The 55647-nt window shown below is 65.7% G+C and carries 56 protein-coding genes and 2 tRNA genes (1 of these 58 only partly in view); 31 read left to right on the forward strand and 27 right to left on the reverse strand.

What is annotated here, in order from left to right; translation table 11 throughout:
• Positions 1-132: 132 nt before the first annotated feature.
• Positions 133-984 carry a hypothetical protein gene (locus Q0P59_RS10175; protein ID WP_295006273.1) on the reverse strand — a complete coding sequence of 284 codons (852 nt, stop codon included), beginning with the start codon at positions 982-984 and terminating at the stop codon, positions 133-135.
• A 136-nt stretch (positions 985-1120) separates the two neighbouring features.
• Between Q0P59_RS10175 and Q0P59_RS10180 the strand changes: the two genes are divergently transcribed.
• Together Q0P59_RS10180 and Q0P59_RS10185 are read left to right on the forward strand one after the other, a co-directional pair.
• Positions 1121-1426, forward strand: coding sequence for an antibiotic biosynthesis monooxygenase (locus Q0P59_RS10180; RefSeq protein ID WP_295006275.1), 306 nt, complete (start codon positions 1121-1123; stop codon positions 1424-1426).
• A gap of 229 nt (positions 1427-1655) precedes the next feature.
• The gene (locus Q0P59_RS10185; RefSeq protein WP_295006276.1) at positions 1656-2153 is read left to right on the forward strand and encodes a hypothetical protein; all 498 of its coding nucleotides are present in this window, start codon (positions 1656-1658) and stop codon (positions 2151-2153) included.
• A gap of 323 nt (positions 2154-2476) precedes the next feature.
• Here Q0P59_RS10185 and Q0P59_RS10190 read toward each other — a convergent pair whose 3' ends face one another.
• Positions 2477-3679 carry an ammonium transporter gene (locus tag Q0P59_RS10190; protein WP_295006278.1) on the reverse strand — a complete coding sequence of 401 codons (1203 nt, stop codon included), beginning with the start codon at positions 3677-3679 and terminating at the stop codon, positions 2477-2479.
• Positions 3680-3837: 158 nt separating this feature from the next.
• Complete coding sequence (locus tag Q0P59_RS10195) at positions 3838-5052, reverse strand: murein transglycosylase A (protein WP_295006280.1); 1215 nt, start codon at positions 5050-5052, stop codon at positions 3838-3840.
• A gap of 46 nt (positions 5053-5098) precedes the next feature.
• Between Q0P59_RS10195 and Q0P59_RS10200 the strand changes: the two genes are divergently transcribed.
• Together Q0P59_RS10200 and Q0P59_RS10205 are read left to right on the forward strand one after the other, a co-directional pair.
• The gene (locus tag Q0P59_RS10200) at positions 5099-5989 is read left to right on the forward strand and encodes an ATP-binding protein (RefSeq protein WP_295006282.1); all 891 of its coding nucleotides are present in this window, start codon (positions 5099-5101) and stop codon (positions 5987-5989) included.
• Positions 5986-6930, forward strand: a complete 945-nt coding sequence (locus Q0P59_RS10205) for a Nudix family hydrolase (RefSeq protein ID WP_295006284.1) — start codon at positions 5986-5988, stop codon at positions 6928-6930. Before Q0P59_RS10200 ends, Q0P59_RS10205 begins: the two co-directional genes overlap by 4 nt.
• A 46-nt stretch (positions 6931-6976) precedes the next feature.
• Here the strand turns inward: Q0P59_RS10205 and Q0P59_RS10210 are convergent, their stop codons facing one another.
• The 5 genes from Q0P59_RS10210 to Q0P59_RS10230 are packed head-to-tail and all read right to left on the reverse strand — an operon-like array spanning position 6977 to position 10734.
• Positions 6977-7183: a DNA gyrase inhibitor YacG gene (locus Q0P59_RS10210; RefSeq protein ID WP_295006286.1), complete on the reverse strand. Its 207-nt coding sequence runs from the start codon at positions 7181-7183 to the stop codon at positions 6977-6979.
• Positions 7183-7941, reverse strand: a complete 759-nt coding sequence (zapD, locus tag Q0P59_RS10215; protein ID WP_295006289.1) for a cell division protein ZapD — start codon at positions 7939-7941, stop codon at positions 7183-7185. Before zapD ends, Q0P59_RS10210 begins: the two co-directional genes overlap by 1 nt.
• Positions 7942-8001: 60 nt before the next feature.
• A complete protein-coding gene (gene coaE, locus Q0P59_RS10220) occupies positions 8002-8625 on the reverse strand; it encodes a dephospho-CoA kinase (protein WP_295006291.1) in 624 nt (207 codons plus the stop codon).
• Positions 8622-9365 carry an SPOR domain-containing protein gene (locus Q0P59_RS10225; protein ID WP_295006293.1) on the reverse strand — a complete coding sequence of 248 codons (744 nt, stop codon included), beginning with the start codon at positions 9363-9365 and terminating at the stop codon, positions 8622-8624. Before Q0P59_RS10225 ends, coaE begins: the two co-directional genes overlap by 4 nt.
• Positions 9366-9369: 4 nt before the next feature.
• The gene (locus Q0P59_RS10230; protein ID WP_295006295.1) at positions 9370-10734 is read right to left on the reverse strand and encodes a TrpB-like pyridoxal phosphate-dependent enzyme; all 1365 of its coding nucleotides are present in this window, start codon (positions 10732-10734) and stop codon (positions 9370-9372) included.
• Positions 10735-10853: 119 nt separating this feature from the next.
• Here Q0P59_RS10230 and Q0P59_RS10235 point away from each other — a divergent pair, with 119 nt between their 5' ends.
• The 3 genes from Q0P59_RS10235 to Q0P59_RS10245 all read left to right on the forward strand — a co-directional run bounded on the left by Q0P59_RS10235 (position 10854) and on the right by Q0P59_RS10245 (position 15804).
• Positions 10854-11393: a DOMON-like domain-containing protein gene (locus Q0P59_RS10235; RefSeq protein WP_295006297.1), complete on the forward strand. Its 540-nt coding sequence runs from the start codon at positions 10854-10856 to the stop codon at positions 11391-11393.
• Positions 11390-12607 carry a DUF1343 domain-containing protein gene (locus tag Q0P59_RS10240; protein WP_295006299.1) on the forward strand — a complete coding sequence of 406 codons (1218 nt, stop codon included), beginning with the start codon at positions 11390-11392 and terminating at the stop codon, positions 12605-12607. The genes Q0P59_RS10235 and Q0P59_RS10240 overlap by 4 nt, the downstream gene beginning before the upstream one ends.
• An 86-nt stretch (positions 12608-12693) precedes the next feature.
• Positions 12694-15804, forward strand: a complete 3111-nt coding sequence (locus Q0P59_RS10245; protein WP_295006301.1) for a PhnD/SsuA/transferrin family substrate-binding protein — start codon at positions 12694-12696, stop codon at positions 15802-15804.
• Here Q0P59_RS10245 and Q0P59_RS10250 read toward each other — a convergent pair.
• The 4 genes from Q0P59_RS10250 to ftsY form a co-directional block, all read right to left on the reverse strand.
• The gene (locus Q0P59_RS10250) at positions 15789-17408 is read right to left on the reverse strand and encodes an FAD-dependent oxidoreductase (RefSeq protein WP_295006303.1); all 1620 of its coding nucleotides are present in this window, start codon (positions 17406-17408) and stop codon (positions 15789-15791) included. The genes Q0P59_RS10245 and Q0P59_RS10250 overlap by 16 nt on opposite strands.
• A complete protein-coding gene (ftsX, locus tag Q0P59_RS10255) occupies positions 17401-18300 on the reverse strand; it encodes a permease-like cell division protein FtsX (RefSeq protein ID WP_295006305.1) in 900 nt (299 codons plus the stop codon). Before ftsX ends, Q0P59_RS10250 begins: the two co-directional genes overlap by 8 nt.
• The gene (locus tag Q0P59_RS10260; protein ID WP_295006307.1) at positions 18297-18950 is read right to left on the reverse strand and encodes an ATP-binding cassette domain-containing protein; all 654 of its coding nucleotides are present in this window, start codon (positions 18948-18950) and stop codon (positions 18297-18299) included. The genes ftsX and Q0P59_RS10260 overlap by 4 nt, the downstream gene beginning before the upstream one ends.
• Before the next feature lie 90 nt (positions 18951-19040).
• Complete coding sequence (gene ftsY / locus Q0P59_RS10265) at positions 19041-20027, reverse strand: signal recognition particle-docking protein FtsY (RefSeq protein WP_295006310.1); 987 nt, start codon at positions 20025-20027, stop codon at positions 19041-19043.
• A gap of 122 nt (positions 20028-20149) precedes the next feature.
• Here ftsY and Q0P59_RS10270 point away from each other — a divergent pair, with 122 nt between their 5' ends.
• From Q0P59_RS10270 to Q0P59_RS10290, 5 genes are read left to right on the forward strand one after another with little or no spacing between them, the layout of a single operon-like run.
• Positions 20150-21508 (forward strand): pitrilysin family protein, encoded by a 1359-nt coding sequence (locus Q0P59_RS10270; RefSeq protein ID WP_295006312.1) that lies wholly within the window; start codon positions 20150-20152, stop codon positions 21506-21508.
• Positions 21509-21519: 11 nt separating this feature from the next.
• Complete coding sequence (locus Q0P59_RS10275; protein ID WP_295006314.1) at positions 21520-22809, forward strand: pitrilysin family protein; 1290 nt, start codon at positions 21520-21522, stop codon at positions 22807-22809.
• Positions 22806-23348 carry a 16S rRNA (guanine(966)-N(2))-methyltransferase RsmD gene (gene rsmD / locus Q0P59_RS10280; RefSeq protein WP_295006316.1) on the forward strand — a complete coding sequence of 181 codons (543 nt, stop codon included), beginning with the start codon at positions 22806-22808 and terminating at the stop codon, positions 23346-23348. The genes Q0P59_RS10275 and rsmD overlap by 4 nt, the downstream gene beginning before the upstream one ends.
• Positions 23345-23839, forward strand: a complete 495-nt coding sequence (gene coaD / locus Q0P59_RS10285) for a pantetheine-phosphate adenylyltransferase (RefSeq protein ID WP_295006318.1) — start codon at positions 23345-23347, stop codon at positions 23837-23839. Before rsmD ends, coaD begins: the two co-directional genes overlap by 4 nt.
• Positions 23840-23856: 17 nt before the next feature.
• Positions 23857-24114 carry a YfhL family 4Fe-4S dicluster ferredoxin gene (locus tag Q0P59_RS10290; RefSeq protein WP_295006320.1) on the forward strand — a complete coding sequence of 86 codons (258 nt, stop codon included), beginning with the start codon at positions 23857-23859 and terminating at the stop codon, positions 24112-24114.
• A gap of 73 nt (positions 24115-24187) precedes the next feature.
• On the opposite strand, the gene Q0P59_RS10295 is transcribed toward Q0P59_RS10290, so the two are convergent.
• Together Q0P59_RS10295 and mutM are read right to left on the reverse strand one after the other, a co-directional pair.
• Positions 24188-26137 carry a dynamin family protein gene (locus tag Q0P59_RS10295; RefSeq protein WP_295006322.1) on the reverse strand — a complete coding sequence of 650 codons (1950 nt, stop codon included), beginning with the start codon at positions 26135-26137 and terminating at the stop codon, positions 24188-24190.
• 66 nt (positions 26138-26203) lie between these two features.
• Positions 26204-27037: a bifunctional DNA-formamidopyrimidine glycosylase/DNA-(apurinic or apyrimidinic site) lyase gene (gene mutM, locus Q0P59_RS10300; protein WP_295006324.1), complete on the reverse strand. Its 834-nt coding sequence runs from the start codon at positions 27035-27037 to the stop codon at positions 26204-26206.
• 98 nt (positions 27038-27135) lie between these two features.
• Between mutM and Q0P59_RS10305 the strand changes: the two genes are divergently transcribed.
• From Q0P59_RS10305 to Q0P59_RS10345, 9 genes are all read left to right on the forward strand, one after another.
• Positions 27136-28851: a tetratricopeptide repeat protein gene (locus tag Q0P59_RS10305; RefSeq protein ID WP_295006327.1), complete on the forward strand. Its 1716-nt coding sequence runs from the start codon at positions 27136-27138 to the stop codon at positions 28849-28851.
• On the forward strand, positions 28848-29420 hold the full coding sequence (gene lolB / locus Q0P59_RS10310) for a lipoprotein insertase outer membrane protein LolB (protein WP_295006329.1): 573 nt from the start codon (positions 28848-28850) through the stop codon (positions 29418-29420). Before Q0P59_RS10305 ends, lolB begins: the two co-directional genes overlap by 4 nt.
• Positions 29417-30265: a 4-(cytidine 5'-diphospho)-2-C-methyl-D-erythritol kinase gene (gene ispE / locus Q0P59_RS10315; RefSeq protein WP_295006331.1), complete on the forward strand. Its 849-nt coding sequence runs from the start codon at positions 29417-29419 to the stop codon at positions 30263-30265. The genes lolB and ispE overlap by 4 nt, the downstream gene beginning before the upstream one ends.
• A 74-nt stretch (positions 30266-30339) precedes the next feature.
• Positions 30340-30416 (forward strand) — tRNA-Gln (locus Q0P59_RS10320).
• A gap of 89 nt (positions 30417-30505) precedes the next feature.
• Positions 30506-31456 carry a ribose-phosphate pyrophosphokinase gene (locus Q0P59_RS10325; RefSeq protein WP_150429802.1) on the forward strand — a complete coding sequence of 317 codons (951 nt, stop codon included), beginning with the start codon at positions 30506-30508 and terminating at the stop codon, positions 31454-31456.
• Between the two features lie 126 nt (positions 31457-31582).
• On the forward strand, positions 31583-32185 hold the full coding sequence (locus Q0P59_RS10330) for a 50S ribosomal protein L25/general stress protein Ctc (protein ID WP_295006334.1): 603 nt from the start codon (positions 31583-31585) through the stop codon (positions 32183-32185).
• Between the two features lie 69 nt (positions 32186-32254).
• On the forward strand, positions 32255-32833 hold the full coding sequence (pth, locus tag Q0P59_RS10335) for an aminoacyl-tRNA hydrolase (RefSeq protein WP_295006336.1): 579 nt from the start codon (positions 32255-32257) through the stop codon (positions 32831-32833).
• Between the two features lie 9 nt (positions 32834-32842).
• Positions 32843-33934 (forward strand): redox-regulated ATPase YchF, encoded by a 1092-nt coding sequence (ychF, locus tag Q0P59_RS10340; protein ID WP_295006338.1) that lies wholly within the window; start codon positions 32843-32845, stop codon positions 33932-33934.
• Between the two features lie 16 nt (positions 33935-33950).
• The gene (locus Q0P59_RS10345) at positions 33951-35696 is read left to right on the forward strand and encodes an EAL domain-containing protein (RefSeq protein WP_295006340.1); all 1746 of its coding nucleotides are present in this window, start codon (positions 33951-33953) and stop codon (positions 35694-35696) included.
• On the opposite strand, the gene Q0P59_RS10350 is transcribed toward Q0P59_RS10345, so the two are convergent.
• Positions 35686-37185 carry a polyamine aminopropyltransferase gene (locus Q0P59_RS10350; RefSeq protein ID WP_295006342.1) on the reverse strand — a complete coding sequence of 500 codons (1500 nt, stop codon included), beginning with the start codon at positions 37183-37185 and terminating at the stop codon, positions 35686-35688. The genes Q0P59_RS10345 and Q0P59_RS10350 overlap by 11 nt on opposite strands.
• Before the next feature lie 82 nt (positions 37186-37267).
• Between Q0P59_RS10350 and Q0P59_RS10355 the strand changes: the two genes are divergently transcribed.
• The 7 genes from Q0P59_RS10355 (at position 37268) to Q0P59_RS10385 (ending at position 41794) form a co-directional block, all read left to right on the forward strand.
• Positions 37268-37828, forward strand: coding sequence for a YceI family protein (locus Q0P59_RS10355; protein WP_295006344.1), 561 nt, complete (start codon positions 37268-37270; stop codon positions 37826-37828).
• Positions 37829-37913: 85 nt separating this feature from the next.
• Positions 37914-39023, forward strand: a complete 1110-nt coding sequence (gene ribBA, locus Q0P59_RS10360) for a bifunctional 3,4-dihydroxy-2-butanone-4-phosphate synthase/GTP cyclohydrolase II (protein WP_295006346.1) — start codon at positions 37914-37916, stop codon at positions 39021-39023.
• A gap of 3 nt (positions 39024-39026) precedes the next feature.
• Positions 39027-39500, forward strand: a complete 474-nt coding sequence (ribH, locus tag Q0P59_RS10365) for a 6,7-dimethyl-8-ribityllumazine synthase (protein WP_295006348.1) — start codon at positions 39027-39029, stop codon at positions 39498-39500.
• Positions 39497-39970, forward strand: coding sequence for a transcription antitermination factor NusB (nusB, locus tag Q0P59_RS10370; RefSeq protein ID WP_295006350.1), 474 nt, complete (start codon positions 39497-39499; stop codon positions 39968-39970). Before ribH ends, nusB begins: the two co-directional genes overlap by 4 nt.
• A 4-nt stretch (positions 39971-39974) precedes the next feature.
• Positions 39975-40985 carry a thiamine-phosphate kinase gene (gene thiL / locus Q0P59_RS10375; protein WP_295006351.1) on the forward strand — a complete coding sequence of 337 codons (1011 nt, stop codon included), beginning with the start codon at positions 39975-39977 and terminating at the stop codon, positions 40983-40985.
• Positions 40975-41460 (forward strand): phosphatidylglycerophosphatase A, encoded by a 486-nt coding sequence (locus Q0P59_RS10380; protein WP_295006353.1) that lies wholly within the window; start codon positions 40975-40977, stop codon positions 41458-41460. The genes thiL and Q0P59_RS10380 overlap by 11 nt, the downstream gene beginning before the upstream one ends.
• 55 nt (positions 41461-41515) lie before the next feature.
• Positions 41516-41794, forward strand: coding sequence for a type II toxin-antitoxin system HicA family toxin (locus Q0P59_RS10385; RefSeq protein WP_295006355.1), 279 nt, complete (start codon positions 41516-41518; stop codon positions 41792-41794).
• Positions 41795-41861: 67 nt separating this feature from the next.
• On the opposite strand, the gene Q0P59_RS10390 is transcribed toward Q0P59_RS10385, so the two are convergent.
• Positions 41862-41938: transfer RNA gene (locus tag Q0P59_RS10390), tRNA-Arg, on the reverse strand.
• A gap of 99 nt (positions 41939-42037) precedes the next feature.
• Positions 42038-42538: a C40 family peptidase gene (locus Q0P59_RS10395; protein WP_295006357.1), complete on the reverse strand. Its 501-nt coding sequence runs from the start codon at positions 42536-42538 to the stop codon at positions 42038-42040.
• A 138-nt stretch (positions 42539-42676) separates the two neighbouring features.
• Here Q0P59_RS10395 and Q0P59_RS10400 point away from each other — a divergent pair, with 138 nt between their 5' ends.
• A complete protein-coding gene (locus tag Q0P59_RS10400) occupies positions 42677-43324 on the forward strand; it encodes a hypothetical protein (protein WP_295006359.1) in 648 nt (215 codons plus the stop codon).
• Positions 43325-43340: 16 nt separating this feature from the next.
• On the opposite strand, the gene Q0P59_RS10405 is transcribed toward Q0P59_RS10400, so the two are convergent.
• From Q0P59_RS10405 to glnL, 10 genes are read right to left on the reverse strand one after another with little or no spacing between them, the layout of a single operon-like run.
• Positions 43341-43484, reverse strand: a complete 144-nt coding sequence (locus Q0P59_RS10405) for a hypothetical protein (protein ID WP_295006362.1) — start codon at positions 43482-43484, stop codon at positions 43341-43343.
• Positions 43484-45415, reverse strand: a complete 1932-nt coding sequence (locus Q0P59_RS10410; protein ID WP_295006364.1) for a DUF4178 domain-containing protein — start codon at positions 45413-45415, stop codon at positions 43484-43486. The genes Q0P59_RS10405 and Q0P59_RS10410 overlap by 1 nt, the downstream gene beginning before the upstream one ends.
• A 10-nt stretch (positions 45416-45425) precedes the next feature.
• Positions 45426-46442, reverse strand: a complete 1017-nt coding sequence (locus tag Q0P59_RS10415) for an SPFH domain-containing protein (protein ID WP_295006366.1) — start codon at positions 46440-46442, stop codon at positions 45426-45428.
• An 18-nt stretch (positions 46443-46460) separates the two neighbouring features.
• Positions 46461-46862, reverse strand: coding sequence for a DUF350 domain-containing protein (locus Q0P59_RS10420; protein WP_295006368.1), 402 nt, complete (start codon positions 46860-46862; stop codon positions 46461-46463).
• A gap of 57 nt (positions 46863-46919) precedes the next feature.
• On the reverse strand, positions 46920-48608 hold the full coding sequence (locus Q0P59_RS10425) for a GGDEF domain-containing phosphodiesterase (RefSeq protein WP_295006370.1): 1689 nt from the start codon (positions 48606-48608) through the stop codon (positions 46920-46922).
• Complete coding sequence (locus Q0P59_RS10430; protein WP_295006372.1) at positions 48589-49893, reverse strand: HD-GYP domain-containing protein; 1305 nt, start codon at positions 49891-49893, stop codon at positions 48589-48591. The genes Q0P59_RS10425 and Q0P59_RS10430 overlap by 20 nt, the downstream gene beginning before the upstream one ends.
• Positions 49894-49911: 18 nt before the next feature.
• Positions 49912-50628: a type III pantothenate kinase gene (locus tag Q0P59_RS10435; RefSeq protein WP_295006374.1), complete on the reverse strand. Its 717-nt coding sequence runs from the start codon at positions 50626-50628 to the stop codon at positions 49912-49914.
• Positions 50625-51464 (reverse strand): biotin--[acetyl-CoA-carboxylase] ligase, encoded by an 840-nt coding sequence (locus tag Q0P59_RS10440; protein ID WP_295006376.1) that lies wholly within the window; start codon positions 51462-51464, stop codon positions 50625-50627. Before Q0P59_RS10440 ends, Q0P59_RS10435 begins: the two co-directional genes overlap by 4 nt.
• Complete coding sequence (gene ntrC / locus Q0P59_RS10445; protein WP_295006434.1) at positions 51451-52863, reverse strand: nitrogen regulation protein NR(I); 1413 nt, start codon at positions 52861-52863, stop codon at positions 51451-51453. The genes Q0P59_RS10440 and ntrC overlap by 14 nt, the downstream gene beginning before the upstream one ends.
• 49 nt (positions 52864-52912) lie before the next feature.
• A complete protein-coding gene (gene glnL, locus Q0P59_RS10450) occupies positions 52913-53986 on the reverse strand; it encodes a nitrogen regulation protein NR(II) (protein ID WP_295006378.1) in 1074 nt (357 codons plus the stop codon).
• Positions 53987-54094: 108 nt separating this feature from the next.
• On the opposite strand from glnL, the gene Q0P59_RS10455 reads away from it, so the two are divergent.
• Both Q0P59_RS10455 and Q0P59_RS10460 read left to right on the forward strand, forming a co-directional pair.
• Positions 54095-55183, forward strand: coding sequence for an efflux RND transporter periplasmic adaptor subunit (locus tag Q0P59_RS10455; RefSeq protein ID WP_295006380.1), 1089 nt, complete (start codon positions 54095-54097; stop codon positions 55181-55183).
• Between the two features lie 22 nt (positions 55184-55205).
• Positions 55206-55647, forward strand: partial view of an efflux RND transporter permease subunit gene (locus Q0P59_RS10460; protein WP_295006381.1) — the start only. Its footprint extends 2702 nt past the window's final position; only the first 442 of its 3144 coding nucleotides appear in the window; its start codon is at positions 55206-55208; the stop codon falls past the right edge of the window.

The raw sequence follows: 55647 nt of genomic DNA on the forward strand, positions 1-55647 counted from the left end.
CGGATGAACAACGTTTAACTCAAACCCCGTTTACACAAAATTCCGGACACGCCCGGGTGTAACCGGAAAGGCGTCGAACTTCAGACTCTTCGATTAGATAGCGATATCGCTCACACCATGGGCTGAGAGCTGTCATCCCTTCTTCCTTTTCCGCCCATTAACAATTTCTGACGTTGCAGCGAATTCTTGAGATGCAGCCAACGAATTTCGCTTCGGTTTTCCGGCTTTTCGGCTTCCAGAATCCCATTCCATCCCTGTCTCTACATGAAATGCTTCCCTTTGCTCAGCATTCACTGCGGCACGGTGAACAAAAAATTCGCGGCGATGATTAGCCCGGATACGCCCGAGCTCGGCTAGTTCAGGAAGTGATATGTAAAGCTGGCTGTCACTGTCCCTTAGCGGCAACTCCGCACCGACTTCGATGATTTCTCCAGCCAAATCGACCCATCCCTGGCGAGTGCTCAAATCAAACATATAGCCAGTCACGTCAGCGACCCGGCCTGCTACAACACGCCTTAGAAGCCCAGTCTCTCTGAGTCTGTTGGAGCAGAAGCGGGAACCATGCAAATACGCCCCATCCTCTTGAGCTTTAAACAGCACGGGCGTCAGCAACGCACGTACTGCCGCTTCAAATGGAACGTTATGGGCATCTGTTCGGTATCGACTCGCCAGATAATTCCAGATTCCTAAAGGTGTTGGATTAACCCCAGCCTTTAACATAGCGGGAGTCATGCGATCTAAACTGAAAATTGATTGATTGTCTCTGATGGTTCGCCGGATCTCTCGAGCTGCCAGCTGACAATAATTCAATTTGCTCTGGACATATGAAGGAGCCCCTTCAAGATTCATATCTCTGGGATGGGAAGACTCGACCGTTGCCTTTGATTGCCCGGCGAAGGATGGGGCCAGCTCACGAATTGGGATTCTTAACTCTATCTCTCTGATCAAATCAACAATTGCACCAGGCCCTCGGTCCAAGGTCATCCATGAGGGCCATCCCACACATGGCCAGTCCCCTGGGCTTATATTCATCCCAAAATAACTGCAAAACGTGACCTTGCTAATAGCCATGGAGAATAGGGCCATACGGTAACCTGTCACACACTTCCTGCCACCACCCATGATCCTTGAAGTCGCTCCACTGCAAATCCGAACCGGTCAAGCTGCGGAGTTCGAGGTAGCTTTTCGCAAGGCTCAACACATCATTTCGTCAATGCCTGGATACGTGTCGCATGAACTGCAACGTTGTCTCGAACGGCCGGATGAATACGTTCTTTTGGTCCGCTGGCTATCCCTTGAGGCTCATGAGACTGGTTTCCGTGCGTCACCCGAATATCAGGAATGGCGGCGGCTTCTCCATCACTATTATGAGCCTTTCCCCACTGTTTCTCACTATGAGGCAGTTCCAGGCGCGATCAGCGGCTAACTCACAATTCGAGGTGCCGAAAGCTCATGACTCTCTAAGTCAAGTTCGATTGGCAGATACAGGGTGGATTGCTGTCATTCAGCCCAGCCATAACTAAGGTCTGCTTTGGCCGAACAGCGGAACTTGGCTACTTGAAATTAATGGCGTCTTAGCCGGTTCGGTCCGAGAATTAAAGAAATGACACCCTCGGAATGCCGGGTAAAAATGTAGCCCTAGAACGGAGTAGAAATTGGCCATTCTGCTTTTTTTCGACTGTGAATTCACAGACCTGAGCAGTTCTGCATCGTTGATCTCAGCGGGGTTCATTTGCCAATCAGGCGAGCAGTTTTACGCCGAGTTGGCCGAATACAGAGTCGACTCCTGCAATGATTTTGTGAAGGCTACGGTTCTACCTTTGCTATCGCGGCGCCCAATTTCATCGGCTGATTTCGTTGTCTTGCTGACTGATTGGCTTAGCAATTTGGGTCAAGATTTCGTTTTCATCTCCGATTCCGATTGGGATCAGAAGATACTAACCAACACCTTTACCTCCGTCGGCAAATCAATCTCGGCCAACTGGCATTTCCTGAAAACGCCGGACAACTTCACAAATGGCACGCAACGCTGTTTGTTTAACGACGAAATGGCGGCGTTTTTTCTGCGCCACCCTGACGAAAACCCTCACCACGCGTTGTCAGATGCTCGAGCGATCCGCAATGCATACCTGCGAGCCGAGTCCGGACCATAGTTGGTACCCATAAGCCGGCTACTACGACCCAAGGCCAATATGTCATTCCCAATGCCAAAGACAACTTTCACTCCAACAGGCTGAATCACCCCGGATTTTGTAGTCACCACAAAGGGCTGCATTGAATTGATCAGCGGTCGGCACATTGCGCGGAGTCGAACATCAGCAAAGGCCGAAAAATTCAAGTTCAAAATAAAGGCCCAGCAGTTGCTGGGCCTCACTTACTTCAGTAGCCAGGCCACTTTATCGACTAACTTTGCAACGCAGTTTCGACAGACTTAATAACAACTCGACAGACTTTGCTGCAAACAATCAAGCGGTACTTACCAGTTCGGTTCGCGCTCCGGTGTCGCGGTGATTTTGTGGATGCTGAGGTCGGCCCCCTGGTATTCCTCTTCCTGATCCAGGCGCAGGCCCAGCGTCGCCTTCAGGGCGCCATAGACGATGGTGCCGCCGACCAGGGCGACGACGATGGCCAGCGCGGTCATGATCAGTTGCGGCATGAAGGCGATACCGCCGGCGCCGCCGAAAGCCTTGGTGCCGAAGATGCCGGCCGCGATGCCGCCCCAGGCGCCGCAAAGACCGTGCAGGGGCCAGACGCCGAGGACGTCGTCGATCTTCCAGCGGTTCTGGGTCAGGGTGAACATCACCACGAACAGGCCGCCGGCCACGCCGCCGACAACCAGCGCCCCAATCGGGTGCATCAGGTCGGAACCGGCACAGACCGCGACCAGGCCGGCGAGCGGGCCGTTGTGCAGGAAGCCGGGGTCGTTCTTGCCCATCAGCAGGGCGACCAGGGTGCCGCCGACCATGGCCATCAGCGAATTCAGGGCGACCAGGCCGGAGATCTTGTCCAGGGTCTGCGCGCTCATCACGTTGAAGCCGAACCAGCCGACGGTCAAAATCCAGGCGCCAAGCGCCAGAAAGGGGATCGAGGATGGCGGATGCGCGGAAATGCGGCCGTCCTTGCTGTAGCGACCATAGCGTGCGCCGAGCAGGAGCACGGCCGGCAGGGCGATCCAGCCGCCCATGGCATGCACGACGACCGAACCGGCGAAGTCATGGAACTCTTCGCCGAAGGTCGCCTTCAGCCAGGCTTGCACGCCGAAGGCCTGATTCCAGGCGATGCCCTCGAAGAACGGATAGACGAAGCCGACCAGCATGAAGGTGGCGATCAGCTGCGGGTGGAACTTGGCGCGCTCGGCAATGCCGCCGGAAATGATGGCGGGAATGGCCGCGGCGAAGGTCAGCAGGAAGAAGAACTTGGTCAGTTCAAAACCGTTCTTGTCCATCAGGGTTTCGACGCCGGAGAAGAAATTGACGCCGTAGGCAATGCTGTAGCCGACAAAGAAGTAGGCGATGGTCGACACGCCGAAGTCGCTCAGTATCTTGACCAGCGCGTTGACCTGGTTCTTCTTGCGCACCGTTCCCACCTCGAGAAAGGCGAAGCCCGCGTGCATGGCCAGCACCATGATGGCGCCGAGCAGGATGAACAAGACGTTACTACCGGATTGATATGCTTCCATGAAACCCCCAATGCAAAGATGGCGAACGGAAAAGCAAGCACCATTCCAGTGCGCAAAAAATGTTACAAATCAGTGCGTTGCCAAAGTCATTTGCGCGAAATTCGCACCATGATGGTGCGAATTTCAGGTACCACGCTCGTTATCGGTGCGCCCGCGCCTCATTTCGGAGCAAGCTCGGCGGGCAAGAGCACCCACATGCGGCCGCCCTGCTTCATGCGACCGGCCTGCTCGCCGGCCTCCTTGCCGAAACCCCAGAAAAAGTCGGCGCGCACCGCACCCTTGATGGCGCCGCCGGTATCCTGGGCCAGGACCAGGCGATTCATCGGCTGCGTCGTATTCGGCCGGGTGGTCGCCAGGAACACCGGCGAACCGAGCGCAATCGAGCGCGGATCGATGGCGATGCTGCGTTCGGCGGTCAGGGGCACGCCCAGGGCGCCGATCGGCCCGTCGTTGCTGTTCGGCACCTCGCGGAAGAAGACATAGCTGGGGTTGGCGTTGAGCAACCCGTCCAGGCGCGCCGGATTGGCCCGCGCCCAAGCCTGGATGCCCTGCATCGACGCCTCCTCCAGCTTCAGCTCGCCGCGCTCGACCAGGGCCTTGCCGATCGATTGATAGGGGTGCCCGTTCTGGTCGGCGTAGTTCAGGCGCACCATGCCGCCGTCGGCCAGCTGGACGCGCCCCGAGCCCTGCACCTGCAGGAAGAAGAGTTCCACCGCATCGTCGACGTAGAGCAGGGTCTTGCCCGGCACCTTGTCGCCCCTGGCCGAAATTTCGGCGCGCGACCAATACGGAACGACCTTGTTGCCTTCGAGGCGACCGCGCACCCGCTTGTCCTTCAGCTCCGGGAAGACGGCAGACAGATCGATGGTCAGCAGGTCGTCGGGAACGCCGCGGACCGGCTGCTCGTAGCCCTTGGCCCGGTTGCGGCTGCCGCGTAGCAGGGGCTCGTAGTAGCCGGTGACCAGGCCGTTGGCCCCGTCGCCGTTGGAGACGGCGTAGGGTTTCAGGTGCTGCTCGAAGAAACGGCGGGGCTGGTGGCCCGGCTTGCCATCGGCTGCCCGGGCCAGATCGCAGACCCGTTTCCAGCCCGGCCCGTTCGGCTTGCTCGCCACGCCGCGGCAGCTTTGCAGGAAGGGCGCCCAGGCCGCGGCGACATCGTCCTCCGCCCAGCCCGGCAGGTCGCTCCAGGCGGCGGCGCTCAAGGTCCGGACGAACGGCGCCGGCGTGGCGACCGGAGGAGGCTGCACGACGGCCGGGCAGGCTGCGCAGGTCGGGCACGGTGGACAGACGAGCGGCGCCGGCGTCGGCGGCGTGGTCGAACAGGCGGCCAGGAGCGCCAAAATTAAAGTGGCGGCCGTTTGGATTTTTCGCATGGGTTTCGCTAGAGTTCTCGGTTTGCCGCGAAGTATACCTGCCACCATGACAGAATCCTTGAATCTGGAACGCCTGCTCGCTCGTGCCGAGGCCGTGCTCGGGCGCCTCGAAGCCACCCTCCCCCTGCCGCCGGCCGCCCCCGACTGGGAGAGCGCCGTCGCCTTCCGCTGGCGCAAGAGCCAGCATCGCGGCTGGCTGCAGGCGGTCCGCCACCCGCACCCGATCCGCCTGGCCGACCTCGAAACGATCGACGACCAGAAGGAGCGCATCGTCGCCAACACCCGCCAGTTCGTCGCCGGCCGCAGCGCCAACAACGTGCTGCTCACCGGCTCGCGCGGCTCGGGCAAGTCCTCGCTGGTCAAGGCCGTGCTCAACGAGTTTTCGCACCGGGGGCTGCGTCTGATCGAGGTGGACAAGGAAGACCTGATCGACTTGTCCGACATTCTCGACCTGCTCGAAGGCCGCCCGGAGAAGTTCATCATCTTCTGCGACGACCTGTCGTTCGAGGCCGGCGAAACCTCGTACAAGGCGCTGAAATCGGTTCTCGACGGCTCCATCGCGGCGCCGCCGGACAACGTGCTGATCTACGCCACCTCGAACCGGCGCCACCTGATGCCCGAGTATTTCTCGGAAAATCTCGAAACACACACGGTCAACGACGAAATCCGCCCCGGTGACACGACCGAGGAAAAGGTGTCGCTGTCGGACCGCTTCGGCCTGTGGATTTCCTTCTACCCGTTCAGCCAGGACGACTATCTCGCCGTCTTCCAGCACTGGGCGCGCGAACTGGGTGTGGCCCCGGAAGTGATCGCCGCCAGCGAGCGCGAGGCGCTGAACTGGTCGCTCGGCCGCGGTTCGCGCTCGGGCCGCGTCGCCTGGCAGTTTGCCAAGGACTTGGCCGGGCGCCAGAAACCCGCGCGGAAGAAAACCCGGTGAGCGCCATCGTCGAAGTCGCCGCTGCCGTGATGCTGCGCGCCGACGGCCGCGAATTTCTGCTCGCCCAGCGCCCGGAAGGCAAGGTCTACGCCGGTTACTGGGAGTTTCCCGGCGGCAAGGTCGAGCCGGGCGAAACGGTGCGCCAGGCGCTGATCCGCGAACTGCAGGAAGAACTCGGCATCACCGTGACCGCCTGCTCGCCGTGGCTGACCCGCGTCTTCACCTACCCGCACGCCACCGTCCGCCTCAACTTCTGGCGCGTCACCGCCTGGGACGGCGAAATCGGCATCACGGCGCCGCTCGAGCATTCGGCCGTCGACTGGCTGCCGGTCGGCCGGCCGGCCAGCGTCGCCCCCATCCTGCCAGCCAACGATCCCATCCTGAAAGCCCTGTCCCTGCCGACGACGATGGCCATCACGATGGCCGAAAGCGAGGGCACGGAACGCCAGCTCGAGCGCCTGGAAGAAGCCCTGCTCGGCGGCCTGCGCCTGGTCCAGGTCAGGGACAAGGGCTGGCCCCCGGCGCAACGCCTGTGGTTTGCCGAAACCGTGTGCCGGCTGGCGCACAGCCATGGCGCGCTGGTCGTCATCAACGACGACGCGGACATCGCGCGCCGCGTCGGCGCCGACGGACTGCACCTGTCGGCCGCCCGGCTGGCCGGATCGAGCGAGCGCCCGGATTTCGCCTGGGTCGGCGCCTCCTGCCATACGGCCGCGGAAATCGCCCGGGCCGGCGAGCTCGGCCTCGACTACGCCCTGCTCGGGCCGGTCCTGCCGACGCCGACCCACCCGGAAGCCAAGGGCATCGGCTGGGCGGAATTCGGCCGCCTGCTCAGCGGCAATACGCTGCCGGTCTTCGCCCTGGGCGGCATGCGGCCGGAGATGCTGCCCGGCGCGCAGGAAAACGGCGCGCACGGCATCGCCCTGATGCGCGGATGGTGACAATCGTGAAAGGTCGGCGGCGGCCCGCGACGGGCCACGCCGCAAATCAGCGGGTCGGCGTGTCCGGGAACTCGAGGCCGGGCGCCCCCGCCTCGTCGTCGCCGCCCTGGCTCTCGATGCGATAGGACTCGCTGGCCCAGCAACCGAGATCGATCTGCTTGCAGCGCTCGGAACAGAACGGGCGCCACAGGTTTTCCGGCGCCCAGAGCGCGTCCTCACCGCATTGCGGACAGCGGACCTTGCGTGCGGCCATCAGAGATTACAGAAGGTGAGGTCGAAGGCGACATCGCGCTCGCAGCCCCGGGCCTTGATTTCGCCGGCCGGCGGCTTGGTGAAGCGGATGTTCAGGAAATACTTGTTGGCGCTGACTTCGGGAATCGCCTGCTCGTCGACGGCGAGCGAGACGCGCACCATCTGCGCCGCCGAACCGCCGAGGTTGAGCTGGAACTGGCCGAGCGCCGCGGTGTAGTTCTTCGGGCGGCCGCTGGAGCGCAACAGGCGCAGCACGATGGCCGCCGCATCGCGCAGCGGCAGCATCGGCTTGGTCCAGGCTTCCAGCGCATCGCGCCGCGTTTCGAGCGGGCGGTGCAGCCACCAGTGGTAGGACGGCAGATCGAATTCGCAGACCCCGCCGGGAATCACGGCACGGCTCTTGATGCTCATCAGCCAGTCGTTCTCGCGCAGGTATTGGCCGATCTTGCCGTGCATGCCGAGCAAGGCCGCCGACGACTGCTCGATTTCGTAGAGCGCGCCGGACAGCGCCTCTTCGGAAATGTCGGGGTTATTGCGGAAGGCGAGCAGCGTCTGGCGCTGGCGCTCGAGTTCCTGGATCAGGTCCATCTTCAGGTCGGCACGCCCGGCGACTTCGAGAATCTCGAACAGCGACACCAGGGCCGCATGGTGCTCCAGTGCGCCTTCTTCCTGCGTGAAATACGCGGCTTTCTCGAACAAATCCTCGAGACGCAGCAATGTGCGGATGCGCTCGTTGAACGGATATTCGTAGGTGATCACGCGAAGGATGGCCCGAAAAGACGGAAATTTTGTTTATTCTGAGCTATTTGCAGGCAAATCTCAACAGCCTGCTTTAACTTTTTCGGCAGAAAGGCGTAGATATTTTTGATGCAAGGCGAGCACTTGTGGGTAAATTTTTGTAGTTTCGCCATCGTTGAGCACGACATCATCCGCCACGGCAAGACGTTGCGCCCGGCTGGCCTGGGCCGCCATGATCGCCGCCACGTCCTCGCGCGCCATGCCGTTGCGCGCCATGACGCGCTCGATTTGCAGGCTCTCGGGACAATCGACGACGACGATCCGGTCGCAGCGCTGGCGATAGTTGCCCGACTCGACGAGCAGCGGCACTGCCAGGATCACGTAGGGCGCAGCGGCATCCCGGCAGCGCTCGTCGGACAGGCGGCGAATCAGCGGATGCAGGACCGCCTCGAGCCGCCCCCGCGCCGACGGATCGGCGAAGACGCGCCGCCGCATCGCGGCGCGGTCGAGGGCTCCCGCGCCGTCGGCGATGTCCGCCCCGAAGCCGGCGATCAAGGCCGGCATCGCCGCGCCATCGGGCGCCGTCAGTTCGTGCGCGATGGCATCGGTATCGACCAGCGCCGCACCCTGCGCGACGAACAGGTCGGCCACCGTGCTCTTGCCGCTGCCGATCCCACCCGTCAGCCCGACGATATAGCCGCTCACTTGCAGGCCAGCGCGTCGGTTTTCTGCACGGCGTCGGCCACCGCGGCGATGAGCGCCGCCTTCTGGGCGGCCGGGCCGCGCACCTGCAGGGCGACGACCGTTTCCTTGCTCGGGCGCGGTCCGAACACCGCCGAACGGACGCCCTTGGCCTTGAGCTCGGCCAGCCGGTCGCTGCCGCCCTTCTCGGAACTGAAGATGCCGAGCGAAATGGCATGCCGGCTCGGGCCGTCCTGGACGATGAAGAAATCGCTGATCCCCAGGTCGCGCAATTCCCCGGCCTTCTTGTCGGCCTCGGCCTTGCCCGGCAGCGAGGGGATATAGACCCACCAGCCGTTACCCTCGGCCGCCGTCGCCTTGCGGCTCAGCTTGAATTCGGCAAAGCGCTTGCCCATCATCGCCGTCACCTTGTCGGCCTCGGCCGGGGTCAGTTGTCGCCAGGCCACGCAGACCGGGGCGCCCGGCTTTTCCGTTGCGGCTTCCTTGGGCGCTTCCGCCTTGCTGTCGGGCTCCGGTGCGGCTTCCGGCCTGGCGGCCTCGCTCTCGGGAAGCGGCGCCGGCTCGGGCTTGGCCGGAGGCGGCGCGGCAGGCGCCTCGCCGCGCGAGACGATGCGCAGGCGCTCCGGCACGAGCTGCTGCTCGACCCGGCCGGCATCCGGGTTGTCCGAATGACCGAGGTAGCCGGCGGTGAAAGCGTAGAACAGCAGATTGCCGAGAACGAGCAGGAAGACCAGAAGCTTCACGGGATCAGCCCACCTTCGGCAGGTGCTTCAACGACTCGGCGATGGCTTCCTGCGGATAGTCGTAGTCCTCCAGCTGGCCGGAGAAATAGCGGTCGTAGGAGGCCATGTCGAAGTGGCCGTGGCCGGTCAGGCAGAAGAGGATGGTCTTGGCCTCGCCGGTCGCCTTGCAGCGCAGCGCTTCGTCGATGGCGGCGCGGATCGCGTGGCAGGACTCGGGCGCCGGGATTATGCCCTCGGCGCGGGCGAACTGCACGCCGGCCTCGAAGGTCGCCACCTGCGGCACGGCCACCGCTTCGAGCAGCTTTTCGTGGAAGAGCTGCGAGACCAGCGGCGAATCGCCGTGGTAGCGCAGGCCGCCGGCGTGGATGCCGGGCGGCATGAAGTCATGGCCGAGGGTGTACATCTTCATGATCGGCGTGTAGCCGGAGGCATCGCCGTAGTCGTAGGTGTAGGCGCCCTTGGTCAGCGTCGGGCAGGAGGTCGGCTCGACGGCGACGCAGCGCAGGTTGGCGGCGCGCTTGTCGCCGGCCGCCTTGTCGGCGAGGAAGGGGAAGGCGATACCGCCGAAGCTGGAACCGCCGCCGCAGGGGCCGAAGATCACGTCCGGGTAGAGGCCGATCTTGGCGAACTGCTTCTTGGCCTCCAGGCCGATCACCGTCTGGTGCAGCAGCACGTGGTTGAGCACCGAGCCGAGGGTGTAGCAGGTATTCGGATCGGCCGCCGCTTCCTCGACGGCTTCCGAAATGGCCAGGCCGAGGGAGCCCTGGCAATCCGGGTCGGCGGCCAGCGCGGCGCGGCCGGCGTTGGTCAGGTTGGTCGGGCTGGCGAAGACCTCGGCACCCCAGGTCTGCATCATCGAGCGGCGGAAAGGCTTCTGGCCGTAGCTAACCTTGACCATATAGACGCGCACCGGCAGGCCGAACATCTGGCCGGCGTAAGCGATCGACGAGCCCCACTGGCCGGCGCCGGTCTCGGTCGTCAGTTTTTTCGTGCCGGCCAGCTTGTTGTAGTAGGCCTGCGGCACGGCGGAGTTCGGCTTGTGCGAACCGGCCGGCGAGACGCCTTCGTACTTGAAGAAAATCTTGGCCGGCGTACCGAGCATCTGCTCCAGGCGCAGGGCGCGGCAGAGCGGGGCCGGGCGCCACTGGGCGTAAATCTGGCGGACTTCCTCGGGAATCGGGATCCAGCGTTCGGCCGACATTTCCTGCTCGAGGATGGGATCGGGGAAGATCGCCCCCATCGCCTCCGGCGGTACCGGGTTGCCATCCGGGCCGAGCGGTGGCGCCGGCGGGTTGGTCATGTCGGCGACGACGTTGTACCAGTGGGTGGGGATTTCTTCTTGTTCGAGGTTGATACGCAGCGGTGTCATTTTTTCTCTCTCCCTGCGGAGCGGTCCGCAAAGGCGGTAAATTAACCCAAAACCCTGCCCCGACCAAGGGTGAAGCGGGTAAAGTAGCGCCTGATTTTTGCCCGAAACAGCCGCCCCGCGTGACCTTCCATTCCCTGCTCCACCATGCCGCCAACAACATGCCATCCGGGATTTCCGTCGCGGCGGCAGCCGCCTGGACGGCCGACCACGGATTGCGCCTGGAATACCGGCTGCACGGCGCCATAGACACGCTTCGCCTGCCGCCCCCGGAGGCTCCGCAAGCCGCCGACGGCTTGTGGCAGCATACCTGCTGCGAGGCCTTCGTCGCCGTCGCCGGCGAGCCGGCCTACCGCGAATTCAATTTCTCGCCGTCGTCCCGCTGGGCAGCCTATCGCTTCGCCGCTTACCGGCAGCGCGACCTGGCCTGGCGGCCGGCGGCACATCCCGTCGTCGCGCTGCACGCCGCTGGCGACTGCCTCCGGCTGCTCGCCGACATTCCGGCCAGCCTGCTGCCCGCCGCCACCGGCCTCGAACTCGGCCTGACCGTCGTCGTCGAAACCCTGGCCGGCGACAAGAGCTACTGGGCCTTGCGCCATTGCGCCGAGCAACCCGACTTCCATCTTCGCGACAGTTTCACTCTGCACCTGAACCGCCCATGACCTCTTCCATCCTGTTCGGCATCGACCGACTGCTCGCCGAGCCCGAACTGCGCCGCCCCCTCGCTGGCCGCCGCATCGCCCTGCTCGCCCACCCGGCCTCGGTCACCGCCGACCTGACGCACAGCCTGGACGCCCTGGCCGCCCTGCCCGACCTCAAGCTCAGCGCCGCCTTCGGCCCGCAGCACGGGATCAAGGGCGACAAGCAGGACAACATGGTCGAATCGCCCGATTTCGTCGATCCGCAATTCGGCATCCCGATCTTCAGCCTGTACGGCGAAGTGCGCCGGCCGACCGCCGCGATGATGGACAGCTTCGACGTGCTGCTGGTCGATCTGCAGGACCTCGGCTGCCGCATCTACACCTTCATCACCACGCTGCGCTACGTGCTCGAAGCGGCCGCCGCGCACGGCAAGAGCGTCTGGGTGCTCGACCGCCCCAACCCGGCCGGCCGGCCGGTCGAGGGCCTGACCCTGCGCGCCGGCTGGGAAAGCTTCGTCGGCGCCGGGCCGATGCCGATGCGCCACGGCCTGACCATGGGCGAGCTGGGCGACTGGTTCATCAAGGAACTGGGCCTCGACATCGACTACCGCGTCATCGAAATGCGCGGCTGGCAGCCCGACGCCGCCCCCGGCCACGGCTGGCCGCTCGGCGAGCGGACCTGGATCAACCCCAGCCCGAACGCCCCCAACCTGTGGATGGCGCGCGCCTACGCCGGCACCGTGCTGCTCGAAGGCACGACGCTGAGCGAAGGCCGCGGCACGACGCGGCCGCTGGAGCTGTTCGGCGCGCCGGACATCGACGCCCGCGCCGTCATCGCCGACATGCAGGCCTTCGCCCCGCACTGGCTGGCCGGCTGCAAGCTGCGCGAAACCTGGTTCGAGCCGACCTTCCACAAGCATGCCGGCCAGCTCAACCACGGCGTGCAGATTCACTGCGAAGGCCCCTACTACGACCACGCCGCGTTCAAGCCCTGGCGTATCCAGACGCTCGCCTTCAAGGCGATCCGCCGGCTCTACCCGGAATACCCGCTGTGGCGCGATTTCGGCTACGAATACGAATTCGACCGCCTGGCCATCGACCTGATCAACGGCTCACCGCTGCTGCGCGCGTGGGTCGACGATGCGGCGGCAGGCCCGGACGACCTCGAGCGCCCGGCCGCAGCCGACGAGGCCGCCTGGTGCGCGGCGCGCGACGCCCATCTGCGCTATCGCTAGGATTTCGCAGCGCGACAGCCACCGCAGCATCAATTGTTGCTAATATGACATATCGAGGTTGACCGTCATATCGACACGAGGCTGGCGTGGCCCATCGTTACTGCTTCCTTCCGGAAAACCGGCTATACCGCATCGGCGCGGCGATCCTGCTGTGCCTGGGCATGGGCGCCGCGACGGGGGACGACAGCGCCGCGCCCCCTCCCGCCGCGCCAGCGCCGGCCCGCTTTGGCGTGCTGGCCTACCGACCGGCTCCTGAAACCGCGGCGCGCTGGCAACCGCTGATCGACTATCTCAACAGCACGCGGCCAAACCGGCCGCTCGTTCTGCTTCCCTTGCGCTACCCGGAGCTCGCCGATGCCGTAAGGAACAAGCAGATCGACTTCGTCTTCATGCAACCGGTTCATTACGTCCAGCTGGCCCAGGAACAGGATTTGCTGTCGCCGCTAGCCACCCTGGTCGAACGGGTCGGCGGCGACACCCATCTCGGGACTTTCGGCGGCGTCATCTTGAGCCGCAGCGACCGCCGCGACATCCAGCGCCTCGGCGACCTGCGCGGCAAGCGCATCGCGGCAAGCAGCCGCTCCTCGCTCGGCAGCTACCTGATGCAGGCCTACGAACTCCATCTTATCGGCGTCGAATTGCCGCAGGATGCGCAGATCGTCGAAACCGGCCTGCCTCAGGACAAGGCCGTCGAGGAATTGATCGCCGGCCGGGTGGATGCCGCCTTTGTCCGCACCGGCGTCATCGAAAGCATGCAGCGGGAAAACAAGCTCGACCTGGCGCACATCCGCGTCATCAACCGCCAACCCGCCGACCGCTACCCGCTTGCACTGTCGACCCGGCTCCACCCCGAATGGCCGGTTGCCGCCATGCCGTGGACCGACGACGACCTGGCCCGACAGGTGGCCGCCGCCCTCCTTTCCCTGCCGGCCGACAGCCCCGTGGCGCAAGCCGCGCAGATCAGAGGTTTCACGGTTCCCGGCGACTACCGCCCGGTCGACCGGCTGATGCGACAATTCCGTCTCCCGCCTTTCGACAGCCCACCGCAATTCACCTGGCTCGATGTCACCCGGCGCTATGGCATCGAGATCGCCATCGCGACCGTCAGCGGCCTGCTCGGCATGGTGCTGGCCGTGCTCAGCCTGTTGCGCAGCGTCCGCAAGCTGAAAACCGAGCGCGCCCTGACCGCCCAGGCCATGAGCAAGGTGGTCGCCGCCGAAAACCGCTTCCGCACGATTTTCGAGAATGTCGACGCCCTGGCCATCCAGGCCTATATGCCGGATGGCACCATCCACTACTGGAACCATGCCTCGGAAAACATCTACGGCTACACCGCGGAGGAAGCGGTGGGCAAGTCGCTGTTCGACCTGATCATCCCGCCCGCCATGCGCAGCGATGCCCTGAAGGCCGTACGCTGGATGCACGACAACAAGACCGGCATTCCCGCCAGCCGGCTGACCCTGATGCGCAAGGATGGCAGCCCGATCGACGTCTATTCCAGCCATGCCGTCGTCGACACGGCCGACCCCGGGCCGATGCTGTACTGCCTGGACATCGACCTGAGCGAGCTGTCGCGTACCGAGCGGGCCCTCCTGCACAGCGAATCGAAACAGCAGATGATCCTGCGCACGCTGGGCGAAGGCGTGTATGGCACCGACAGCAACGGCATCTGCACCTTCATCAATCCGGCCGGGCTGGCCCTGCTCGGCTTCCGGGAAGACGAGGTCATCGGCCGCGACACGCATGCCCTATTCCATCACCACCGCGCCGACGGAGCGCCGTTCCCGCTCGCCGAATGCGCGCTGCGGCAAACCATCCGGGACGGACAGACCCGACGCAACGACGACTACTTCTGGTGCAAGGACGGCAGCGGCTTTCCCGCCCGCGTCACCGTCTCGGCCATCAGCCGCGATGGCGCCATCGTCGGGGCCGTCACGGCCTTCTCCGACATCCGCGAAAGCCAGCGCATCACGCGCGAGCTGGAACTGCACCGCAACCATCTGGAAGCGCAGGTCCGGCAGCGAACCGAGCAGCTCGAGGTCGCCCGCCTCGGCGCCGAAGCCTCCAGCCGCTCGAAGAGCGCCTTCCTGGCCAACATGAGCCACGAGATCCGCACCCCGCTCAATGCCGTGCTGGGCATGGTCCACCTGCTGCGCCGCGATGCGCCGACACTCGAACAGCTCGACCGCCTGGACAAGATCGACTCCGCCTCGCAACACCTGCTGGCCGTCATCAACGACATTCTCGACATCTCGAAGATCGAAGCCGGCAAGCTGGTCCTCGACGAAACGACGGTCGACATCCGGAGCATCCTGTCCCGTGTCGTTTCCGTGCTCGGCGAACGCGCCCGCGAGAAAGGGCTGGACCTGCGGATCGAGTCCGACGAGTTCAGGCATTCGCTGATCGGCGACCCGACCCGCATCTCGCAGTGCCTGATCAACTTTGTCGGCAACGCCATCAAGTTCACCGAACAAGGGCAGATCGCCATCCGCGCCAGGCGCGTCTCCGAGAGCGACGACCGGGTCGAGATCCGCTTCGAGGTCGAGGACACCGGCCCGGGCATTCCGGAAGAATCCATCGGGCGCCTGTTCGGGAATTTCGAGCAGGCCGACAGTTCGACCAGCCGCAAGTTCGGCGGCACCGGCCTCGGCCTGGCGATCACCCGCCGCCTGGCCGAACTGATGGGCGGCACGGTCGGCGTTGACAGCCAGGTCGGCCGGGGCAGCCGCTTCTGGTTCACCGCCCAGCTGAAACCCAATGACGAAGCCCTGGAGTCGCTGCGCTCGACCATTGCCGGACTCACCCCGGAGGCCGTCCACTCCACGCTGGCCGGCCGCCATGTCCTGATCGTCGAGGATGAGTTCATCAACCAGGAAATCGCCCGCGAACTGCTCGCCGAACTGGGCGTCACCGCCGATACCGCCGGCAATGGCATACAGGCCATCGAACTGATCCAGCGCCAGCCCTACGACCTGGTGCTGATGGACATGCAGATGCCGGAAATGGACGGGCTGGAAGCCACGCAACGCATCCGGGCGATGCCGGAGTTCATGCTGCTGCCCATCGTCGCGATGACCGCCAATGCTTTCGCCGAGGACCGCGAGCGTTGCCTGGCGGCCGGCATGAACGATTTCCTGACCAAACCCGTGGAACCGCCCGAACTGAAGTCGCTGCTGCTGCGTCAGCTCGGCATCTGAGCGGGCCGCCCGGCCTGCGCCAGCACCCGCCCGGCCGCGACCACGCCGCGATACTGCGCCTCCTCGAACAGCGAAAAGCCCGACAGGTCGGCATGCGCCAGGAAAATGCGCGGATGCCGGAAATTCGCCAGCGACTCGCGCTCGCCGCCGAACAGTGCGCCGGGTACCGGGCGGCGCATGGCGTGCGCGTTGCGAAAGACGTCGAGGCGCGTGGCCAGGCGGCGGATATCCGGATGCACCCGCTCGAGTTCGGCCAGGATGCCCTCGGCCCAAGCCTCGCGCGGCGTGTCCAGCAGCAGGCGCCGCCCCTCGGCCGGGGCCACCTCGTTGAGCGCCCGGTAGTAGGTGAAGACCGTTCCGCCCTGGTGGCGACGCAGCAGTTGATGGCTGGCCGTCACGTAGCCCAGCCCCGGACTGTCGTAGAACACGTTGTCCCACGCCGGCGGCGCCCCGTAACGCTCTTCCGGCAACGCCGACAGATGCAGGTTGGCGGTCAGCCAGGGCGCGTAGTCGCCGGCCCGGGCCGCCGCCTTCAGCTCGTCCGGCAACGCCGGCCAGACGTGGGGCAAGACGAACGCCGGCGCCGCCCAGATCAGCTGCCGGGCCTGGTAGCGCACGACAGCGTCGCCAACCCGGACATCGGCGCTGACGCCCGCCCCGCCCTCCGCGATGCGGGCCACCGCGGCGCCGCAGAGCAGGCGTTCGCCGACGGTTTTTGCCAGGCCGCGCACCAGCCAGCCGTTGCCGTCGGCCGCGGTCAGGACGGTATCACCGGCTGCATTGCCGGCTTCGCCGTTGCGGCAGACAAAGTAATGCAGGCCGGCCCAGGCCGAGGTCTGCGCGTAATCGCAACCGTAATCGTCGCGGCAGGCGTAATTGGCCAGCCAATGCAGCGTCGGCGCCGTGAACCCGTTGTCGAGCAGCCACTGCCGGAAAGACAGGCGGTCCAGCGCACGCCATTCGGCATCCGCGCTGGACAGCGCCATGGGCAGGGCAAAGACGCGACGGCCGTCGCGCCCCCGCAGGCGCTTCAGTTCGTCCATCCGCGCGTGAAAGCGTTGCTGTTCGGCGCGCTCGCCGGCATCCAGGCCGCGATGCGGGAGCAGCCCTTCCTCCCATAGGCCGTTGCGGTAGACCCGCTCCTGCGGCGTGGCGCACAGGTAGCGCTCGTCGTAGAGCGGCCTCGGCGCGCCCGGGTCGCCCTGCAAGACGCCCAGCTCGGCCAGCAGCTCCCGCACGAGTGCAGCTTCCGTGCCGGGCAGGGGCAGGTAGTGGGCGCCCCACGGATAGGCGTGCGTCGCCGATTGCCCGCCCCGCGAGTTCCCCCCTGGGACCTCGTCCATCTCCAGCACCGTGAAATCGTCGTAGCCGTGGCGCGCCAGCCACCATCCGGCGGCCAGGCCCGAGATGCCGCCGCCGACGATCAGGACCCCGGTTTGCCGGGTCGCCGTCGGTGGCGGCAGCGTCGCATCGCGCAGACGATGGCCGCGCGCCAGGTTCATGCCGAGCAGTTCGCCCGGCGGCAGCGGCGGTTTTCCGGCGGGAACGCAACCGGCCAGGGCGGCAGCCCCGACCGTAGCCAGGAACTCCCGTCGGCTAGTCAAATTTCCGCAACGACAGGCTGACCGAAAGCTGCGCCCCCAGCCAGCCGAGGAGCGCGCCCAGGCCGGCCAGCACGGCCACCTCGCCGACGGCGGGCTGGCGGAAGGCGAAGGCGCTGCCGTAGAGCGCCGCCAGTTCGGCGATCGGCGCCGCCAGCAGGTAGAGGCCGCCGACCACCAGCCCGGCGGCCAGCAAGCCGCCCAGCGCGCCCTGCAGGGCGCCGAAGTAGTAGAACGGCCGGCGGATGAAGCCGTCGGTTGCGCCAATCATCCGCGCCACCTCGATCTCGGCCGACTGGGCCATGACCTGCAGGCGGATGGTGTTGAAGGTGACGGCGACCAGGCCGGCGGCGAACAGGCCGGCGAGCATCCACAGCGCCAGCTTGCCGAGGCGCAGGAAGGCATCGAAGCGCTTGACCCAGGCCGAATCGAGCTGGACGTGGGCGACCCTGGGCCAGCCGGCGATTTCCTTGCGCATGATTTCCAGCGCTTCCGGCTCGGTGTTCTTCGGCTCGACGACAAAGGCGTCGGGCAAGGGGTTGCGCGGCAGGCTGGCGACGATCTCGGCCATCCCATCGCTGGCCTGCATGCGTTTCAGCGCCTCCTCCCGGGGCACGAAGCGCCACTTGCCGGCCGACGCCGAACGCAGGCGATTTTCGATTTCAGCCACATCCTTCTTGCCCGCCTCCAGGCTCAGGAACAAGCTGATCTGCTGCACGCCGGTGGCGTTGCGCCCGAGATCGCGCAGGTTGTCGAGGACGACGTAGCCGAAGGCCGGCAGGGTCAGCGCAATGCCGATGACGAGCAGCGACAGCAGCGTGTTGAGGGGCGAGGCGAGCAGGCGGCGGAAGGCCAGCCCGAGCGCGGCGCGGTGTTGGGAGAACCAGGCGTTCATGCGACGACCCTCCCGTGGTCCAGGCGCAGCACGTTGGGGTGGTAGCGCTCGATCCAGGTCTGGTCGTGCGTGGCGACGACGACGGTGACGCCGACGCGATGAAAGTCGGCGAAGATTTCGAGGATTTCGGCGGCCGATTCGCTGTCGAGGTTGCCGGTCGGCTCGTCGGCGATCAGCACGGTCGGCCGGTTGACCACCGCGCGGGCGATCGCCAGGCGCTGCTGTTCGCCGCCGGACAGGGCGATCGGGTTGGCCTTCTCGCGCGCCAGCAGGCCGACCTTGTCGAGCGCCGCCTGGCCCCGGCGCACCGCCTCGCGATGCGGCAAGCCGGCGATCTGCAGCGGCAGCAGCACATTGTCGAGGGCGCTGCGATCGAACAGCAGCTTCTGGTCCTGGAAGACCATCCCGAAATGCCGGCGCACGTGCGGCATGGCGCTGCGCCGCAGGGCCGTCAGGTTCTGGCCGTTGACCACCAGGCTTCCCGAGGTCGGCCGTTCGATGGTCGACACCAGCTTGACCAGCGTCGTCTTGCCGGCGCCGGAATGGCCGGTGATGAGGACCATCTGGCCCGCATCGATGCGGAAGCTCGCATCCTTGACGGCCTCGAGGCCGCCCGGATAGCGCTTGGTCAGATTGCTGGCTTCAATCATTCTTGGTCGGTAGTCGTTAGTTACTAGCTGTTAGCTGGCATGTGGTTCATGGGGTTGCTAGCGACTAATGACTGGCAACCAGCAACTGCCTTACTCAAACAGGGCATCGACGAAGTCCTTGGCCGAGAAGGGGCGGAGGTCGTCGATCTGTTCGCCGACGCCGATGAAGCGGATCGGCTTCGGGCACTGCCGGGCGATGCCGAGCACCACGCCGCCCTTGGCCGTGCCGTCGAGCTTGGTGAGGACCAGGCCGGTCACATTGATCGCCTTGTCGAAGGCCTTGACCTGCTGCAGGGCGTTCTGGCCGATGTTGGCGTCGAGGACGAGCAGGGTTTCGTGCGGGCCTTCCGGCTCGATCTTCTGGATCACGCGGCGCACCTTGGCGATTTCCTCCATCAGGTGCAGCTGCGTCGGCAGGCGGCCGGCCGTATCGGCCAGCACGATGTCGATGCCGCGCGCCTTGGCGGCGGCGATGGCGTCGTAGATCACCGCCGCCGGGTCGCCGGACTCCTGGGCGATGACCGTGACGTTGTTGCGCTCGCCCCAGGTTTGCAGCTGCTCGCGGGCGGCGGCGCGGAAGGTGTCGCCGGCGGCCAGCAGGACGGTCTTGCCCTGGGTCTGGAAATACTTGGCCAGCTTGCCGATCGACGTCGTCTTGCCGGCGCCGTTCACGCCGGCGATCATGATCACGTAGGGCTTGTGGGTGGTGAAGTCGAGCGGCTGCTCGAGCGGCTTGAGCGTTGCCAGCAGCGCGTCGGCCAGCGCCTTCTGGATCGCCTCCGGCGTTTCCAGCTTGTCGCGCTTGGCGGCCTTCTTCAGCTCGTCGAGCAGGTGGGTGGTCGCCTCGATGCCGACATCGCTGGTCAGCAGCAGGGTTTCCAGCTCTTCCAGCAGTTCGTCGTCGACCTTGCCGCGCGAGAAGATGGTTTTGAGCTTGCCGCCCCACTGGGCGCGGGTCTTGGCCAGCCCCTGGAACAGGCGCTCGCGCCACGAGGGTTTGGGGGCCTCGGCGGGAGCGGCGGCGGCCGGCGCTTCCGGCTTGGCGTCGGACGAGGATTTTTTCAGGAAACTGAACATGGGAAAGTTGGTCTCAAGCCTTGCTGACAGGCAGACGGCTAGCCGTTAAGATGCCGTCCGGTTGGATGCAAAATCAGCCGCAAATTCTAGCAGAAAGCCCCGCTCACCCGATCCCGTTCGCCATGCGCCCTAAACACCTGCTCTCCGTTCTGCTTGCCGCCGCCCTCTCTTCCGCGGCATTCGCCAACCCCTACGAAACCGCGCTGAAGAATGGCCTGCGCGTCATCGTCAAGGAAGACCGGCGCGCCCCGACCGCCGTCCAGATGGTCTGGTACCGCATCGGCAGCATGGACGAGGTCGATGGCCAGTCCGGCGTCGCCCACGTGCTCGAACACATGATGTTCAAGGGCACGCCGAGCGTCGGCGCCGGCGAATTCAACAAGCGCGTGGCGGCCGCCGGCGGCAAGGACAATGCCTTCACCAGCCGGGACTACACGGCCTACTTCCAGCAGATCCCCAAGGAAAAGCTGGCGGATGTGATGCAACTCGAAGCCGACCGCATGCGCCACCTCAACGTCGACGCCAAGGAATTCGAGCAGGAGATCAAGGTGGTCATGGAAGAGCGCCGCATGCGCACCGACGACAACCCGCAATCCAAGCTGTTCGAGCAGATGAACGCCGTCGCCTTCCAGGCCCACCCTTACCGGCGCCCGATCATCGGCTGGATGAACGACCTGGAGACGATGACCGCCGCCGACGCCAAGGCCTGGTACGACACCTGGTACGTCCCGAACAACGCCTACGTCGTGATCACCGGCGACGTCGACCACCAGGCGGTCTTCGCGCTGGCGGAAAAATACTACGGTCCGCTCGAAGGCCGCCCGCTGCCGGTCCGCCGCCAGCAGATCGAGCCGAAGCAGGAAGGCACCCGCCGCGTCACGGTCAAGGCTCCGGCCGAGCTGCCGGTGCTGATCATGGGCTACAAGGCGCCGATCCTGCGCGATATCGACAAGGACAGCGACCCCTACGCGCTGGAAATGCTCTCCGCCATTCTCGACGGCCACGATGCCGCCCGCTTCAACAAGAAGCTGGTGCGCGAAGACAAGGTCGCCCTGGCGGCCGGCATCGACTACGACAGCACGGCGCGCGGCCCCGGCATGCTCTACCTGCACGCCACCCCGTCGGAAGGCAGGACGGTGGCCGACCTGGAAGCCGCCCTGCGCGCCGAGATCGCCCGCGTCCAGCAGGATGGCGTCAGCGCCGCCGAGCTGAAGCGCGCCAAGGCCCAGCTGATCGCCAGCGAGGTCTATAAAAAGGATTCGATGTTCGGCCAGACCATGGAAATCGGCCAGATCGAATCGACCGGCCTGCCCTACCGCAAGCTCGACCGCATGCTCGAGAAGCTGCAGCAGGTCACCGCCGAGCAGATCCAGGCCGTGGCCAGAAAGTATTTCAACGACGATGCGCTGACCGTCGGCGTCCTCGATCCGCAACCGCTCGACGGCAAGCCCCGCCGTCCGGCCGCCGCCACCCGCCACTGATGCCTACCGCCATGACCAGACTGATCGTCGCCGCCCTCACCTTCCTGCTCGCCCAGAGCGCCCTGGCCGGAGTCAAGATCGAGCACTGGGTGTCGCCCTCCGGCGCCCGCGTCTATTTCGTCGAAAGCCGCGTCCTGCCGATGCTCGACATCCAGGTCGATTTCGCCGCCGGTTCGGTTTTCGACCCGCAGGGCAAATCCGGCCTCGCCGCGCTGACCCGGGCAACGCTCGACAACGGCGCCGGCAAGCTCGACGAAACCGCGATTGCCGAGCAGCTCGCCGACATCGGCGCCAACCTCGGCGGCAGCGCCGATACCGACCGTGCCGGCGTCTCGCTGCGCACCCTCTCGGCCCGCGACAAGCGCGACCCGGCGCTCGACATCCTGAAGAGCGTCCTGCACGCGCCGCATTTCGACGCCGCCGTGTTCGAGCGAGAAAAGGCGCGCACCATCGCCGGCCTCAAGGAAGCGATGACGCGCCCCGACAGCATCGCCGGCAAGGCCTTCTGGGCCTCCCTCTACCCCGAGCACCCCTACGGCCGGCAAGCCACGCCGGAGAGCGTCGCCGCGCTGAGCCGCGACGACCTGGCGGCCTTTCACGCCCGCTACTACAACGCCGCCAACGCCAGCATCACGCTGGTCGGCGACCTGTCGCGCCAGGAAGCGGAAAAGATCGCCGAAGCCATCGCCGCCGCTCTGCCCAAGGGCGCAGCGGCGACCCTGCCCGGCATGCCCGACATCCCCAGGGGCAGCCAGACCCAGCTCGCCCACCCGGCCAGCCAGGCCCACGTCTATATCGGCCTGCCGGCCATCGAGCGCGGCAACCCCGACTTTTTCCCGCTGCTCGTCGGCAACTACACCCTCGGCGGCGGCGGCTTCGTCTCCCGCCTGATGAAGGAAGTCCGCGACAAACGCGGCTACGCCTACAGCGTCTACAGCTATTTCGCCCCGATGCGGCAGACCGGCCCCTTCCAGATCGGCCTGCAGACCAAGCGCTCGCAGGCCAGGGACGCGATCAAGGTTTCCCGCGACATCCTCGCCGGGTTCCTGAAGGACGGCCCGAGCGACGAGGAACTGGCTGCCGCCAAGGCCAACCTGGTCGGCAGCTTCCCCCTGCGCCTGGACAGCAACAAGAAAATCCTCGACAACGTCGCCACCATCGGCTTCTTCGACCTGCCGCTCGACTATCTCGACCAGTACCAGGCCAAGGTCCAGGCCGTCACCGCCGACGATGTCAAACAGGCCTTCGGCCGCCGCATTCGCCCGGAAAACCTGATCACCGTGACGGTAGCCGCCGATTGAACGCCGTCCGTATCGTCGGCGGCGAGTTCCGCCGGCGCGTTCTCCGCTTTCCGGACAGCACGGGATTGCGCCCGACGCCGGACCGTGTCCGCGAGACGCTGTTCAACTGGCTGGGCCAGGATCTCGAGGGCTGGCACTGCCTCGACCTGTTCGCCGGCAGCGGCGCCCTCGGCTTCGAAGCCGCCTCGCGCGGCGCGGCACGGGTGGTGATGGTCGAGCAAATGCCGAAAGTGCTCGCCGCGTTGCATGAAAACCACGAATTGCTCCATAAACCGAGCGCGGTGGAGATCATCCGTGCGGATGCGCTACAATATTTGGCCTCGACGAAAGCAAAATTTGACCTGATCTTCCTCGATCCGCCCTACAACAAAGGCTGGATCGACCGCCTGGAGCCACTCCTGCCAGGCATTTTGAACGAAGATGCAGCGATCTACGTCGAAGCAGAGCATGAAATCGAATCGCTTGGCGATTGGCGCACGGTGCGCCAGGGCAAGGCGGGGGAAGTCCACTTTCACTTGTTGCGGCGACAGACAACTTGACCAAACTCAATCATCGCGTTGCCATTTACCCCGGCACCTTCGACCCGATCACCCGCGGTCACGAAGACCTCGTCCGTCGCGCCGCCACGCTGTTCGACCGGCTCATCCTGGCCATCGCCGAAAGCCCGTCGAAGCAGCCGCGCTTCCCGCTCGTCGACCGTGTCCAGATGGCGCAGGAAATCCTCGGCGACCTGAAGAACGTCGAAATCGTCGGCTTCAACACGCTGCTGATGGACTTCGTTCACGAGATGAACGCCAAGGTCGTCGTCCGCGGCCTGCGCGCCGTCTCCGACTTCGAATACGAATTCCAGATGGCGGGCATGAACCGCAGCGTCTATCCTGAGGTCGAAACCGTGTTTCTGACCCCAGGCGAGCAATACATGTTCATCTCCGCAACCATGGTCCGCGAAATCGCGCGCCTGGGCGGCGATGTCAGCAAATTTGTGCAACCTTGCGTAGAAAAGCGCCTGCGGGCGAAAATTACCGCTTAACCGAGAGAGGAACAGCTATGTCTCTGATTATTACCGACGAGTGCATCAACTGCGACGTGTGCGAGCCGGAGTGCCCCAACGAGGCCATTTCCCAGGGCGAGGAAATCTACGTCATCGACCCGAACAAGTGCACGGAATGCGTCGGTCACTACGACGAACCGCAGTGCGTCCAGGTCTGCCCGGTCGATTGCATCCCCAAGGATGCGAACCATGTCGAAACCGAGGACATGCTGTGGGTCAAGTATGAAAAACTGACGGGCAACAAGCGCTCCTGAGCACGACCAGCCCCCAATAAAAAACCCGCGACGTTCGCGGGTTTTTTATTGGGCTGACCGCCGGGATGGCCCATCAGGCGGCTTGCAGTTCCCTGTCGCCGAGCGGCACCAGCATTTCCTGAACGCGGCCGATGATTTCCTCGAGCGCCGCGATCTGCTGCTTGAGCGTGGCCTCGACCCCCTCCAGCTCGGCGATGCGGTCTTCCAGCGTGTCGGTGGCCTGATGGATGCGCTTGATGCTTTCCAGGCGGCGCTTGAGCTGGATCTGGTGTTCGCGGACCTGCGTCTCCATCGGCGCCATCACCGCCCGCAGCCAGACCTCGGCATCGCGGTTGGCATGCTCGAAGGCGCGCCGCACCTGGACCGCGACTTCCTCGAAGAACTTCTGCGTGATGTTCTTCTTGTCGTGGGTCATCAGGCTGATCATGGTGTTCAGGTGGTCGTTGCACCAGGCCTGCAGGCGATCCAGCTCCTTTTCGTAGCGCAGCAGCGAGAAACTGGTCGGCGAGCCGAGCTTCAGGCCGTGCTCGACGGTGAATTTCTTGTAGACCGCCTCCATCATGGCGAGAATTTCACCGATTTCGCCGCTCGACTTGGTCAGCGCCTCGCGTGACCGGGCGAAGAAATTGGCCATCGCGTCGGACAGGGTTTTCGAGAACACCGCTTCGTCCATCGTCGACCGCGTTTCGTGCGTCAATTGGCGCAGGACATCGAGTCCCAGATGGCCGAACAGGTTGTTGGTCAGCGTCGAGAACACGCTACGCACGGCATAGTAGCGCTGCAGGCCGGACTCGAACTCGTCCTTTTCGGCCCGTACCTTGCCCATCATGTATTCGACGACGCCCTTGTTCTTGCCGCGCAGCTCGGTCAGTTCCGTCAATTGCTCGCGCAGGCCGTCCATCCGCGAATCGAGCAGACCGCGCACGCGGCGGCTGACATCGCCGAACTCGCCTTCCGTGCTGTCGCAGACGATATCGCGCTTGGCCGGGATCAGCTCCTTGGACAGCGCCGCCTCGAGCAGCGGCAGGCGGCTCTTCTCCAGCAAGGCGGCATCGCCGTTGATCTTGGCGACCAGGCCTTTCTGGGCCGATACAGGGAAGACCTGACCGGCCGGCAATTCGAGGATGTCCGCGCTGGTCTCGACCTGGCGCTGGATCTCGGCATCGATCTCGTCCTGCGTTTTCAGCTCGTCCCACTGACCATCGATCTTGTTCAGGACGACCATGCGGCCGCGCCGGGCCACCCCGCCGCCGCAGATATGCTCGCGCCAGATGGCCATGTCCGATTGCGTCACCCCGCTGTCGGCCGCCAGGATGAACAGCACGGCGTGCGCGTTGGGCAACAGCGACAGGGTCAGTTCCGGTTCGGCGCCGATGGCGTTCAGGCCCGGCGTATCGAGAATGACCAGCCCCTGCTTGAGCAAGGGATGCGGGAAGTTGATCATGGCGTGGCGCCAGCGCGGCACCTCGACCAGGCCGTCGTCGCCGACGGTGTACAGGTCGACCTGGCCTTCGCCGACGGCGAACCCCAGGCGCGTCGCCTCGGCCGGCGCCACCCGGGTCGTCTCGCTGACATGGCGCAGTGCATCCTGCATCGCATCCGGCGAATTGGTATCGAGCGCGACCTGCGTCCACTCGTCGGGGAAACGCTTGTATTCGCTGACGCTGGAATTCGAGGAACGCGTCTGGATCGGCAGCAGCTCGATGCACGGCAGCTTGTTGCCGTCGAACAGGAGTTCGGTCGGGCACATCGTGGTCCGGCCGGCCGACGACGGCAGCATCCGGTTGCCGTAGTCGGCGAAGAAAATGGCGTTGATCAGCTCCGACTTGCCCCGCGAGAACTCGGCGACAAAGGCGACGTTCAGGCGATCTTCGCGCAGCCGCTCGAGCAACTGGGTCAGACGCAGATCGCTCTGGGCATCGGAAAGTTCATTCTGGCCCAGCCAGTTCTGAAGCTCGCCGACGTGGGCGGCAAGGCGCGAACGCCAGGCAGAATAGGCGGCAAATTGATCAGCCAGCGACATATATGCATTCCCGGGTGCTAACAGAATTCTTAATCTAGCATAAAAACAGAGGCTTGCAGAAGAGATTTAATGCTGGCACCCCGGGCAGTAATAGGTACTGCGCCCGGCCTGGCGAACTTGTTTGACCACGCCGCCGCAACGCAGGCAAGGCTCGCCGGCGCGGTCGTAAACACCCGCCTGGATCTGGAAACATCCGGCGCCGCCATCGCTATGCACATAATCCCGGATGCTGCTGCCGCCGGCGGCGATGGCGTCGGACAGCGTTTCGCGTATCGCCGGCACGAGAATGCCGTAGCGGGCGCGGCTGATCCGGTTCGCCGCCCGCAACGGCGAAATCCCGGCCCTGAACAGGCTCTCCGAAGCGTAGATGTTGCCTATCCCGACCACCAGGTGGCTATCCATCAGGGCCGGCTTGATCGGACCGCTGCGCCGCGCCAGCGCGGCGTGGAACCAGTCGACGGTAAACGCGTCGGAAAGCGGCTCCAGCCCCTGCGCGGCCAGCAAGGGATGCTGCTCGGCCAGGGCGGGCGGCCCCGGCTGCCACAGGACGACGCCGAAACGGCGGGGATCGGCGAAGCGCAGTATCTGGCCGGCCAACACCAGGTCGAAATGATCGTGCTTCTCCGGCGGCAGCTCGCGCGGCACGAAGCGCAGGTTTCCCGACATGCCGAGATGGATGATCAGGCTCCCCTCGACGCCCCGCCCCCGGCAATCGATCAGCAGATACTTGGCGCGGCGGCGCACGGCGACGATTTCGCACCCCGGCAGCAGGTCGGCCAACTGCCGTGGAATCTCGTGCCGCAACTTCGGCGCCCGGATCACCACGCCGCGCACGACCTCCCCGACCAGCTCCGGCGCGATACCGCGACGACAGACTTCGACCTCCGGCAACTCCGGCATTGCTTGTTCCTCCGCGCAAACCCAAATAACATCGCAAACTAATTGGATTCTATGCGTTCCAAGCAGCAGATTCGCACCACCTCGACCGAAAGCCGTCCATGTCATCGAAGTTTCTCGTTGCCGCCCTCACCCTCGCGCTGGGACTGACCCACAGCGGACTCGGCCTGGCCGCCGGCGACCCGCCCCCGCGCCCAGGCGGCAAGCGAGCCGGCGCCCCCGCCTCGAGCGAGGACGTCCTGGCCCGCACGGTCTTCCAGGCCCTCGTCGGCGAGTTCGCCCTGCAGCGCGGCGACCCCAAGCTGGGCTCCGATGCCTGGTCCGATCTCGCCGTCCGCACGCGCGACCCCAAGGTCATCGCCCGGGCCACCGAGATCGCCGGCTTCGCGCGCCAATACGACCGGGCGCTGGAACTGTCCAAACTGTGGATCGAAGTCGAGCCGGACTCTGCCAAGGCTCGCCAGACGCAATCCTCGCTGCTGGTCATGGCCAACCGCCTCGACGACCTGGCGCCGCAACTGGCCGCCCTGCTCGAGCAGGACAAACCGAACGTCGGCGGCAACCTGCTGCACCTCAACCGCATGCTCGGCAAAGTCAACGACAAGAAAGCCGTGCAGAGCCTGATCGACAAGGTCGCCGCCCCCTACGACACGCTGCCGGAAGCGCACTTCGCCATGGCCCAGGCCGCCGCCAACGCCGGCGACAACCTGCGCGCGCTGATCGAAACCGAAAAATCGCTGCAGCTGCGCCCCGGCTGGGAAACCGCGGCCATCGCCCGGGCCCAGCTCCAGGCCAGGCAATCGCCCAAGACCGCCATCGACAGCCTCGACGAATTCGTCGACCGCAATCCGAGCGCCAACGATGCCCGCCTGACGCTGGCCCGCCTGCTGATCAGCGAAAAACGCTACGACGAATCGCGCCGCCATTTCGACCGCCTGATCGCCGCCAACCCCGACAGCCCGGACGTCATCTACCCGGTTGCCATGCTCGCCCTGCAGCAAGGCGACACCACCACCGGCCGCAGCCAGCTCGAGCACCTGCTGCAAACCGACTTTCCGGACAAGAACACCATCCATTTTTTCCTCGGCCAGCTCGACCAGGAACAGAAGAAGCCGGAAGCCGCGCTCGCCCACTACCGCCAGGTAACGGGCGGCGAACAGTACGTTCCGGCCCGCTCGCGCGCCGCACAAATATTGATGCAGCAGGGCAAGCCCGACGAAGCGCGGGCCCTGCTGCGCGACACGCGCGGCGGCACGCCGGCCGAACGCACTCAGCTCGTCCTCGCCGAATCGCAGCTGCTGCGCGAGGCCGGCCGCCACAACGACGCCTACATCGTCCTCGACCGGGCGCTGGCCGCCCAGGCAAACGATGCCGAGCTTCTCTACGAAGCGGCGCTGACGGCTGAACGGATCGGCAAACCCGAGTTGCTGGAAACGCACCTCAAGCACCTGCTGACGCTCAAGCCGGACCATGCCCACGCCCTGAATGCCCTCGGCTACTCGCTGGCCGAGCGCAATCTCCGGCTTCCCGAAGCCCACGACCTGATCACCCGGGCCCTGGCGCTGTCGCCCGAAGACCCCTTCATCATGGACAGCCTGGGCTGGGTCCTCTACCGCCAGGGCAAGCTGGCCGAGTCCCTGCAAACGCTGGAACGCGCCTACCGCATCAAGGCAGACCCCGAAATCGCCGCCCACCTCGGCGAAGTGCTGTGGACACTGGAGCGCAAGGACGAAGCCCGGCGCATCCTGCGCGACGCCGCCAAGGCGCACCCGGAAAACGAAGCGCTGACGGGAACCGTCAAGAAACTGCTGCCTTGATTCGCCGCGGCATTCCGCTGCTGGCGCTGGGCCTGCTGGCCGGGTGCGCCGGCCTCCCCCCGGCCGCACCGCTCGACCGCGACAGCATCCGCGATTTTGCGCTGGAGGCGCGTTTCGCCCTGCGCGCAACGCTCTCCGGGCAGCCCCCCCAGAGCGCCAACGGCCGCCTGAGCTGGGCCCATACCGGGCAGCGCGACCGCGTCCTGCTCGCCAGCCCACTCGGCTACGGCCTGGCCGAAATCGACATCACGCCGCAACGATCCACATTGCGCACCGGCGACGGCCAGGAAAAGGAATCGTCCGACCCCGAGGAGCTCATGGCCACCGCCACCGGCCTGCCCCTGCCGGTATCCCGCCTGCCGGCCTGGCTGCTCGGCCGCAGCGGCAGCGCGGCGACCATCGAACCCGACGCCCTGGGACGCCCCGGCCGGCTGACCGAATCCGGCTGGCAGGTCGATTACGCCTACGACAACGATCGGGCCGCGGCCCTGCCGGCGCGGCTGACCATCGTCCGTCCCGGCGAAGTCGAACTCAAGCTGCGCATCGAGGAATGGAGAGAAACGCCATGAACAGTCCGACCTGGGACAGCGCCTGGCCGGCCCCCGCCAAACTGAACCTTTTCCTGCACGTCGTCGGGTGCCGCGACGACGGCTACCATCTGCTGCAAACCGTATTCCGCTTCATCGACCGCGCCGACACCCTGCGCTTCACACCGCGCGCCGACGACGACATCGTGCTCGCCACCCCGATTCCCGGCGTCCCCCCCGACAGCGACCTGACCGTACGCGCCGCGCGCCTGCTGCAACAGGCCACCGCCTGCCGCCAGGGCGCCACCATCCATCTCGACAAGCGGCTGCCGATGGGCGGCGGCCTCGGCGGCGGCTCGTCCGATGCCGCCACCGTGCTGCTCGCCCTCAACCACCTGTGGCAGACCGGCCTCACCCGAGCGCAACTGGAAAAACTCGGCCTGACGCTGGGCGCCGACGTGCCGGTCTTCGTGCATGGCCGCAACACCTTTGCCGAAGGGATCGGCGAAGCCTTCACCGACGTGGACCTCCCCCCGGAAAGTTATCTCGTAGTACACCCCGATGCGCACGTGCCGACCGCCGCCATTTTCGGGGCACCCGAACTCAGGCGCGACACGCCGGCCATGCGCCCCGGCGACTGGCGCCACGGCGCAGGCCGCAACGACCTGGAAGCGGTTGCCTGCGCCAGATTTCCGGCCGTGGCGGCGGCCCTGGCCTGCCTGAAGGCGCTTGCCCCGCAAGCCATGATGACCGGTTCCGGGGCCTGCGTATTCTCCGGATTTGCCTCGCGCGGCGACGCGGAAGCCGCACTGGGCAAGCTCCCCGCGGGCCTCCGCGCCTGGGTCGCCGACGGGCTTCCGGAACACCCGCTCGCAAAAATTCAATAAAAGACTGGATTTTCCGAAACAGCCCCTGTATTATTCGCGCCTCGCTTGAACGCGAACCCGTTCGAGCGACCCGCTGGGGAGTCGCCAAGTTGGTCAAGGCACCGGATTTTGATTCCGGCATTCGAAGGTTCGAATCCTTCTTCCCCAGCCAAGCTTCCTTCGGGCAGGTCACAAGCCTGCCCGATTTTCATTGTGGCGGGCGAATGCAATGCGCATGCATGAACCCGGAGGAATGTTGAAATGGCCTACAACAGCCTGATGGTCTTCACCGGCAACGCCAACCCCAAGCTGGCTGCCGACGTCGCTGAACAGCTCAATGTCGACCTCGGTCGCGCCAATGTTGGCCGCTTCTCCGACGGCGAAGTGTCCGTCGAGCTCCAGGAACACGTTCGCGGCCGCGACATCTTCGTGCTGCAATCGACCTGCGCCCCGACCAACGATAACCTGATGGAACTGCTGGTTATCGTCGATTCGCTGAAGCGCGCCTCGGCCGGCCGCATCACCGCCGCCATCCCGTATTTCGGCTATGCCCGCCAGGACCGCCGCTCGCGTTCCTCCCGCGTGCCCATCGCCGCCAAGCTGGTCGCCAACATGCTCGTCGCCTCCGGCGTCGACCGCGTGCTGACCATGGACCTGCACGCCGAACAGATCCAGGGCTTCTTCGACATTCCGGTCGACAACATCTACGCCCTGCCCATTCTGCTCGACGACATCAAGAAGCAGAACTACGAAAACCCGATGGTCGTCTCGCCCGACCATGGCGGCGTCGTCCGCGCCCGCTCGCTGGCCAAGCGCCTCGAATGCGACCTGGCGATCATCGACAAGCGCCGCCCGAAGGCCAACGTTTCCGAAGTGATGAACATCATCGGCGAAGTCGACGGCCGCACCTGCATCATCATGGACGACATGGTCGACACCGCCGGCACCCTGTGCAAGGCCGCCACCGCCCTCAAGGCCAACGGCGCCAAGAAGGTCGTCGCCTACTGTACCCACCCGGTCCTGTCCGGCCCGGCCGTCGAGCGCGTGAATACGTCCGACCTCGACGCCCTGGTCGTCACCGACACCATTCCGCTGCGCGACGATGCCGCCGCTTCGCCGCGCATCCGCCAGCTCTCGGTCGCCGAGATCATGGCCGAAACCATCCGCCGCATCAGCAACGACGACTCCGTCTCGTCGCTGTTCATTGATTAGTCATTAGTCGCCAGTTACCAGTTGCTAGCAGGCTTTTGCTAACGACTGCCGACTAGCGACCAGCAACTGTTTTTTTAAACCCTTCCCGTTCTGGTCGCGGACCGGGAAACATTCTGGAGTATCAACATGCAATTCGAAGTTATCGCCCAAGCGCGTTCGTTGCAGGGAACGGGTGCGAGCCGCCGCCTGCGTCGCGCTGGCACGGTGCCTGGCATCGTTTACGGTGGCGAAACCGCCCCGGTCGCCATCGAAACCCACCACAATGACCTGCTGCTGAAGATGAAGAAGGAAGCTTTCTATTCCTCCGTCATCAACCTCGTCATCGACGGCAAGAAGGAACAAGTCCTGCTGCGCGACTACCAGACGCACGCCTACAAGCAGCTGATCCTGCACATCGACTTCCAGCGCGTCGATGCCACGCACGAACTGCACATCAAGGTGCCGCTGCACTTCGTCAACGAAGAAGCCGGCCCGGGCGTCAAGCTCAACGGTGGCCTGGTGAACCACGTCACCACCGAACTGGACATCCACTGCCTGGCCAAGGATCTGCCGGAGTTCGTCGAAGTCGACCTCGGCGCCCTGAACGTCGGCGACAACATCCACGCCTCGCAGGTCAAGCTGCCGGCTGGCGTCAAGCTGGTTCAACACGGTAGCGAAGACCCGATCGTGGTCAGCATCGTCGGCAAGGGCGGCGCCCAGGCTGCCGAAGGTGAAGCTGCCGCCGAGTAATCCGCGCGCTCCGCTATACTCTGGCCGCCGCAGGCTTTTTGCCCCGGCGGCCTTTTCACGACTGCACGCATGACCCTTCCCCGTCTCATCGTCGGCCTCGGCAACCCCGGGCCGGAATACGAAGCCACCCGCCACAACGTCGGGTTCTGGTTCGTCGACCAGCTGGCCGACAAGCTGAAGGCATCGCTCGCCCCGCAGGGCAAGTTCTACGGCAGGGCAGCCCGTGCCGGCGAACTGTGGCTGCTGCAGCCGACCACCTACATGAACCGCTCCGGGCAGGCGGTGGCGGCGCTGGCCAATTTCTACAAGATCGCGCCGGCCGAGATTCTCGTCGTCCATGACGAGCTGGACCTGCCGCCAGGCGGCATCCGCCTCAAGCAGGGCGGCGGCAATGGCGGCCACAATGGCCTGAAGGACATCCAGGCCAAGCTCGGCACGCCGGATTTCTGGCGCCTGCGCCTGGGCATCGGCCATCCGCGCACGCTCGGCCTGGCCCAGCAGGTCGCCGATTTCGTTTTGCATCAGCCGCGCAAGGAAGAATTGCCGGATATCGAACACGCGCTGGCCCGTTGCCTGTTGGCCTGGCCCAGACTCTCCGCCGGGGACTTTGCCGGCGCCCAGCAACAGTTGCACGGCAAAGCCGTCTAAGGAAAAAACATGTCTCTGAAATGCGGTATCGTCGGCCTGCCCAACGTCGGCAAATCCACCCTCTTCAACGCCCTGACCAAGTCGGGCATCGCGGCTGAAAACTATCCGTTCTGCACCATCGAGCCGAACGTCGGCATCGTCGAAGTGCCGGACAAGCGGATGGCCCAACTGGCCGAAATCGTCAAGCCGCAGCGCATGCAACCGGCCATCGTCGAATTCGTCGACATCGCCGGCCTGGTCGCCGGCGCCTCCAAGGGCGAAGGACTGGGCAACCAGTTCCTGGCCAATATCCGCGAAACCGATGCCATCGTGCATGTCGTGCGCTGCTTCGCCGACGACAACGTGATCCACGTTTCCGGCGGCGTCGACCCGATCCGCGATATCGAAGTCATCGATACCGAACTGGCGCTGGCCGACATGGCTTCCGTCGAAAAGGCGCTCAACCGCTACCGCCGTCCGGCCAGCTCGGGCGACAAGGACGCCAAGATCCTGGTCGCCGTGCTGGAAAAATGCTTCGCCGTGCTCGACCAGGCCAAGGCGGTACGCAGCCTCGACCTGTCGAAAGAAGAGTGGGCGCTGCTCAAGCCCTTCTGCATGATCACCGCCAAGCCGGTGCTCTACGTCGCCAACGTGGCCGAAAACGGCTTCGAAAACAACCCGCTGGTCGACGCCGTGCGCGCCCATGCCGCGACCGAGAAGGCAGAAGTAGTCACCGTCTGCGCCGCCATCGAATCCGAAATCGCCGATCTCGATGACGAGGAAAAGCAGATGTTCCTGGCCGACCTCGGCCTCGAAGAACCGGGCCTCGACCGCCTGATCCACGCCGGCTACAAGTTGCTCGGCCTGGCCACCTACTTCACCGCCGGGGTCAAGGAAGTGCGTGCGTGGACCATCCACGCCGGCGACACCGCCCCACAGGCGGCCGGCGTCATCCACACCGACTTCGAACGCGGCTTCATCCGCGCCCAGACCATCGCTTTCGACGACTTCATCACCTACAAGGGCGAAGCCGGTGCCAAGGAAGCCGGCAAGATGCGCGCCGAAGGCAAGGAATATGTCGTCAAGGACGGCGACGTCCTCAACTTCCTGTTCAACGTCTAAGCGCCACCCGCCGCCGATGACCCCCTCGGGAACCCCGCCGCCAGGCAACGCCGACGACAGCTTTCCGCTGTCGCCGGCCATCCTGTGGCGCGCCTACGAGCAAAGCCACGAGGCGGTGCTCGTTTCCGACGGGGAAAACCGCATCATCGCGGTCAACGCGGCCTTCTCGCGGCTGACCGGATACACCGCCGCCGAGGTGATCGGCCAGAATCCCCGCATCCTGGCCTCCGGCAACGCCGGCCCCGAGTTCTATACCGGCATGTGGGAGAGCCTTTCCCAGTACGACACCTGGGAAGGCGAAATATGGGACCGGCGCAAGGATGGCAGCATCTACCCGAAATGGCTGTGTATCTCGGTCGTCCGCAACGCCAGCGGCCTGGTCAGCAACTACGTCGCCAACTTCACCGACATCAGTGCCAGCAAGCAGGCGGCCGACCGGCTGGCCCAGCTCGCCTACCACGACGTGCTGACCCACCTGCCCAACCGGCTGGCCTTCGAGTCCCAGCTCGCCCACGCCCTGCGCGTCTGCGAGCGGGAGGGCCGCCAGCTGGCCCTGATGTTGATCGACCTCGACAATTTCAAGAACATCAACGACACCCTGGGCCACCACACCGGCGACGAACTGCTGCAGCAGGTTGCCCGCCGCCTGCGCGAGTCGGTGCGCGCCAGCGACCTGGTCGCCCGCCTGGGCGGCGACGAGTTCGTCGTCGTCCTGCCCGAGATCGAAGGGCCGCAGACCGCGGCCCGGGTCGCCAACAAGATCCAGGTCGCCGTCGCCGAGAACTACTGGGTCGGCGAGCACCTGCTGTACACCACGCCGAGCATCGGCATCAGCCTCTATCCGGGCGACGGCACCGATTCGGGCACCCTGCTGCGCAATGCCGATTCGGCGATGTACCACGCCAAGAATGCCGGCCGCAACAACCATCAGTTCTACGCCTCGCGCATGAACGAAGCGGCCGGCGAGCGCCTGCAGCTGGAAAACGAGCTGCGCCATGCGATCTCGTCGATCTCCCCCGAGCGCTGCGAATTCTCGCTGCACCTGCAGCCGCAGATCGACACGGCCAGCGGCCGCGTGATTGGCCTGGAGGCCCTGCTGCGCTGGAAGAACCCGACCTTCGGCATGATCTCGCCCCTGCGTTTCGTGGCCATCGCCGAAGAAACCGGCCTGATCCAGCCGCTCGGCGACTGGGTCATCTGGGAAGCCTGCCGGCTGACGCGCCAGCTGCGCGCGCACGGCATCGACGACGTGCGCCTGGCGATCAACATCTCGGCACAACAGCTCCGCCACGAAAACCTGCTGCTGCTCATCCGGGGCGCCCTGGCCTGCTACGACCTGAAGCCCCAGGACATCGAACTCGAGATCACGGAAAGCACGGCCATGCAGAATCCGGAGATCACCCTGTCGATCCTCGACCAGCTGTCGGCCATGGGCATCATGCTGGCCATCGACGATTTCGGGACCGGCTACTCGTCGCTGGCCTACCTCAAGCACCTGCCGATCAACCGCCTGAAGCTCGACCGCTCCTTCGTCACCGACATCGAAACCGACCCCAACGACGCGGCCATCTGTACCGCGACGATTGCCCTGGGCCACAGCCTGGGACTCGAACTGGTCGCCGAGGGCGTCGAAACCGAAGCCCAGCGGGGCTTTCTGGCGCACCTCGGCTGCGATGTCCTGCAGGGCTACCTGTACAGCAAGCCCATGCCCTTCGACGAAGCCGTCGCCTACCTGAAGGAAAGCCGCCCGGCTAGCGCATGACCTTGCGCCACTCGGCCTCGAAGTAGCGCACCAGGACCTGGTTGTTCAACTGATTGACCTCGGCCGGCACCCGCCCCATATCGGCCGGGAAGACGAACAGGCCGGGGATGGTTCCGGGTGTCAGGTAGCGCGTCTTCGGCGTATCGACCGCCCCCGGAACGAAAGGCTGGCGCCCGGCGATGATATAGCCCCATTCCCCGAACGATGGCACCTGCGCATGATAGGGCGCGGTCTTGAAACCGACGCTCTCCAGCGTCGCCACCACGCACCAGAACGATTGCCGGGCGTAGAGCGGCGACGTCGACTGGACGACCAGCAGGCCGTTGGCCGACAGGCGCTTTTCGATCAGGCGGTAGAAGGCCGAGGTATACAGTTTGCCGAGCGCGAAATTCGACGGATCGGGAAAGTCGATGACGATGAAGTCGAAGTAATCCCTGCTCTCTTCCAGCCACTGCAAGGCATCGGCATTGACGACCTTGACCCGCTCCGATGTCAGCGCCCCCGCATTCAGGGCCACCAGCACCGGGGCCGTCGAGAACAGCTCGGTCATCGCCGGATCGAGATCGACCAGGGTGATCGACTCGACGCCCGGATACTTCAGGATCTCGCGCACCGCCAGCCCGTCGCCGCCGCCCAGCACCAGCACGCGCCTGGCGCCGGGCAGGCTGGACAGGCCGGGATGGACCAGCGCCTCGTGATAGCGGTATTCGTCGTGCGACGAAAACTGCAGGTTGTTGTTCAGGAACAGGCGCAAATCGTCGCGCCAGCGGGTGACGACGATACGCTGGTAGGGCGTCGACTCGGCATGGACGATTTCGTCGGCGTAGACATGCGCCTCGGCCAGGCTGGTCAGCTGCCCGGCGCCGGCAAAACCGGCCAGCAGCAGGCCGAACACGCCCAAGCTCTGCGCCAGCAGGGCGCGCCGGGCCGGCAGTTGCTCGCGGAACAGATGCAGGGCCCACAAGGCGACCGCAACGTTGAGCACGCCGAAGAGCAGCCCGGTGCGCACCATGCCCAGGTGCGGCGCCAGGATCAGCGGAAACAGGATGGACACCGCCAGCGCACCGAGATAATCGAAGGTCAGCACTTGCGACACCAGGTCCTTGAACGCCAGTTCGCGCTTGAGGATGCGCATGACCAGCGGAATCTCCAGCCCGACCAGCACGCCGACGCCAAACACCACGAGGTAGAGCGCCAGCTTGAACGGCGCCGACAGCCAGGTGAAGACCATGAACAGGCCGACCGCCGAGAAGCCGCCGAGCAGGCCGACCATCAGCTCGATCTGGATGAAGCGGCCGATCAGGTCGCGGGTAATGTACTTCGACAACCAGGAACCGACCCCCATGGCGAACAGGTAGGTGCCGATCACCGTCGAGAATTGCATCACCGAATCACCCAGCAGGTAGGACGACAGGGCGCCGGCGATCAGCTCGTAAGCCAGCCCGCAGGAGGCGATGACGAAGACGGAAAAGAGAAGGGCATGACGCATGGGCGAGGATGCTAACCCAAAGCATGGAACGGCGCAGCGGCGCCGCGGTCCGAATAGCACCTCCGTTCCCGAGCCGACTGCCATGCTCCGTTCGCTTGTCTTCCTGTTGCTCGCCGCCTCCGCCGCCGGCAGCCAGGCCGCCGAATATGCGATCGACCCCGGCCACACCTACGCCAGTTTCGAGATCGACCACCTCGGCTTCTCGACCCAGCGCGGCCAGTTCAACCGCAGCAGCGGAAGCATCGAATTCGACCCCGAACAGCGCAACGGGCGTATCGACATTCGCATCGACGCGGCCTCGCTGGATACGGGTTTGCCCCTGCGCGACGATGTGCTGCGCGGCGAGGAATGGTTCAACACCAAGGCTTATCCCGACATTCTGTTCCGCAGCGAAAAGCTGCTGTTCACCGACGACAAGCTGAGTGCCGTCGACGGCACTCTGGTCTTGCGCGGCGAAATACGGCCGCTTCGCCTGGAGATCAATCGCTTCAAGTGCGGCCTCAACCTGGCCAACCGCAAGCGCGGTTGCGGCGCCGACGCCCAGGCCAGTCTCAAGCGTTCCGATTTCGGCCTGAACAACGGCCTGCCCTTCATTGGTGACGAAGTACGCCTGCGCATCCAGGTAGAGGCCTACCTTCCGTAAGCGCCTGGCGCCTCACTAAAGTCATGTGCTAACGCGCTGTTTCTGCGAAAATAGCACCCCTTTTGCTGTTCCCGGATTACCCCCCATGCCCCCCCATCAAGCCATTGCCAGCACCGCCGAAATCGTCGCCGAGCTCAAAGCCGGCCGCATGGTCGTCCTGGTCGATGAAGAAGACCGCGAGAACGAGGGTGACCTCGTCATGGCCGCCGAGCACATCACGCCGGAAGCCATCAACTTCATGGCCAGGTACGGCCGCGGCCTGATCTGCCTGACCCTGACCGCCGAGCGCTGCAAGAAGCTGGGGCTGACCCAGATGGCGCGCAGCAACGGTACGGTCTACGGCACCGCCTTCACCGTTTCCATCGAGGCCGCCGAGGGCGTCACCACCGGCATTTCCGCCGCCGACCGCGCCAAGACCATCCAGGTTGCCGTGGCCAAGAACGCCGTTGCCGACGACATCGTGCAGCCCGGCCACGTCTTCCCGATCACCGCCCGCGAAGGCGGCGTGCTGGTTCGCGCCGGGCACACCGAAGCCGGCTGCGACCTCGCCGGCATGGCCGGCCTGGAGCCCGCCTCGGTAATCTGCGAGATCATGAACGACGACGGCACCATGGCCCGCCTGCCGGAGCTGATCGAGTTCGCCAAGGAACACGGCATCAAGATCGGCACCATCGCCGACCTGATTCACTACCGCGCCTCGTCGGAAACCCTGGTCAAGCGCATGACCAGCAAGGCCATCGCCACCGCGCACGGCGAATTCACGCTGCACGCCTTCGTCGACCAGGCCAGCGGCGCCACGCACCTGGCGCTGGTCAAGGGCGATATCCCGGCCGGCGGCGAAACGCTGGTCCGCGTCCATGAGCCGCTGTCGGTGCTCGATTTCCTCGACCCGGCCAGCAAGCGCCAGGCCTTCTCCATCGACCAGGCGCAAGCCGCGCTGGCCAAGAACGGCCACGGCGTCATCGTGCTCATGCACCGCCCGGAAGACGGTGAGGCCATCCTCACCCGCCTCACCGGCACCGCCCCGAGCGCCCCCGCCAAGTGGGACCCGCGCAGCTACGGCATCGGCGCCCAGATCCTGCGCGACCTCGGCGTCACCAAGATGCGCCTGCTCTCCAGCCCGCGCAAGATGCCTTCCATGGCCGGCTTCGACCTCGAAGTGACCGGCTTCGTTTCCTCTCCTGCGGAGCTCTGAACCATGTCCCGCTTCGACAACGTTTTCGAATTCGACAGCAACCTGAACGGTACCGGCCTCAAGGTCGGCGTCGTGATGTGCCGCTTCAACCTGCCGGTCTGCGAAGGCCTGCTCTCCTCCTGCATCGCCGAACTCAAGCGTTTGGGCGTGGCCGATGCCGACATGACCATCGCCACCGTGCCCGGCGCGCTGGAAGCCCCGCTGGTGCTGCAGACCATGGCGCAGAGCGGCAGCTTCGACGCACTGGTAGCGCTCGGCGCCGTCATCCGCGGCGACACCTACCACTTCGAGGTGGTCTCCAACGACGCCTGCCGCGCCATCATGGAAGTCCAGCTCGATACCGGCGTCCCCATCGCCAACGGCATCCTGACCTGCGACACCGACGAACAGGCCGAAGTCCGCATGCAGCCGAAGGGCGCCGACTGCGCCCAGGCCGCCGTCGAGATGGCCAACCTGCAAAAGGCGCTGAACCAATGAGCGAGCAAGAACAAACCCCGAAGGCCCCGCCCAAGTCCGCCCGCCGCCGGGCCCGCGAATTCGTGCTGCAGGGCCTGTACCAGTGGCGCGTCGGCGGCGCCGACGAGGCCGCCATCGAAGCCTACGCCCCGGAAATGGAAGGCTTCGCCAAGGCCGACCGCGAGTTCTTCGTCGGCACGCTGCGCGGCGTGATCGGCCAGCAGGAAACGCTGGTCGAGCGGATCTCCGCCCACATCGACCGCCCCTTCGGCGAACTGTCGCCGGTCGAAGCCTGCGTCATGATGCTCGGCACCTTCGAGATGCAAAACCATCCGGAAACCCCGTACCGCGTCATCATCAACGAGGCCATCGAGCTAACCAAGGCCTTCGGCGGCACCGACGGCCACAAGTACGTCAACGGCGTGCTCGACAAGGTCGCGGCCATCCTCCGCCCGGACGAAGTCGCCGCCCGCAGGCAAGCCCGGAAATAAACCGATGGCCGGCGAATTCGCCCTGATCGACAAGTATTTCGCCCGGCCCACCCCGTCGGCCGTTCTCGGCCCCGGCGACGACTGCGCGCTGGTCCAGCCGACGCCGGGCAAGCAGCTGGCGGTGACTACCGACATGCTGGTCGCCGGCACCCACTTCCTGCCCGACACCGACCCCAGGAACCTCGGCTGGAAGGCGCTCGCCGTCAACCTCTCCGACCTCGCCGCGATGGGCGCCACGCCGCGCTGGGTGACGCTGGCCGGCGCCCTGCCGCCCCCCCAAGGGGACTCCCTTCAGGGCGCGGTCGACGAGGCATGGGTCGCCGCCTTCGCCGACGGCTTCTTCGCCTGCGCCAGGGAATACGGCGTCGACGTCATCGGCGGCGACACCACCAAGGGGCCGCTCAACGTCTGCATCACCGCCATGGGCGAAGTCGAGCCCGGGCGTGCGCTGCGCCGGGATGGCGCCCAGATCGGCGACCAGATCTGGGTTTCCGGCCGCCCCGGCCTCGCCGCCCTGGGCCTCGCCCACCTCCAGGGCAAGATCACACTGCCCGGCCCCTGGCCGCGCCTGTGCGTCGCCGCGCTGGAAAAGCCGCGTCCCCGGGTCGCCCTCGGCCAGGCGCTGGTCGGCATCGCCACCGCCGCCATCGACGTCTCCGACGGCCTGCTCGCCGACCTCGGCCATATCTGCGAACGCTCGGGATGCGCCGCCGCCGTCAAGCTCGTCCAGTTGCCGCAGCTGCGCGACCTGGCCGGCAGCGGCGAAGCCTACGACGCCGACCTGCGCCGCATGGCGCTGGAATGCCAGGTCGCCGGCGGCGACGACTACGAACTGTGCTTCACCGCCCCCGGCCCGCTCAGCCTCGATATCGCCCGCATCGCCGCCCGCCTCGAACTGCCGCTCTGGCACATCGGCGAGATCGTCGCCGGCGAGGCCGGCACCGTCACCGTCTACGACCCGGACTTCAAGCCGGTGTCCTTCGACCGCCACGGGTACGACCACTTTGCCGCGTAAGCCGGATTTCGCCTTCCTGCTCGCCCACCCGGCGCACTTTTTCGCGCTCGGTTGCGGCAGCGGCCTGGCCCCCAAGGCGCCGGGCACCTTCGGCACCCTGTTCGCGTGGCTGAGCTTCGCGCTGTTCCGGCCGCACTTCGAGGAACTGCCGCTGCTCGGCCTGCTGCTCGCCGCCTACCTCGGCGGCATCTGGTTCATCGACGTTACCGGCAAGGCACTGGGCGACCCCGACCACGGCAGCATCGTCTGGGACGAGATCGTGCCCTTCTGGCTGGTCCTGCTGATGACGCCGGATACCTTCTTCTGGCAGCTCGCCGCCTTCATGCTCTTCCGCTATTTCGACATCACCAAGCCGCAGCCGGCGCGCTACTTCGACGAGCACGTCAAGAACGGCTTCGGGGTGATGGCCGACGACCTTGTTGCGGCCGGCTACACTTTGCTCGCATTGGCCCTGCTGAAGATCGTTTTCGCCTGACGCCCCGGTGGCGAAGGCATAGAATGGTGGTGCTCAAACAGCTTGGAGCTTCATCATGAGTCACAAGCACGCCCACCTGCTGCGCAGCATCTTCCAGGACCCACCGTCGGCCAACATCCACTGGCGCGAGATCGAATCCCTGCTCCACCACCTCGGCGCCGACATCGAACCCTCGCACGGCGCCCGCTTCAAGATCACGCTGAACAAGGTCGAGGCCTTCCTGCACCATCCGCACAACAGCAGCACCTGCAGCAAGACCGACATCAAGACCATCCGGGATGTCCTGACCCATGCCGGGGTAACCGTCTCGGCCTACGAGAGCGGCGCCCTCTAGCATCCGCCAGGATCGCCCCCGGAAAGCAAAACGGCACTTCATGACGAAGTGCCGTTTCGGGAAAACCTGGCGCGCCCAGCGCGATTCGAACGCACGACCCCTGCCTTCGGAGGGCAGTACTCTATCCAGCTGAGCTATGGGCGCTTGGGAGGGGTGCATTCTACCCGCTGCGATGCCCTGCGTCCATGGCGACGTCTTTGGGCGCCGGCGATCCGCTCGCGCACCGCCCGAAAAGCGGGCCGCCTAGTCGAAGAAAGTGCGGGCCGCTTCGAAGCGCTGGGCGTAGTAAGCGTCGCTCAGGCGGTCGATGCGCACCTTGCCGTTGGTGGACGGCGCGTGGATGAAGCGCGTGTCGCCGATATAAATACCGACGTGGGAAAACGAGCGGTTCAGGGTGTTGAAAAAGACGAGATCGCCGGGCCGCAGGGAGTTCCGGTCGACCGGCCTGCTGTTGCGGGCGATATCGGCGGCGCTGCCCTGAACCTTCAAACCGGCCGCCTGCCCGAAGATGTAGCTGACCATGCCGCTGCAATCGAGCCCCGCCTCGGGATTCTTGCCGCCAAAACGGTAACCGGTATCGATCAGGCCCATGGCGTAGAAAACGATTTCGTTGCCCCTGTCGCTGCCGGCACGGGTCGCCTGCACCGCCGGCTCGCTCGACGCGGTCGGGCGCGGCGCCGGGCCGCCGCAGGCAGCGAGCAGCATGAGGACGAGGCCGAGGGGAATAAGCGAAGGAAGGCGCATCAAGCTAAAGTCGTTTCTTGAAACAAACCATAACTTACCGTTTTCACTAATTTTTTCAAGAGGCAGCGCACAGATGGCGATTCGGTTTGCTGGCCGATATCCGGTAAAGTAGCTTTCTTTCAGCGCTGTCCGCCCCGCATGGCCAAAATCATCGTCATCGCCATCCTGTTGCTGCTCGCCACCGTCCTGTGGCGCAACTGGAGCCGTCAACGCCGCGCCGGCTACATCGACGCCTTTCCTTACCGGCGCATGCTCGACCAGCGCCTGGCCGCCCGGCGCCCCGAGCTGACCGAAACGCAGCGCGGCGAGGTGTTTGCCGCGCTGGTGGACTATTTCGCCATCTGCAACACGGCCGGGCGCCGCATGGTGGCCATGCCTTCCCAGGCGGTCGACGATGCCTGGCACGAGTTCATCCTGTTCACGCGGCAATACGACAAATACTGCCGCCGAGCCTTCGGCCGCTTCCTGCACCACACGCCGGCCGAGGCGATGGCCTCCCCCACCCAGGCTTCGCAAGGGCTCCGCCGGGCCTGGCGACTGGCCTGCCGGCGCGAAGGCATCGACCCGCAGAAACCGGACCGACTGCCCCGCTTGTTCGCACTGGACGCCCGCCTCGGCATCGCCGGCGGTTTTGTCTACCGCCTCGACTGCCTGGCGGCGCAGCAAGGCGGCGACGCCTCGGGCTACTGCGCCAGCCATCTCGGCTGCGGCGGGAGCAGCGGCAGCGACGGCTGTTCGGGCGACTCGGGCAGCGGATGCGGCGGTGGTTGCGGCGGCGGGGATTGACGTCGGGAGCCGGCGGCTACTTGTGATAGCTGCGGCTGCTGCCCGAACTGCCGTGCCCCGAATTCGCCACGTTGTCGAACAGGCTCCAGCCCTGCTGCTGCGCGTAGGCGAAGAGCGCGACCGCGAAGATGCCGGCGACCAGGTTGAATTTGTCGAACATCAGTCGTCATCTCCCCCGGCGTCGTCGCTCCCCGCCGGCGCATGGTCGCTTTCTGCCCAGCGCCGGGTTTCGAAGGCGGCGCGGCGCAGCGTCGCGAATACCGGGAAAACCAGCAGGAACAGGGCAAGCAGAACGAAATTCGACCATCCGGTCCGCGGCGTCACGACCTCGAGCTGATCGCGCACGGCGACGTACTTGTCCGGCGCCATGTCCGGGTCGAGCGTCAGATAGTAGGTGCCGGCCGGAATGTTCTGGAACACGACCTCGTCGCTCCGGCTCCCCTCGCTCCAGCTCCCGTCGTCGTAGCCCCAGTAGTACGACAACTCCCGCGCCGCCGGCCAGGCCGTGCCGGTGGTCTTGTTCACCAGCAGCAGGTCGATCCCGATCCAGTTGTTGTCGAGCGAGGTGGCTTGGCGGACGGCGATCTTGCGCGGCTTGCCGGTGATCTGGAACTCCCGGGTCTGCACCTCGTCGCTGCTGCGCGGCTCGAAGCTGAAGTCCTGGCGCAACAACAGCTTCTCGGTGGAGATGAGCATGAAGAAGGCCTGCACAAGGACAGCCGCCAACAGGAATTTGGCGAACAGCGACCAGATGCGCCGGGTCGTATCGGCCCAGGGGTTGGGCTGATTGGCAAAGACGCCGATCGGCTCCGGCAGGCTGCCCGGCAAACCGAAGGCGGCGGCAATCGCGGCGGGCTGGACGTAGCCCCCCTGCGACCAGCTCAGGTCCTTGCCGCTCCTCTCCCGCGACAGCATCAGCGGAGGCGCGACAAAGTCTTCGACGCGATTGGTTTCTCCCTGCCGGACCCGCCAGGTGAACTCCCCATGCACCTGAACCACCTCGGCGCGCTCGGTGGTCGAAAAGTGCTTGAATTGCCGGCCACCGAAATTCACCCCGGTCACCTCGAGCACCTTGGTGGTTGCCGGCGGCCTGGACAGCACATCGACAACGTTCCAGTGGCCGTTGTACTCGGTCAGCCAGCGGTAGGTTCCGTTCTCGCCGGCCAGCAGGTATTCGCGCCAGGCGTAGCTGATGCCCGCCTCGACGCTGCGCTTGACCAGAAAACCGATGACTTCCGCCGGCTTGCCATCCAGGCTTCCCTTGCTGCCGAGCGGCAGGCGGGGCACGTACTGCGCCTCGCGCACCGCCGAGCCCCTGGAAAGCACCTTGTAGTTCCGGTCGGCGGTATCGACCACGGTTCCGCAACTGGCGCAGCCGACGGCGACGATGTCCTTCGAACGGGCCTGCATGGGCGCGCCGCAGGCCGGGCAGCGAAACACCTGGACCGGGACCGCGGCGGCCGGCTGCGCCATCCCGTCGCGCAGGTTGGCCATGCGCAGGGACTTGAATTCGACGGCCTCGCCGACAAAGAGCAGGGGCGGCGTCTCGGAATAGTCCAGGGTGGCGAAATGGCTTTCGTTGCGCAGGTCCGCCGCCGCCACCGGGTAGCCGGCGCCGACCTTGAACGGCAACTCCCCCTGCCCGGCGACGCACTCGGCATTTTCGAGGTTGCTGACCGTCCATGCCCGGCTTGCCACCAGGAGACGCTGGCCGATTTTCAGTTCGGCAAACGCCGGGACCGGCTCCCGGACCTGCGCCATGAAGGTGAGCACATACTCTCCACCAGCCTCCGACAGCCAGCCGGTTCGCATGTCGTCGAACAGCAGATGCCATTCGTTCCAGGTGCCCTGGCTGTACTTGATCTGGATGCGCCCGATCAGGGCGAAATGCACGCCCTCGTACTGCCCCTCCGACCCCAGCTGCAGCGGCGAGCGGTCCTCGACCAACGCCGCCATCTTGCCGATATCCTCCAGCGCCTGGTCGTGGCGAACCAGCGTGCTCTGGCAATAGGCGCACACGGCAAAGACCGACGACGCCGACTTGAAGACGACCGGCGCGCCGCAGGAAGGGCAGGAGGCAGACAGGGCCATCGGCCGCCGATCAGCTCAGTTTCTTGAGCAGTTCCGCCTTCTTGGCATCGAACTCGGCCTGGCTCAGGATGCCCTTGCCGACCAGCCCATGCAGTTTTTCCAGCGTAGACACCACCTCGTCGGCCGATACCGTGCCACCCGCCGGGGCGGCAGCGGCGGCCGGCTGCATGACCGAGGCCATCGTCTGGCCGACGACCTGGCCGAAACCGACGCCGGCCCCCAGGCCGACGCCCATGGCGGCCATGCCGCCTTCGTTCTTCGCCGCATCGGGGATGCTGTTGGCGACCTGGTACTGGGTGTAGCGCTGCATGTCGCCGACCATGTTCATGCCTATCCTCTGGTCGAGAACCTTCTGCAACTCCTCGGGCAGCGACACGTTCTGGACGACCAGCGTATCCAGCGTCAGGCCGTATTCGGCGAACACCGGCCGCATCTTGACCATCATCGCCTGGCCGAACTCGTCCTGGTTGCCGGCCATGTCGACGAAGGAGCCGCCCGACTCGCCGAACAGGTCGGTCATGCCGGCGACGATGGTGTTGCGCAGCTGTCCTTCCAGCTCGTCGCGGCCATAGACGTCGCGTGTCCCGGAAATCTTCTGGTAGAACAGCTTGGGATCGGTCAGGTGATAGGCATAGATGCCGAAAGCGCGCATCCGGACGATGCCGAATTCCTTGTCGCGGATGGTGATCGGGTTGGGCGTCCCCCATTTCTGGTCGAGCTGGGTGCGCGTCGAGAAGAAATAGACGTCGCTCTTGAACGGGGACTCGAACAGCTTGTCCCAGTTCTTCAGATAGGTGAGGACCGGCAGGGTCTGGGTCGTCAGCTTGTACATGCCCGGCCCGAACACGTCGGCGACCTGGCCTTCGTTGACGAACACGGCCAGCTGCGACTCGCGCACGGTCAGGCTGGCGCCATTCTGTATTTCCATCTCGGCCATCGGAAAACGCCAGGCCAGCGTGCCGTCGCCATCCTCGGTCCATTGCAGGATGTCGATAAACTGTTTCTTGATGAAGTCCATCAGTGCCATGAATATCTCCTTGTGCGATCAGATGATGCAGCCGGCGTTCAGGATGCCGGTGCCGAGAGAGAGGGAAGCGAGGAAGATGCCCGAGGCCGTTTTGCCGAGCGGGATGTTGTGCACGATCTGCGGCAACAGCAGACGCGCCGCGATATACGCCAGCAGCTGCACAACGCAGGCAACCACGCCCCAGCCGACCATGCTGGCGATGTTGTGGCTGGTGGCGACGGAGACCGCGATCGGCAAGGCATAGCCGATCATGGCGCCGCCCAGGCTGACGGCAGCCGCCGTATTGCCTTCGCGGATCAGGGCCATCTCGTTATAGGGCGTCACGAACAGGTAGAGGGCGACGAACAGGGCGAGCAGGGCCAAGGCGGTGGCGAAGTAGCCGGCGAACGCGGGCAGGCTGTTGATGACCGGATCGAACATGGAAACTCCCCGGGAGGGCGAAATGACAGCGGATTGTCTCTGCTGGACGCGCTTTGTTCAAGCCCGAAAAGCGCGATACCAGTCGATGAACGCGATCATCGGCATCGGTTTGCCGTACAGGTAGCCCTGCACCCGGGTACAGCCGAGCGCCCGCAGTTCGTCGCACTGCCCGGCTTCCTCGACCCCTTCGGCGATGGACTGCATGCCCAGGTCGCGCGCCAGGTCGACGATGGTCTTGACGATGCGCAGCTTGTCGGCCGACGCCAGCATGCCGTCGATGAAGGAGCGGTCGATCTTGATCTCGTCGACCGGCAAGGTCGCCAGGTAGCTCAAGGACGAATAGCCGGTGCCGAAATCGTCGAGCGCGAAGCGGATGCCCATGTTGCGCAGCCGCATCATGATGTCCAGGCTGCGCTGGCGGTCGTGCATCATGGCCGACTCGGTCAGTTCGAAGGTGAAGCGCCCGGCCGGAAGCTGCCAGGTCTCCAGGCATTGCCCGACCAGTTCCGGCAGGTCGTTGTCGAGGAGGTCGCCGGCCGTCAGGTTCAGGGACAGCGGCACGTCGATGCCCCCGGCCTCCAGGTCGGCACTGCAGCGCAGGGCCGCCCGCACCAGCCAGTCGGTGAATTGCGAGCGCCAGCCGTATTCCTCGATCAATTCGATGATCAGCGGCGGCGACACCCACTCCCCGTTGCCGCGGCGCCAGCGCAGCAACAGCTCGGCCCCGATGCAACGCGCCTCGGCGCCGAGCGCCACCTGCGGCTGCAGATAGAGCTGCAGCCGGTCGGTGCGCAAGGCTTCGCGCAGCTCCTCGGACAGCTGATGGCGCGCCTGCCAATCGACTTTCATCATCCAGTCGAACAGGGCGAAGGGTTCGCCGCTGACGACCAGGCTCGCGCGCGCCAGGCGGGCGGCCTGGACGACCTCGTCGGGATCGTCGCCGTGATCGGGAAAGAGGGCGATCCCGATGGCCGTGTCGAGCGAAACCGCCCGGCCGCCGAGCAGGCGCACCGGATGAGCGAAGACCCGGGCGATCTGGGTGGCCGCCAGGGCAGGCTGCGCCATGGAATACACATCCGTCAGCAACAGCAGCCATTCCCCCTCGTGCCCGACGAAGGCCAGATCCTGCGGCCGGAGCAGGCGCCCCAGCTGTTCGGACAACAGCCCGGGCAGGCTCTGCAGATCGCTGGCCGTCAGGTGCGAGCGGGCGTGACGGTTGATCATCGAAACGGAAAGCACCGCCACCTGCCGGCCGCTCTCCCCGCATTCGCGCAAGGCCCGCATGGCACCCGACTCGCCGGGCAATCCGGCATCCGTTCCATGCGCCTGGTCGCCGACCTCGATGGCGCAGCTGACCGCCGCCACCACGCAGCGCCGCAGGATGCCGAACAGGTTGAGCTGCAGGCGCCCGATCTGGGGCAGCCCATCGAACAGCTCCCGCTCGGCCTCGGCCATGGCGTGGTTGAAGAAGCCGAAGAGATCCGCCGACGAAAATCCCCGGCTGCCCAGCTTGTGCCACGCGTGCATCCATTGCTGCTGCCAGCGGATGTCGTCGATGCGCAGGGGCAGCGCCTTGCTCAGCTCGACGAACTCGCCGAACAGCCGGGTCGGGGCGTAGCGCGCCGCCACCCGATCCAGCGCCAGGCGCCAGACATCGGCCAGCGCCCGCAAGGAAAGCAGGTCGTCGGCATCGACCGAAAATGCCGCGTAGTCGATATAGCCCTGGCTATCCGAGATAGTAGTCATTGGCCGCCAGACCGTAGGCGTTATGCGGCAGCGCCTTGGCGATGCGCAATTTGGCATGGGCATCGACACGCAAATCGATGACCCGGTAATTCCGGACGCGCTGCTTGTCGGCGTCGAGCATGACGACGATGCGCGGCCGCGAGCGCTGCACCCGGTTCTGCTGGATCACCACCCCGACCTCGCCGCTATTCAGCTCGACCAGGGTGCCGATGGGGTAGAGGCCGACGCACTGCACGAACTGCTCGATCAGCGCGCCGTTGAACTGTTTGCCGCGCAGGCCGTGCAGCTCCTCGAGCGCCTCCTGGTGGCCGAGGGCACTGCGATAGGGCTTGTCGCGCAACATCGCGCAGAACGAATCGGCCAACCCGGCTATTTCGGCCGGCTTGCCGATCTGCTCGAACTTCAGCCCCTGCGGGTAGCCGCTGCCATCCCAGCGTTCGTGGTGACGGGCGACCGCCAGGACCACGTTGTTGGTGACGACCGTCTGGGAGAGCAGGATCTCCATCGAGCTGGCGACGTGCGAACGCACCAGCTGCCTCTCTTCCGCGCTCAGCTCGCTCTGCTTGCTCAGCAGGTCGACCGGCAGCTCGACCTTGCCCACGTCCTGGAACAGGCCGATCATGCCGAGGTCGATCAACTGCGGCCCGCGCCAGCCGATGTGGGAACCCAGCATCAGCATGGTCACCGCGACGTCCATGGCGTGGTCGAAACTGTATTCGTCGCGCCGTTTCAGGCGCAACAGCCAGAGCACCGCATCCGGGTTGCGCTGCAGGCTGCCGGCAATATCGCGCAAGCCGGCGCGGATCGACACCAGGTCGACATCCTTGCCCCGGGCAATGACATCGAAGGCATCGAACAGCGAATGGGTCAGCAGTTCGTAGCGCGGCTCGATATGGGCGATTTCACCGGCCAGCTCCCGGGCCGGCTCGCTTTCCTGCTGGGCATGGAGGAAGTTCAGGAAGCGCAGGCGACGCAGCTGGCGCGGCTCGGCATCGGGCGGCGCAACGAAGCGCCGTCTGGCCGTGGCCGGCTCCTCGCCGACCGCGGCGGTCAGCGGCGCCGCCTTGAGCGACCGGTCCCGGCCATGCTTGGTCGGGGCGTAGTGCTCGTCGAGGGAACGCGAACGGTCAATCGATACGAAACGGCATTTCCGGCGAAAAGTCTCGACCTGATCCGGCGTCGAAATCACGAAGCCCTGCAACGCGAAGGAAAACTCCGCCCACGGGCAATCCGGCTCGCTCACGAACATCCCGATTTTCAGCTCGCCGACTGAAATGATTTCCACGCTCTTCCCGTTCTTTCGTCACACTTGGCGTGCGATCTGTCTTAAGCCCTCGAGGGGAAGATTGTCGGCCAGTTGGTGAGGAATCGCAAGACAAGGCGATATTCCGTTTCCATAACCGCCGGACAGCAGGCAGATGGCGGAAGCAGATGCCAGGCGGGAAAAGGCGCGTTCGATGGCCCCCGCCTGCGCCTCCAGCACGCCGGAGACGATGGCATCGTCGGTGCACCGCGGATGGGGCGAATAGGCGCCGTCGGCAAACGGGAGCCCGGCCGTGCCCCCGGCCAGGGAACGCAGCATCAGGCCGACGCCGGGCAGGATGCAACCGCCGACGAAACGGCCGTCGGCGTCCAGCGTGTCGATCGTGGTCGCCGTCCCGGCCATGACCACAACCGCCGGCGAACGATGCAGCGCCCACGCCCCGATCAGGGCGCACCAGCGGTCCACCCCCAGGCGCTCCGGAAAGCGGTAAAGGTTGGTCACCCCCTGCGCCGCCGCCGTGGACTGCACGTTGCACCACACCGCCTGCCAGGGCGCGAGCTGGCGACGAATCCGCGCCTCGGCCTCGGCCCCGGCGACGTTGGCCAGCATCACCCGTTCCGGCCGCGGCCAGTCGGCCAGCAGCGGCGCCAGCCCCTCGGGCTGGTCCTGCATGACCGCCCCCTGGGCCAGCCAGCGCGCGCCATCGTGCACGCCCCACTTGATCCGGGTGTTGCCGCTGTCGAGACAGACGATCACGCCGCCCCCGCTCCCGGTGCGGCGTCCGTCCGGCGCAGGCTGACATCGCCGGAGATGATGCGCTCCAGGCCTTGTTCGGTTTCCAGCAGCAGCGAACCGTCGTCATCGACACCCAGGCAACGCCCGCTCAGCGCTTGCGCATCGCCGAGTATCTGCACCGGCATCCCCTGCCAGGCTTGATAGCCCTGCCAGGCCGCCCGCAAGCCGGCGAAGCCCGCCTCGCCGAAGGCATCCAGCACGCCGGCCAACTCGAGCAGGATGGCGGCCAGGATAGCGTGCCGGTCCGCCCCGACGCCTGCCGACGACAGGCCGGCGGCCGGCTGCGGCAAATCGGAGGCCGCCGGCGCCTGCAGGTTGAGGCCGATGCCGACGATGATCTGCACGCCCCGGCGATCCGACGACAGTTCGATCAGGATGCCGGCCAGCTTGGCAAAATCGCCGTCACGCTCGAGCAGCACGTCGTTCGGCCACTTCAGGCGAACGCCCGCCGCGCCGAGCCCTTCGAGGGCCCGTGCCAGCGCCACGCCGACGGCCAGCGACAGGCCGCTGAGCCGCGTCGCGCCGCCGGGAAAGCGCCACAGCAGGGAAAAGGTCAGGCTCGCCTCCGGCGAGGACAGCCAGCTGCGACCGCGCCGCCCGCGCCCGGCCAGCTGGCGGTCGGCGACGACCACCGTGCCTGCCGGCGCACCGCGCTCGGCGCGCCGCATCAGTTCGCTGCTGGTGGAGTCGCATTCGGGCAGCGCGTCGACGTCGAAACGCCCGGCCAGTTGCCCGAGCCGGGATTTGAGCAAGACAGGATCGATCAGGGTCATGCCGCGGATTTTACTCCGCCGCATGCTCCTTGCCGCCATCGATGCCGAGTTCGGCGATCTTGCGGGTAATGGTATTGCGGCCGATGCCCAGCGCCTGGGCGGCCTCGATCCGTCGACCGCCGGTGTGCGCCAGCGCCTGCGAAATGAGGATGCGTTCGAACACCTGCGACAGCACGCCATGCACGTCGGGCACGCCGCGCGCCAGCAAGCGCTCGACCTCGCCCTGCAAGGCGCTCTCCCAATCGGTGGCCAGCGACACCGCGGCGGTTTCCCGCAATTCGCCCGGCAGATCGCCGATCTCGACCTGCTGCCCCGGTGCCATCACGGTCAGCCAGTGGCACAGGTTTTCCAGCTGGCGGACGTTGCCCTGGAATTCCAGGCCGGCCAGGTACTTGATGGCGGCATCGGACAGGCGCTTGGCCTCGACCCCCAGCTCGCGCGCGCTCTTCTGCAGGAAGTGCCGGGTGAGCAGCGGAATGTCCTCGCGCCGCTCGCGCAGGGCCGGCAGGCGGATGCGGATGACGTTGAGGCGATGGAAAAGATCCTCGCGGAACAGGCCGTCCTTGACCCGGGTCTCCAGGTTCTGGTGCGTTGCCGCGATGACGCGCACGTTGGCCTTGATCGGCGAGTGGCCGCCGACGCGGTAGAAATGCCCGTCGGACAACACGCGCAGCAGGCGGGTCTGCAGTTCGGACGGCATGTCGCCGATTTCGTCGAGGAACAACGTGCCCCCCTCGGCCTGCTCGAAACGGCCGCGCCGCTGCGCCTGGGCGCCGGTGAAGGCGCCGCGCTCGTGGCCGAACAGTTCGGATTCCAGCAGGTCCTTGGGAATCGCCGCCGTGTTGATGGCGATGAAGGGTTTGTCGGCGCGCGGGCTGTGCCGGTGCAGGGCGCGGGCGACCAGTTCCTTGCCGGAGCCGGATTCGCCGGTGATGAGCACCGTCGCATGCGACAGCGCGAGGCGGCCGATGGCCCGGAAAACCTCCTGCATGGCCGGCGCCTGGCCGAGAATCTCCGGCACCAGCCCCTCCTCCTCGGACGCACCGCTTTGGTGCATCGATTCGTCGATGGCGCGGCGGATCAGCTCGACCGCCTGATCGACGTCGAAGGGTTTGGGCAGGTATTCGAAGGCTCCGCCCTGGAAGGCGGCGACGGCGCTTTCGAGGTCCGAATAGGCGGTCATGATGATGACCGGCACGGATGGAAAGCGCGTCTTCACCTCCTGCAGCAACTCCAGGCCCGACTGGCCGGGCATGCGGATGTCCGAGAGCAGCACCTGCGGCGGCTCGATGCCCTGTTCCAGCTGCGAGATGGCCTCGGTGGCCGAGGCATAGCTCTTGAACGGAATGCCCTCGCGGGAGAGTGTTTTCTCCAGGACCCAGCGGATGGAACGATCGTCGTCTACGATCCAGACCGGTTTCATGTTTGATTGGCTCATCTTGTTGTCAGAATGGCCTTTCCCGAAGCAAGACTCAGGCCTGTTCGATGGGAAGACGCAGCGTGAAGATGGTGCTGCCCGGCCGGCTGGAGCAATCGATGCTGCCATGGTGGTGCTGGATGAAATTCTGGGCGATGGTCAGCCCCAGACCGCTGCCGCCCTCCCGCCCCGAAACCAGCGGGTAGAACATCCGCTCGCGAATGGCATCCGGAATGCCCGGGCCGTTGTCGATGACCTTGATCTCCATCGCCAGGCGATAGCGCTTCTTGGCCAGCGTGACCTGCCGCAGCGAGCGCGTCCGCAGGATGATCTCGCCTTCGCCGTTCATCGCCTGCGCCGCGTTGCGTGCGATGTTCAGCACGGCCTGGATCAGTTGCTCGCGGTCGCCGACCAGTTCCGGCAGGCTGGTGTCGTAGTCCCGGCGGACTGCCAGCGAGCCCGGGAATTCCGCGCGCAGCAGGCTGCGCACCCGCTCGAGAATTTCGTGGATATTGACCGTCGCCGGCAGCATCGCCCGATGCGGGGTGAGCAGGCGCTGCATCAGGTCCTGCAGGCGGTCCGCCTCCTTGATGATGACCTGCGTGTACTCCTTGAGCGACGGCGCGTTGGCCAGATGCGCCAGTTCGTGCTCGAGCAGCTGCGCGGCGCCGCGTATCCCGCCCAGGGGGTTCTTGATCTCGTGCGCCAGGTTGCGGATCAGTTCGCGGCTCGCCTGCTGCTGCTCGATCAGGCGCTCCTCGCGGGTCGCCGTCAGGTGATGCTCGATCGGCTGCAATTCGAGCAGCAGCCGCACGCCGGCCGCCACCTCCGGGCGCAAGGGGGTTACCGTGCAATTGATATGCAGGGTCTCGCCGTCGCAGCGCAGCAGTTCGATGTTCTGCCCGGTGTAGCCCCAATTGTTGTTGAGGCCGTTGTCCAGCGCCCCCTGCAGGGTTGCCGAGCAGGTGCAGAACGAGGCCAGCGTCTTGCCGACGACCGAACGACTGCTCACCGCCAGCAGATTTTCTCCCGCCGCGTTGATGTAGCGGACGATCTGCCCTTCGTCGATCAGCAGCACCGCCGAGGCCAGGAGATCGAGGCCGGCAAAGGAAGCATGTGTCAGATTCATGGTGTCATTGTAGCGACTCGAACCCCCTTGCCCTATACAACTTGCGTTAATGACCGATCGTTCATTATCATGCCGGATCGCTCTCGTTCTCATTCCGTTTCCGTCACGATGCCCAAAATCCCCGCCTCCTTGTCACCGCTGCTGCTCGCGACCGGCATGGCGCTGGGCGGCTGCCAGGGTGGCGATCCGCCCCCGCCACCACCGCCCGTCGTCCTCGTCCAACCGGCCGCCGCGGCCGCCGCCCAGGGCGCGGCCTATACCGGCGAAATCCGCGCCCGCCACGAAGTCGATCTCGCCTTCCGCGTGGGCGGCAAGATCGCCGCCCGCCTGGTCGATGCCGGCACCGACATCAAGGCCGGCCAGCCGCTCGCCCGGCTCGACCCCAGCGACCTGCAGCTGGCCGCCAGCGGAGCGCGCGCCCAACTGGCCGCGGCCGAGAGCGACCTGGCCACCGCCCGCGCGGAACGCGAACGCTATGCCGGCCTGGTCGCGAAGAAATTCGTCAGCCAGACCGCCTTCGAAGCCCGGGACAATGCCTTCAACAGCGCTGCGGCGCGCCTCGAGCAGGCTCGCGCCCAGAACCAGATCAGCGGCAACCAGGCCGCCTACGGCACCTTGAGCAGCGAGACGCCGGCCGTGGTCACCGCCGTGCTGGCCGATGCCGGGCAGGTCGTCGCGGCCGGGCAGCCCGTGCTGCGCGTCGCCCGCCCCGAGGAAAAGGAAGTGGCCATCGCCGTTCCGGAAAGCCGGCTCGCCGAGATGCGCGCCGCGCGCAACATCCAGGTCAGCCTCTGGGCGGCCCCCGAAACGACGCTGCGCGGCGAGTTGCGCGAACTGTCGCCGGCCGCCGACCCGGCAACCCGCACCTACGCCGCCCGCATCCGCCTGATCGCCCCGCCGCCCGAAGTGCGCCTGGGCATGACCACCCGCGTCCTGCTCGGCGGCAACGCCGGCAGCGAGCTTCTGGTGCCGCTCAGCGCCGTGCTCGATGTCGGCCAGGGGCCGTTCGTCCGCGTCGTCAAGGATGGCAAGGTGGCCTCCCGGCCGGTCAGGATCGCGACCTTCCGCGAAGATGGCGCCGCCGTCAGCGGCGGCCTGGAGAGCGGCGAGACGGTAATCGTCAGCGGCGCCGGCAAGCTGGTCGATGGGCAGGCCGTGCAGGCCAAGGCCGTCACCCCGCCGGCCCGGCAGCGCTAGTCGTCGGCAGGCAGACTCCGCCATGAGCCAACGCTTCAACCTGTCCGACTGGACCCTGCACCACCGCACGCTGGTCGGTTTCTTCCTGCTCGCCATCGCGCTGATGGGCATCCTGGCCTACGGCAAGCTGGGTCAGGCCGAGGACCCGCCCTTCACCTTCAAGCTCATGGTGGTGCGCAGCTTCTGGCCGGGCGCCACGGCGCGCCAGGTCGAGCAGCAGCTGACCGACAAGATCGAACGAAAACTGCAGGAAACGCCCTACATCGACCGCGTGTCGAGCTTTTCCCGGCCCGGCGAGTCGACCGTGCTGTTCTTTGCCAAGGACAGCACGCCAGCGGCCAGCGTACCCGACGTCTACTACCAGGTGCGCAAGAAGATCGGCGATATCCGCCACACCCTGCCCGCCGGCGTCCAGGGGCCCTTCTTCAACGACGAATACGGCGACGTGTACGGCAACATCTACG

Origin of the sequence: uncultured Dechloromonas sp., assembly GCF_945957265.1 — a bacterium.
Taxonomy (GTDB): domain Bacteria; phylum Pseudomonadota; class Gammaproteobacteria; order Burkholderiales; family Rhodocyclaceae; genus Azonexus.

Bases quoted from the DNA above. Each gene is read 5' to 3' on its own strand.
- Q0P59_RS10175 (WP_295006273.1), bottom strand. From the start codon at position 984: ATGACCTTGGACCGAGGGCCTGGTGCAATTGTTGATTTGATCAGAGAG.
- Q0P59_RS10180 (WP_295006275.1), top strand. From the start codon at position 1,121: ATGATCCTTGAAGTCGCTCCACTGCAAATCCGAACCGGTCAAGCTGCG.
- Q0P59_RS10190 (WP_295006278.1), bottom strand. From the start codon at position 3,679: ATGGAAGCATATCAATCCGGTAGTAACGTCTTGTTCATCCTGCTCGGC.
- Q0P59_RS10195 (WP_295006280.1), bottom strand. From the start codon at position 5,052: ATGCGAAAAATCCAAACGGCCGCCACTTTAATTTTGGCGCTCCTGGCC.
- Q0P59_RS10200 (WP_295006282.1), top strand. From the start codon at position 5,099: ATGACAGAATCCTTGAATCTGGAACGCCTGCTCGCTCGTGCCGAGGCC.
- Q0P59_RS10210 (WP_295006286.1), bottom strand. From the start codon at position 7,183: ATGGCCGCACGCAAGGTCCGCTGTCCGCAATGCGGTGAGGACGCGCTC.
- Q0P59_RS10230 (WP_295006295.1), bottom strand. From the start codon at position 10,734: ATGACACCGCTGCGTATCAACCTCGAACAAGAAGAAATCCCCACCCAC.
- Q0P59_RS10240 (WP_295006299.1), top strand. From the start codon at position 11,390: ATGACCTCTTCCATCCTGTTCGGCATCGACCGACTGCTCGCCGAGCCC.
- ftsX (WP_295006305.1), bottom strand. From the start codon at position 18,300: ATGAACGCCTGGTTCTCCCAACACCGCGCCGCGCTCGGGCTGGCCTTC.
- Q0P59_RS10260 (WP_295006307.1), bottom strand. From the start codon at position 18,950: ATGATTGAAGCCAGCAATCTGACCAAGCGCTATCCGGGCGGCCTCGAG.
- ftsY (WP_295006310.1), bottom strand. From the start codon at position 20,027: ATGTTCAGTTTCCTGAAAAAATCCTCGTCCGACGCCAAGCCGGAAGCG.
- Q0P59_RS10270 (WP_295006312.1), top strand. From the start codon at position 20,150: ATGCGCCCTAAACACCTGCTCTCCGTTCTGCTTGCCGCCGCCCTCTCT.
- Q0P59_RS10275 (WP_295006314.1), top strand. From the start codon at position 21,520: ATGACCAGACTGATCGTCGCCGCCCTCACCTTCCTGCTCGCCCAGAGC.
- Q0P59_RS10290 (WP_295006320.1), top strand. From the start codon at position 23,857: ATGTCTCTGATTATTACCGACGAGTGCATCAACTGCGACGTGTGCGAG.
- Q0P59_RS10295 (WP_295006322.1), bottom strand. From the start codon at position 26,137: ATGTCGCTGGCTGATCAATTTGCCGCCTATTCTGCCTGGCGTTCGCGC.
- mutM (WP_295006324.1), bottom strand. From the start codon at position 27,037: ATGCCGGAGTTGCCGGAGGTCGAAGTCTGTCGTCGCGGTATCGCGCCG.
- Q0P59_RS10305 (WP_295006327.1), top strand. From the start codon at position 27,136: ATGTCATCGAAGTTTCTCGTTGCCGCCCTCACCCTCGCGCTGGGACTG.
- ispE (WP_295006331.1), top strand. From the start codon at position 29,417: ATGAACAGTCCGACCTGGGACAGCGCCTGGCCGGCCCCCGCCAAACTG.
- Q0P59_RS10325 (WP_150429802.1), top strand. From the start codon at position 30,506: ATGGCCTACAACAGCCTGATGGTCTTCACCGGCAACGCCAACCCCAAG.
- Q0P59_RS10330 (WP_295006334.1), top strand. From the start codon at position 31,583: ATGCAATTCGAAGTTATCGCCCAAGCGCGTTCGTTGCAGGGAACGGGT.
- pth (WP_295006336.1), top strand. From the start codon at position 32,255: ATGACCCTTCCCCGTCTCATCGTCGGCCTCGGCAACCCCGGGCCGGAA.
- ychF (WP_295006338.1), top strand. From the start codon at position 32,843: ATGTCTCTGAAATGCGGTATCGTCGGCCTGCCCAACGTCGGCAAATCC.
- Q0P59_RS10345 (WP_295006340.1), top strand. From the start codon at position 33,951: ATGACCCCCTCGGGAACCCCGCCGCCAGGCAACGCCGACGACAGCTTT.
- Q0P59_RS10350 (WP_295006342.1), bottom strand. From the start codon at position 37,185: ATGCGTCATGCCCTTCTCTTTTCCGTCTTCGTCATCGCCTCCTGCGGG.
- Q0P59_RS10355 (WP_295006344.1), top strand. From the start codon at position 37,268: ATGCTCCGTTCGCTTGTCTTCCTGTTGCTCGCCGCCTCCGCCGCCGGC.
- ribBA (WP_295006346.1), top strand. From the start codon at position 37,914: ATGCCCCCCCATCAAGCCATTGCCAGCACCGCCGAAATCGTCGCCGAG.
- ribH (WP_295006348.1), top strand. From the start codon at position 39,027: ATGTCCCGCTTCGACAACGTTTTCGAATTCGACAGCAACCTGAACGGT.
- nusB (WP_295006350.1), top strand. From the start codon at position 39,497: ATGAGCGAGCAAGAACAAACCCCGAAGGCCCCGCCCAAGTCCGCCCGC.
- thiL (WP_295006351.1), top strand. From the start codon at position 39,975: ATGGCCGGCGAATTCGCCCTGATCGACAAGTATTTCGCCCGGCCCACC.
- Q0P59_RS10385 (WP_295006355.1), top strand. From the start codon at position 41,516: ATGAGTCACAAGCACGCCCACCTGCTGCGCAGCATCTTCCAGGACCCA.
- Q0P59_RS10395 (WP_295006357.1), bottom strand. From the start codon at position 42,538: ATGCGCCTTCCTTCGCTTATTCCCCTCGGCCTCGTCCTCATGCTGCTC.
- Q0P59_RS10400 (WP_295006359.1), top strand. From the start codon at position 42,677: ATGGCCAAAATCATCGTCATCGCCATCCTGTTGCTGCTCGCCACCGTC.
- Q0P59_RS10405 (WP_295006362.1), bottom strand. From the start codon at position 43,484: ATGTTCGACAAATTCAACCTGGTCGCCGGCATCTTCGCGGTCGCGCTC.
- Q0P59_RS10410 (WP_295006364.1), bottom strand. From the start codon at position 45,415: ATGGCCCTGTCTGCCTCCTGCCCTTCCTGCGGCGCGCCGGTCGTCTTC.
- Q0P59_RS10415 (WP_295006366.1), bottom strand. From the start codon at position 46,442: ATGGCACTGATGGACTTCATCAAGAAACAGTTTATCGACATCCTGCAA.
- Q0P59_RS10420 (WP_295006368.1), bottom strand. From the start codon at position 46,862: ATGTTCGATCCGGTCATCAACAGCCTGCCCGCGTTCGCCGGCTACTTC.
- Q0P59_RS10425 (WP_295006370.1), bottom strand. From the start codon at position 48,608: ATGACTACTATCTCGGATAGCCAGGGCTATATCGACTACGCGGCATTT.
- Q0P59_RS10440 (WP_295006376.1), bottom strand. From the start codon at position 51,464: ATGCGGCGGAGTAAAATCCGCGGCATGACCCTGATCGATCCTGTCTTG.
- ntrC (WP_295006434.1), bottom strand. From the start codon at position 52,863: ATGAAACCGGTCTGGATCGTAGACGACGATCGTTCCATCCGCTGGGTC.
- glnL (WP_295006378.1), bottom strand. From the start codon at position 53,986: ATGAATCTGACACATGCTTCCTTTGCCGGCCTCGATCTCCTGGCCTCG.
- Q0P59_RS10455 (WP_295006380.1), top strand. From the start codon at position 54,095: ATGCCCAAAATCCCCGCCTCCTTGTCACCGCTGCTGCTCGCGACCGGC.